The sequence below is a fragment of the Lacinutrix venerupis genome (assembly GCF_003663945.1).
GTDB lineage: Bacteria > Bacteroidota > Bacteroidia > Flavobacteriales > Flavobacteriaceae > Lacinutrix > Lacinutrix venerupis.
The window spans coordinates 115343-173013 of record NZ_RCCH01000007.1; the positions used below are offsets into that span (position 1 = coordinate 115343).

55 protein-coding genes and 1 pseudogene (2 of these 56 running past the window's edge) are annotated in these 57671 nt (G+C 31.9%); 26 read left to right on the forward strand and 30 right to left on the reverse strand.

Annotated features, from left to right (window positions below; translation table 11 throughout):
* On the forward strand, window positions 1–385 hold the 3' portion of the coding sequence (locus CLV86_RS11615) for a DUF1573 domain-containing protein (RefSeq protein ID WP_076732097.1). Its footprint begins 44 nt before the window's first position; 385 of the gene's 429 nt are visible here — the last part of the coding sequence; its start codon lies beyond the left edge, outside the window; it ends in the stop codon at window positions 383–385.
* Window positions 386–434: 49 nt separating this feature from the next.
* On the opposite strand, the gene CLV86_RS11620 is transcribed toward CLV86_RS11615, so the two are convergent.
* Window positions 435–1772 carry an aspartyl protease family protein gene (locus CLV86_RS11620; RefSeq protein WP_249037475.1) on the reverse strand — a complete coding sequence of 446 codons (1338 nt, stop codon included), beginning with the start codon at window positions 1770–1772 and terminating at the stop codon, window positions 435–437.
* A gap of 75 nt (window positions 1773–1847) precedes the next feature.
* Between CLV86_RS11620 and CLV86_RS11625 the strand changes: the two genes are divergently transcribed.
* Genes CLV86_RS11625 through CLV86_RS11640 form a run of 4 tightly spaced genes read left to right on the forward strand, consistent with a single transcriptional unit; the run spans window position 1848 to window position 5453 of the window.
* Window positions 1848–3038, forward strand: a complete 1191-nt coding sequence (locus CLV86_RS11625; protein ID WP_076732096.1) for a pyridoxal phosphate-dependent aminotransferase — start codon at window positions 1848–1850, stop codon at window positions 3036–3038.
* Window positions 3038–4051, forward strand: a complete 1014-nt coding sequence (gene murB / locus CLV86_RS11630; protein ID WP_121052537.1) for a UDP-N-acetylmuramate dehydrogenase — start codon at window positions 3038–3040, stop codon at window positions 4049–4051. The genes CLV86_RS11625 and murB overlap by 1 nt, the downstream gene beginning before the upstream one ends.
* 54 nt (window positions 4052–4105) lie before the next feature.
* A complete protein-coding gene (locus CLV86_RS11635) occupies window positions 4106–4636 on the forward strand; it encodes an RNA polymerase sigma factor (protein WP_076732094.1) in 531 nt (176 codons plus the stop codon).
* Between the two features lie 19 nt (window positions 4637–4655).
* Window positions 4656–5453, forward strand: coding sequence for an anti-sigma factor domain-containing protein (locus tag CLV86_RS11640; protein ID WP_076732093.1), 798 nt, complete (start codon window positions 4656–4658; stop codon window positions 5451–5453).
* Window positions 5454–5526: 73 nt separating this feature from the next.
* Here CLV86_RS11640 and aqpZ read toward each other — a convergent pair whose 3' ends face one another.
* Complete coding sequence (aqpZ, locus tag CLV86_RS11645; RefSeq protein WP_076732092.1) at window positions 5527–6213, reverse strand: aquaporin Z; 687 nt, start codon at window positions 6211–6213, stop codon at window positions 5527–5529.
* Window positions 6214–6405: 192 nt separating this feature from the next.
* On the opposite strand from aqpZ, the gene CLV86_RS11650 reads away from it, so the two are divergent.
* The 6 genes from CLV86_RS11650 (at window position 6406) to CLV86_RS11675 (ending at window position 12484) form a co-directional block, all read left to right on the forward strand.
* Window positions 6406–6609 carry a membrane or secreted protein gene (locus CLV86_RS11650; RefSeq protein WP_076732091.1) on the forward strand — a complete coding sequence of 68 codons (204 nt, stop codon included), beginning with the start codon at window positions 6406–6408 and terminating at the stop codon, window positions 6607–6609.
* Between the two features lie 6 nt (window positions 6610–6615).
* Complete coding sequence (locus tag CLV86_RS11655; RefSeq protein WP_121052539.1) at window positions 6616–7728, forward strand: glycosyltransferase; 1113 nt, start codon at window positions 6616–6618, stop codon at window positions 7726–7728.
* Window positions 7719–8264 carry an RNA polymerase sigma factor gene (locus tag CLV86_RS11660; protein ID WP_076732089.1) on the forward strand — a complete coding sequence of 182 codons (546 nt, stop codon included), beginning with the start codon at window positions 7719–7721 and terminating at the stop codon, window positions 8262–8264. Before CLV86_RS11655 ends, CLV86_RS11660 begins: the two co-directional genes overlap by 10 nt.
* Before the next feature lie 72 nt (window positions 8265–8336).
* Window positions 8337–9218 (forward strand): lipoyl synthase, encoded by an 882-nt coding sequence (lipA, locus tag CLV86_RS11665; protein ID WP_121052541.1) that lies wholly within the window; start codon window positions 8337–8339, stop codon window positions 9216–9218.
* Window positions 9219–10235, forward strand: a complete 1017-nt coding sequence (gap, locus tag CLV86_RS11670) for a type I glyceraldehyde-3-phosphate dehydrogenase (RefSeq protein WP_121052543.1) — start codon at window positions 9219–9221, stop codon at window positions 10233–10235.
* Between the two features lie 29 nt (window positions 10236–10264).
* Entirely contained in the window at window positions 10265–12484 is a 2220-nt protein-coding gene (locus CLV86_RS11675) for an ATP-binding protein (protein ID WP_121052545.1), read from the forward strand.
* Here CLV86_RS11675 and lpxK read toward each other — a convergent pair.
* Window positions 12481–13485: a tetraacyldisaccharide 4'-kinase gene (lpxK, locus tag CLV86_RS11680; protein WP_121052547.1), complete on the reverse strand. Its 1005-nt coding sequence runs from the start codon at window positions 13483–13485 to the stop codon at window positions 12481–12483. The genes CLV86_RS11675 and lpxK overlap by 4 nt on opposite strands.
* A 78-nt stretch (window positions 13486–13563) precedes the next feature.
* On the opposite strand from lpxK, the gene CLV86_RS11685 reads away from it, so the two are divergent.
* The 4 genes from CLV86_RS11685 (at window position 13564) to dnaG (ending at window position 18324) form a co-directional block, all read left to right on the forward strand.
* Window positions 13564–14658: a Nif3-like dinuclear metal center hexameric protein gene (locus CLV86_RS11685; RefSeq protein WP_121052550.1), complete on the forward strand. Its 1095-nt coding sequence runs from the start codon at window positions 13564–13566 to the stop codon at window positions 14656–14658.
* A 3-nt stretch (window positions 14659–14661) separates the two neighbouring features.
* Window positions 14662–15441, forward strand: coding sequence for a zinc ribbon domain-containing protein (locus CLV86_RS11690; protein WP_076732083.1), 780 nt, complete (start codon window positions 14662–14664; stop codon window positions 15439–15441).
* Window positions 15442–15594: 153 nt separating this feature from the next.
* The gene (gene msrA, locus CLV86_RS11695) at window positions 15595–16260 is read left to right on the forward strand and encodes a peptide-methionine (S)-S-oxide reductase MsrA (RefSeq protein WP_121052552.1); all 666 of its coding nucleotides are present in this window, start codon (window positions 15595–15597) and stop codon (window positions 16258–16260) included.
* A gap of 108 nt (window positions 16261–16368) precedes the next feature.
* Window positions 16369–18324, forward strand: a complete 1956-nt coding sequence (gene dnaG / locus CLV86_RS11700; RefSeq protein WP_076732081.1) for a DNA primase — start codon at window positions 16369–16371, stop codon at window positions 18322–18324.
* Here the strand turns inward: dnaG and CLV86_RS11705 are convergent.
* Together CLV86_RS11705 and nadE are read right to left on the reverse strand one after the other, a co-directional pair.
* The gene (locus CLV86_RS11705; RefSeq protein ID WP_076732080.1) at window positions 18319–18945 is read right to left on the reverse strand and encodes a response regulator; all 627 of its coding nucleotides are present in this window, start codon (window positions 18943–18945) and stop codon (window positions 18319–18321) included. The two genes, dnaG and CLV86_RS11705, sit on opposite strands and share 6 nt — an antisense overlap.
* 107 nt (window positions 18946–19052) lie before the next feature.
* Window positions 19053–19841, reverse strand: coding sequence for an NAD(+) synthase (gene nadE, locus CLV86_RS11710; protein ID WP_121052667.1), 789 nt, complete (start codon window positions 19839–19841; stop codon window positions 19053–19055).
* A gap of 84 nt (window positions 19842–19925) precedes the next feature.
* Here nadE and gldB point away from each other — a divergent pair, with 84 nt between their 5' ends.
* The 3 genes from gldB to CLV86_RS11725 all read left to right on the forward strand — a co-directional run bounded on the left by gldB (window position 19926) and on the right by CLV86_RS11725 (window position 22451).
* The gene (gldB, locus tag CLV86_RS11715; protein WP_121052669.1) at window positions 19926–20888 is read left to right on the forward strand and encodes a gliding motility lipoprotein GldB; all 963 of its coding nucleotides are present in this window, start codon (window positions 19926–19928) and stop codon (window positions 20886–20888) included.
* Window positions 20888–21220: a gliding motility protein GldC gene (gene gldC, locus CLV86_RS11720; RefSeq protein WP_076732078.1), complete on the forward strand. Its 333-nt coding sequence runs from the start codon at window positions 20888–20890 to the stop codon at window positions 21218–21220. Before gldB ends, gldC begins: the two co-directional genes overlap by 1 nt.
* Before the next feature lie 106 nt (window positions 21221–21326).
* Complete coding sequence (locus tag CLV86_RS11725; protein ID WP_121052554.1) at window positions 21327–22451, forward strand: T9SS type A sorting domain-containing protein; 1125 nt, start codon at window positions 21327–21329, stop codon at window positions 22449–22451.
* 87 nt (window positions 22452–22538) lie between these two features.
* Here the strand turns inward: CLV86_RS11725 and rlmN are convergent, their stop codons facing one another.
* The 5 genes from rlmN to CLV86_RS11750 form a co-directional block, all read right to left on the reverse strand.
* Window positions 22539–23579, reverse strand: coding sequence for a dual-specificity RNA methyltransferase RlmN (gene rlmN, locus CLV86_RS11730; RefSeq protein WP_076732076.1), 1041 nt, complete (start codon window positions 23577–23579; stop codon window positions 22539–22541).
* A gap of 153 nt (window positions 23580–23732) precedes the next feature.
* On the reverse strand, window positions 23733–23972 hold the full coding sequence (locus CLV86_RS11735) for a hypothetical protein (RefSeq protein ID WP_121052556.1): 240 nt from the start codon (window positions 23970–23972) through the stop codon (window positions 23733–23735).
* 97 nt (window positions 23973–24069) lie between these two features.
* Entirely contained in the window at window positions 24070–26163 is a 2094-nt protein-coding gene (locus CLV86_RS11740; protein ID WP_121052558.1) for an alpha-ketoacid dehydrogenase subunit alpha/beta, read from the reverse strand.
* Window positions 26164–26344: 181 nt separating this feature from the next.
* On the reverse strand, window positions 26345–27412 hold the full coding sequence (locus CLV86_RS11745; RefSeq protein ID WP_121052560.1) for a branched-chain amino acid aminotransferase: 1068 nt from the start codon (window positions 27410–27412) through the stop codon (window positions 26345–26347).
* Between the two features lie 141 nt (window positions 27413–27553).
* Window positions 27554–28834, reverse strand: a complete 1281-nt coding sequence (locus CLV86_RS11750) for a dihydrolipoamide acetyltransferase family protein (RefSeq protein WP_249037477.1) — start codon at window positions 28832–28834, stop codon at window positions 27554–27556.
* 209 nt (window positions 28835–29043) lie between these two features.
* On the opposite strand from CLV86_RS11750, the gene CLV86_RS11755 reads away from it, so the two are divergent.
* Window positions 29044–29508, forward strand: a complete 465-nt coding sequence (locus tag CLV86_RS11755; protein WP_241828227.1) for an Lrp/AsnC family transcriptional regulator — start codon at window positions 29044–29046, stop codon at window positions 29506–29508.
* A 24-nt stretch (window positions 29509–29532) separates the two neighbouring features.
* Here CLV86_RS11755 and CLV86_RS11760 read toward each other — a convergent pair whose 3' ends face one another.
* From CLV86_RS11760 to CLV86_RS11825, 14 genes are all read right to left on the reverse strand, one after another.
* On the reverse strand, window positions 29533–30129 hold the full coding sequence (locus tag CLV86_RS11760) for an acyltransferase (RefSeq protein WP_121052562.1): 597 nt from the start codon (window positions 30127–30129) through the stop codon (window positions 29533–29535).
* A gap of 404 nt (window positions 30130–30533) precedes the next feature.
* Window positions 30534–31286, reverse strand: a complete 753-nt coding sequence (locus CLV86_RS11765) for an enoyl-CoA hydratase/isomerase family protein (protein ID WP_121052564.1) — start codon at window positions 31284–31286, stop codon at window positions 30534–30536.
* A complete protein-coding gene (locus CLV86_RS11770) occupies window positions 31283–32788 on the reverse strand; it encodes a serine hydrolase domain-containing protein (protein ID WP_121052566.1) in 1506 nt (501 codons plus the stop codon). Before CLV86_RS11770 ends, CLV86_RS11765 begins: the two co-directional genes overlap by 4 nt.
* Window positions 32789–32807: 19 nt before the next feature.
* Complete coding sequence (gene paaZ / locus CLV86_RS11775) at window positions 32808–35345, reverse strand: phenylacetic acid degradation bifunctional protein PaaZ (protein WP_121052567.1); 2538 nt, start codon at window positions 35343–35345, stop codon at window positions 32808–32810.
* 46 nt (window positions 35346–35391) lie between these two features.
* A complete protein-coding gene (locus tag CLV86_RS11780; RefSeq protein WP_121052569.1) occupies window positions 35392–36606 on the reverse strand; it encodes a 3-oxoadipyl-CoA thiolase in 1215 nt (404 codons plus the stop codon).
* Window positions 36607–36815: 209 nt separating this feature from the next.
* Entirely contained in the window at window positions 36816–37220 is a 405-nt protein-coding gene (locus CLV86_RS11785; RefSeq protein ID WP_121052571.1) for a hotdog fold thioesterase, read from the reverse strand.
* Window positions 37221–38375, reverse strand: a complete 1155-nt coding sequence (locus CLV86_RS11790; protein ID WP_121052573.1) for a 3-hydroxyacyl-CoA dehydrogenase NAD-binding domain-containing protein — start codon at window positions 38373–38375, stop codon at window positions 37221–37223.
* Window positions 38376–39158, reverse strand: a complete 783-nt coding sequence (locus CLV86_RS11795) for an enoyl-CoA hydratase-related protein (protein ID WP_121052575.1) — start codon at window positions 39156–39158, stop codon at window positions 38376–38378.
* A 119-nt stretch (window positions 39159–39277) separates the two neighbouring features.
* Window positions 39278–39778 (reverse strand): 1,2-phenylacetyl-CoA epoxidase subunit PaaD, encoded by a 501-nt coding sequence (paaD, locus tag CLV86_RS11800; RefSeq protein ID WP_121052577.1) that lies wholly within the window; start codon window positions 39776–39778, stop codon window positions 39278–39280.
* Window positions 39779–39895: 117 nt separating this feature from the next.
* Window positions 39896–40648 (reverse strand): 1,2-phenylacetyl-CoA epoxidase subunit PaaC, encoded by a 753-nt coding sequence (gene paaC, locus CLV86_RS11805; protein WP_121052579.1) that lies wholly within the window; start codon window positions 40646–40648, stop codon window positions 39896–39898.
* A 38-nt stretch (window positions 40649–40686) separates the two neighbouring features.
* A complete protein-coding gene (paaB, locus tag CLV86_RS11810) occupies window positions 40687–40974 on the reverse strand; it encodes a 1,2-phenylacetyl-CoA epoxidase subunit PaaB (protein ID WP_013870237.1) in 288 nt (95 codons plus the stop codon).
* A gap of 280 nt (window positions 40975–41254) precedes the next feature.
* Window positions 41255–42211, reverse strand: coding sequence for a 1,2-phenylacetyl-CoA epoxidase subunit PaaA (paaA, locus tag CLV86_RS11815; protein ID WP_121052581.1), 957 nt, complete (start codon window positions 42209–42211; stop codon window positions 41255–41257).
* A gap of 204 nt (window positions 42212–42415) precedes the next feature.
* Complete coding sequence (locus tag CLV86_RS11820; protein ID WP_121052583.1) at window positions 42416–43489, reverse strand: 2Fe-2S iron-sulfur cluster-binding protein; 1074 nt, start codon at window positions 43487–43489, stop codon at window positions 42416–42418.
* Window positions 43490–43557: 68 nt separating this feature from the next.
* The gene (locus tag CLV86_RS11825; protein WP_121052585.1) at window positions 43558–44127 is read right to left on the reverse strand and encodes a TetR/AcrR family transcriptional regulator; all 570 of its coding nucleotides are present in this window, start codon (window positions 44125–44127) and stop codon (window positions 43558–43560) included.
* 47 nt (window positions 44128–44174) lie between these two features.
* On the opposite strand from CLV86_RS11825, the gene CLV86_RS11830 reads away from it, so the two are divergent.
* Entirely contained in the window at window positions 44175–44480 is a 306-nt protein-coding gene (locus CLV86_RS11830) for a rhodanese-like domain-containing protein (protein WP_121052587.1), read from the forward strand.
* On the opposite strand, the pseudogene CLV86_RS11835 reads toward CLV86_RS11830, so the two are convergent.
* The 3 genes and pseudogenes from CLV86_RS11835 to alaS form a co-directional block, all read right to left on the reverse strand.
* Window positions 44475–45090: pseudogene (locus CLV86_RS11835) on the reverse strand (DUF4230 domain-containing protein). The gene CLV86_RS11830 and the pseudogene CLV86_RS11835 overlap by 6 nt on opposite strands.
* A gap of 261 nt (window positions 45091–45351) precedes the next feature.
* Window positions 45352–46296, reverse strand: a complete 945-nt coding sequence (locus CLV86_RS11840) for a GSCFA domain-containing protein (RefSeq protein WP_121052589.1) — start codon at window positions 46294–46296, stop codon at window positions 45352–45354.
* Window positions 46297–46327: 31 nt separating this feature from the next.
* Window positions 46328–48943, reverse strand: a complete 2616-nt coding sequence (gene alaS / locus CLV86_RS11845; protein ID WP_121052591.1) for an alanine--tRNA ligase — start codon at window positions 48941–48943, stop codon at window positions 46328–46330.
* Window positions 48944–49163: 220 nt separating this feature from the next.
* Between alaS and CLV86_RS11850 the strand changes: the two genes are divergently transcribed.
* The 6 genes from CLV86_RS11850 (at window position 49164) to CLV86_RS11875 (ending at window position 52952) form a co-directional block, all read left to right on the forward strand.
* Entirely contained in the window at window positions 49164–50135 is a 972-nt protein-coding gene (locus CLV86_RS11850; protein ID WP_076732050.1) for a M23 family metallopeptidase, read from the forward strand.
* Window positions 50135–50464, forward strand: a complete 330-nt coding sequence (locus CLV86_RS11855) for a MerR family transcriptional regulator (protein WP_076732049.1) — start codon at window positions 50135–50137, stop codon at window positions 50462–50464. The genes CLV86_RS11850 and CLV86_RS11855 overlap by 1 nt, the downstream gene beginning before the upstream one ends.
* A gap of 37 nt (window positions 50465–50501) precedes the next feature.
* Complete coding sequence (locus CLV86_RS11860) at window positions 50502–51101, forward strand: LemA family protein (protein WP_076734355.1); 600 nt, start codon at window positions 50502–50504, stop codon at window positions 51099–51101.
* 13 nt (window positions 51102–51114) lie between these two features.
* The gene (locus CLV86_RS11865) at window positions 51115–51555 is read left to right on the forward strand and encodes a TPM domain-containing protein (RefSeq protein WP_076732048.1); all 441 of its coding nucleotides are present in this window, start codon (window positions 51115–51117) and stop codon (window positions 51553–51555) included.
* Entirely contained in the window at window positions 51552–52412 is an 861-nt protein-coding gene (locus tag CLV86_RS11870; protein WP_121052592.1) for a TPM domain-containing protein, read from the forward strand. Before CLV86_RS11865 ends, CLV86_RS11870 begins: the two co-directional genes overlap by 4 nt.
* Window positions 52413–52478: 66 nt before the next feature.
* Window positions 52479–52952, forward strand: coding sequence for a TPM domain-containing protein (locus tag CLV86_RS11875; protein WP_121052594.1), 474 nt, complete (start codon window positions 52479–52481; stop codon window positions 52950–52952).
* On the opposite strand, the gene CLV86_RS11880 is transcribed toward CLV86_RS11875, so the two are convergent.
* The 3 genes from CLV86_RS11880 to CLV86_RS11890 form a co-directional block, all read right to left on the reverse strand.
* The gene (locus tag CLV86_RS11880; RefSeq protein WP_121052596.1) at window positions 52949–55729 is read right to left on the reverse strand and encodes an outer membrane beta-barrel protein; all 2781 of its coding nucleotides are present in this window, start codon (window positions 55727–55729) and stop codon (window positions 52949–52951) included. The two genes, CLV86_RS11875 and CLV86_RS11880, sit on opposite strands and share 4 nt — an antisense overlap.
* Before the next feature lie 114 nt (window positions 55730–55843).
* Window positions 55844–57151, reverse strand: coding sequence for a ribosome biogenesis GTPase Der (der, locus tag CLV86_RS11885; RefSeq protein ID WP_121052598.1), 1308 nt, complete (start codon window positions 57149–57151; stop codon window positions 55844–55846).
* A gap of 163 nt (window positions 57152–57314) precedes the next feature.
* A protein-coding gene (locus tag CLV86_RS11890; protein ID WP_121052600.1) for a choice-of-anchor I family protein crosses the window boundary here: on the reverse strand, window positions 57315–57671 show its 3' end. 1167 nt of this gene lie beyond the right edge of the window; 357 of the gene's 1524 nt are visible here — the last part of the coding sequence; its start codon lies beyond the right edge, outside the window; it ends in the stop codon at window positions 57315–57317.

A 57671-nucleotide genomic window follows, 5' to 3' on the forward strand; every position in this document is an offset into this window, starting at 1 on the left:
TTCAATTAATGCTCAAGAAAAAGTAGCAAAAATTGAATTTAAAGAGACTACAATTGATTACGGAACTATTGAAAAAGGCGCTGATGGCGTAAGAACATTTGAATTTACAAACACTGGAGACGCTCCATTAATTGTATCTAAAGTTAGTTCTAGTTGCGGTTGTACTGTACCTAAAAAACCTAAAGCACCTATTATGCCAGGAAAAACTGGTGAAATTGAGGTTAAATATGACACAAAACGTGTAATGCCAATTAGAAAAACAATTACTGTTTTATCTAATGCAGAAACTCCAACTGTATCTTTAAAAATAAAAGGAGAAGTTATAGATCCTTCTAAAACAAGTGTACTTGAAAAGTCTAGAAGTAAAAGTGTAATGGAAAAGTAAATCTATACTCCATAAAATTTATAAAAGCCGAAATTTTTTTTCGGCTTTTTTATTTTATTAAAGATTCTAATCTAAATATGGCGATAAATTTAATTCCATAACGCTCTAACTCCATCGTTATTTTTTTTCCTTCTTTACCATAAAAGTGAAATATTAATTCTTGTAAACTGTATTTTAAAGTATCGTGCCCATTAATTTTAGTAATTATATCTCCTTTTCTTATTCCTACCCTAGCGGCTGGAGAATTAGCTCTTACCGAAGAAACAGTATATGCTTTTTTAGCTACATATTTTCCCGTATTTACATAAACAGCCTGAACATTTATAATATCGCCATCCATTGAAAATTCGTTTTTTGAAATAATATTTTTATCATACTCTGTAATTAATCTAACACCTTCATTTTCTACTTCAATACCACTTTTATTATAACTAAACTCTTTATTAAAATTAAAATTTCGCTTTAACACCATACGTTGCTTACTATAGTCTAAAGTAATATTAAAACGCTTTAAAATTTCTCCGCCAACGCTACCTCTTCGACCTTTTATCTCCCTTAAAACAGAAGTGTAACTTTTATCCGGGAAAGCTACTAATGGATTATATAAAGTATAGCTATTTAATTTCAAAGCATTAATTTTTGAACGCTTACCGTGAACACTACCGCTTAAGCCGTAACCTAAAAAATCGTCGAAATAATTATCTTTAATAGATATACCTAAACTATCATTCTCAAAAAGCCATAATGCATCACTACTACCAGAATCTATCAATAATTTTACAGGAATAGTTTTACTCCCTATATCTACAGCAATATTAACATATGGTTTATTATTATAAAACTCTAAATCAAAGCTTTCGCACCTACTACATGATTTGTATTTATACCCATCTAAAGCAGTTAACTTAAGTTGCTTTTTACTATAGTTTATATCTACAACAAAATCTTTTAATAAATCGTAACCAATAATGCCATGTATTGCCACACCTAGTTTAGGTGCAAAATTTATTGAAGAATCATAAATCACATAAAAATCTTGATTATTATTTACTGCATCTCCAATTTTAAAAGTGTTACCAGAAGATTTTAAAGCTTCAATTTCACCATTATTCCCTAAACCTTTAAGGTAAATTTTTTCGGCATTTAAAATTTCTAAAGAGTCTGATGATTTTAAAAAATTAAATATAATTGGCTTACTAACTCCAGTGTCTAACAAAAAAGAAAGTTTAACTCCATTTACTTCAACAGGAATAATTATAACATTATTAATAATTTCGAAATTAATTTTATCTATTCCTTTTTTATTATTAATTACATAACTTCCTTGTGTAAAGCAAAGTATTGGAAACCATAAGAATATAAAAAGCAATCTCAATTTAATTATCATAGTGATTGAAGTTAAGAAATTTATTAACATAGATTAGACTTTTTTTTTGCAACTTTGTTTTTTAAAATTAATTCTATGCCATCGATTTCTAAAAAAGGGCAATTAATGCCACAATCTCCTATAAGAAAACTTGTTCCATTTGCTGAAAAAGCATACAAACAAGGCAAAACAGTATACCATTTAAATATAGGACAGCCAGATATTAAAACACCTCAAGTAGCTTTAGACGCAGTTAAAATACACTCTTTAGATATTTTAGCCTATACAAGATCTGAAGGTTCTGAACAATACAGACAAAAAATAGCAAAATATTATGCTAACAATGACATTCATGTAAATCACGATGATATTATTGTAACCACAGGAGGAAGCGAAGCGCTTTTATTTGCTTTTGGAAGTATTATGGACGTAGATGATGAAATTATTATTCCAGAACCTTTTTATGCCAATTACAATGGATTTTCAACAGCCTCTGGTGTAAAAGTAGTACCTGTTATTTCTAAAATAGAAAACAATTTTGCACTGCCTCCTATCGAGGAATTTGAAAAATTAATAACACCAAAAACAAAAGGTATATTAATTTGTAACCCAGGAAATCCAACCGGGTACTTATATTCTAAAGAAGAAATAAAAAAATTAGCAGATATAGTAAAAAAACACGACCTATTTTTAATAGCAGATGAGGTTTACAGAGAGTTTGCCTATGATGGAGCAACACACTACTCTATATTACAAGAAGAAAGCCTGAATGATTATGCCATAGTTATAGATTCTGTTTCTAAGCGTTATAGCATGTGTGGTGCAAGAATAGGATGTTTAGTTTCAAAAAACAAACAAGTTATACAAACAGCATTAAAATTTGCTCAGGCAAGATTAAGTCCGCCAACATTAGCACAAATTGCTAGTGAAGCAGCTTTAGAGACACCGCAAAGTTATTTTGACGATGTTATTGAAGAGTATGTAGATAGAAGAAACACTTTAATTTCTGAATTAAATAAAGTAGAAGGTCTAAAAGTTGCCAATCCAAAAGGTGCATTTTATTGTATAGCAGAGCTTCCAGTAAAAAATAGTGATGCTTTTGCTCAATGGCTTTTAGAAGATTTCGACGTTAATGGAGAAACAATTATGGTTGCTCCTGCAGCAGGTTTTTATTCTACTCCTGGTGTTGGTTTAAATCAAATTAGAATTGCATATGTTTTAAACAAAGAAAGTTTAATTAAAGCAGTAAACATTCTAAAAGAAGCTTTAAAAGTATATAAAGACTAGTGCAAATACAGCATAACATATCATTAAAAAAATTTAATACTTTTGGAATAGAGGTTAATGCAAGGTATTTTATATCTGTTAACACATTAGCCGAATTAATTGAAGTTTTAAAAGTTAAAGACTATCCTAAAAAATTAATTCTTGGTGGTGGTAGCAATATGCTTTTAACTAAAGATGTAGAAGCTTTAGTAATCCACATTAACTTAAAAGGTATTACTATTGTTAAAGAAGATACTAATCACGCAATAATTACAGCTAATGCAGGAGAAAATTGGCATGAATTTGTACTTTGGTGTTTAAGTAATAATTTTGGCGGCTTAGAAAACATGTCTTTAATACCAGGAAATGTAGGCACCTCTCCTATTCAAAACATTGGTGCTTATGGTATAGAATTAAAAGATAATTTTATATCCTGCGAAGCATTAAACTTAGAAAACTTAAAAATTGAATCTTTTAATAATAAAGATTGTAATTTTGGTTACAGAAACTCAATTTTTAAAAATGAAGTTAAAGGTAAATACATTATTACTAGTGTTACTTTTAAACTTACAAAAACTAACCACCAATTACACACTAATTACGGAGCCATAACTTCTCAATTAGAGAATATGGGTATTACTACGCCAACTATTCAAGATGTTTCTAATGCAGTAATAGCAATTAGACAAAGTAAACTTCCCGATCCAAAAGAAATTGGAAATAGCGGTAGTTTTTTTAAAAATCCAATAATATCCACAGAAGCATTTAACCAATTAAAAACTAATTTTCCAGAAGCTCCTAGCTATCCTGTTTCAAAAACAGAGGTTAAAGTTCCTGCAGGTTGGCTTATTGAAACAGCAGGTTTTAAAGGTAAAACTTTTGGAAATTATGGTGTGCACAAAAAACAAGCATTAGTTTTAGTAAATTATGGAGGAGCAAAAGGGCAAGAAATACTTGAACTTTCTAAATTAATACAAAAAACAATTTATCGTATCTTTAATATTTCTATTGAAGCAGAAGTAAATATTTTATAAACAATAAGTTTGCAATCTTAAAGTTAAAATAATAAACAAAAGAACCTACAAAGTTTGAGCACTGTAATTGAACAAGATATAATAATTTTATTAAAAAATGGAGACAAAAAAGCCATTTCACTTCTATATGAAAACTATTCTGGTGCATTGCTAGGTGTAGTAAAAAAAGTTATTTCTGATGATGACATTGCTCACGATGTACTACAAGAAAGCTTTATAAAAGTTTGGAAAAAAGGAAAAACTTATGACCCAGATAAAGCTAAGTTATTTACATGGTTATACCGTATTTTCTATAATTCGGCAATAGATAAAGTACGCTCTTTAAACAATAAGATAAAAAAAGAAGTCCAAATTGAAGATTCTAACGTATATAAGCTGACGACCAAGAGTTTAAATCAAGACACGCTAGATATACAAAAGCATTTAAGCAGTTTAGATTTAAAATATCAGGTAGTGCTAAACGCGCTTTTTTTTGAAGGTATGACACAACAAGAAGCAAGCGAAGAATTAGATATTCCATTAGGAACAATTAAATCCAGATTAAAAATTGGATTAAGAGAATTAAAAAAAATTTACAACCCTTAATTGTAAAAACACTAAAGTGATGACTGTTGATAAAGACGCATTTTTAAAAACAGATTTGTTAGAAAGATACCTAACAGGTTTAACAAACTCTCAAGAAAATCTTGAGGTTGAACGCTATATAAATACTTTTCCAGAAGTAAAAGAAGCATACAATAAACTTGAAAACAAATTAGAACTAGTAGCCTTTGCTAATGCTGAAGAAGCTCCTAATTATTTATTGGATAACATTTTAGAATCTTTAGACGAGAAACCTGTTATTGCATTAAAACAAAAACCTAAAAAATCTTGGTTTAATTTTGGAATTGCAGCCAGTGTAGCCGCTTTAATTTTTGCAGGCAGCTCTGTTTACTTTTACTTTCAAAATCAAGATTTATTAAACGAAAACCAAACTATTGTTGAAGAATTATACGATTTAAGAGGTGATATAAACGAAAATAATTTAAAGTTAAATGCGTTAGCAGAGCAATTTTCGCAACTTAATAATCCTGAAACCGAAAAATATATTTTAAAAGGAAATCGTCGTGCAAAAAACTTAAAAACTGTTGCGTATATTAATCCTAAAGAAAAAACATCTATGATAGATGTTGTTTCTCTCCCTACATTACCAGAAAACCAAGAATATCAAATTTGGGCCGAGTTACAAGATAAGCAAGTAAATTTAGGTATTTTAAGCGTTAGAGATAGACAATTACAACAAATTCCTTATACTAAAGACGCATTAGGTTTAAGTATTACTATTGAAGAAAAAGGAGTTAAAACAAACAGCAATAATAACGATACTCCTGTTGCAGAAATAGAATTAAAATTAGAAGACTAATACTCTAAAATATTCATAAAACAAAAAACGCCTTGCAATTGCAAGGCGTTTTTTGTTTCTACTAATTTTAATATTAGTCTTTATTAAAAAAAGCTTTATGTATAAAACCTGCTACAATTGCTCCTGCTATTGGAGCTAACCAAAACAACCATAATTGAGAAGTAAAATCTCCGCCTGCAAATAAAGCTTGACTAGTTGATCTAGCAGGATTTACAGATGTATTTGTAATAGGAATACTTATTAAGTGTATTAGTGACAACGCTAAACCTATAGCTATACCAGCAAAACCTTTAGGTGCTTTGGGATAAGTACTACCAAGAATAATTAATAAGAAAAATAAGGTTAATAAAAATTCGGCTACAAGTGCAGAAGTCATAGAGTAACCTCCTGGAGAAAGCGCTCCATATCCATTAGCAGCAAAACTACCAATATCTGTAAAGCCATCTTTACCAGAAACAATTAAATACAAAGCTCCTGCCGCTACTATAGCTCCTACAAGTTGCGCTAAAATATAGCCTAATAATTCTTTTGCGGGAAACTTTCCACCAGCCCATAGCCCTATAGATACAGCTGGATTAAAATGAGCTCCAGACACATGACCTACAGCATAGGCCATAGTTAATACGGTTAAACCAAATGCTAGCGAAACACCTACAAATCCAATTCCTAATTCTGGATATCCAGCTGCAAAAATTGCACTACCACAACCTCCAAATACAAGCCAAAAAGTTCCAAAAAATTCTGCTAAAAGTTTTTTCATAATGTTGATTAATTTTAAAATTATGATTTTAAATTAGTTACATAAAATAATTTAGTAGAGATTGACAACTACATTTTTTTCCAAATACGTTAAAATGCAAAAAACATGGTTTAAAAAAGCAAATACATAACTTCTTTTAAATCATATAAAACTATTACCTTTGCAGTATTATAATTTCAAACATATATTTACGTGAAACTTTTACTACTTACGTTATCATTATTAGGAATTGCATTTGCAGGAATTGCTATTAAAATTTGGGCAAAAAAAGATGGTAAATTTGCAGGAACTTGTGCTAGCCAAAATCCAATGCTTAATAAAGAAGGTGATGCTTGTGGATTCTGCGGAAAAACTCCAGACCAATTCGAAAATTGTAACGAACCACAACACTCTTAATTTTTAATGAGTTTACTTGACGTTGCTTTCTACAGCTTTGTTGTTGTAGCACTTATTCAAGTAGTATACTATGGTGTTCTTTTTGGTAGTTTTTCATTTAAAAAGAAAGAACCTTCAAAAACGCAAAGCGTTCCAATTTCTATATTAATATGCGCAAAAAATGAAGCTGAAAATTTAAAACAATTTTTGCCTTCTATTATTGAGCAAGACTATTATAATTTTGAAATAGTATTAATAAACGATGCTTCTACAGATAAAACTTTAGAAGTCATGGAGCATTATTCAGAAAAACACAATAATATTAAAATTGTTAATGTTAGAAATAATGAAACCTTTTGGGCTAATAAAAAATATGCTTTAACACTTGGTATAAAAGCTGCTCAACATGACCATTTATTATTTACAGACGCAGATTGTAAACCCGTTTCAAAACAATGGATTAGTGAAATGGCGTCTCATTTCACCAATAAAAAAACAATTGTTTTAGGATATGGTGCATATCACAAAATACCTAAATCGTTTCTAAATAAATTAATAAGGTACGAAACACTTTTAACTGCTATTCAGTATTTTTCTTTTGCAAAACTAAACATGCCATACATGGGAGTTGGCAGGAATTTAGCATATCATCGTGATGAATTTTATAAAACAAATGGCTTTATAAAACATATAAAAATTCGTTCTGGAGACGATGATTTATTTATAAACGAAGCTGCAAATTCAAAAAACACAACTATTTGCTATACAGAAACAAGTTTTACAAGTTCCATTCCTAAAAAATCATTTAAAGAATGGTTTAGGCAAAAACGCCGCCATGTTTCAACAGCAAATAACTATAAGTTTAAGCACAAAGCATTGCTAGCATTATTTTATATATCTCAAATACTATTTTGGTTATTATTAATAATAACATTTACACTTCAAATTTATTGGGAACTGGCTATTGCTATATTAGTTATTAGATTATTAATTCAATACTTATCAATTGGTTTTTCTGCAAAAAAACTAAACGAAATAGATGTTCTTTATTTACTTCCATTACTTGAAATATTCTTAATTGGTTTTCAATTAACTATATTTATCACAAATATTATTTCAAAACCAAAATATTGGAAATAAACGAAGCCATAGCAAAAGCAAAAGAAAATAACCAAAAAGCATTTAATTTTTTATTAGATGAGTTTTGGGACTATGTTTATGGTTACCAATTAAAACGAGTATCTAGCGAGCATGATGCAGAAGATATAACTATACAAACTTTTTCGAAAGCTTTTGATAAAATTGATACTTTTAATGAGAAATATAAGTTTAAAACTTGGCTAATTACTATTTCAAAAAACATTCAAATAGATTTACAACGTAAAGAAAAAAGCTCTATAAACTCTAAAATTACAGATCATGAAAATGATACAGTTTATCGTGTTATGGACGATTCTCCAACTGTTGAAGACAAACTTATTACAGAACAAAATCTAGCCAAATTACTTCGTGATATCAAAAAATTAAAACCTCATTATCAAGAAGTAATAAACCTAAGGTATTTTCAAGAATTAACCTATGCCGAAATAAGCCAACAACTTAATGAGCCAATGAATAATGTAAAAGTAAAATTACTTCGTGCAAAAAAATTATTGGCAGAAATAATTACCAAATAAAGGTTAAACTAAAACAACTTCTAAAGGTTTAATAGAATACTTTGTATCTTTGTAAACCGAAAGAAAAATTCTATGAGTACAGAAACAGCATCAGTAATTCTTCCTAAAGAAAGACAGCCTAAACCAAAATGGTTACGTGTAAAATTACCAACTGGAAAAAAATACACAGAGCTTCGTGGATTAGTAGATAAATACAAATTAAATACTATTTGCGCGTCTGGAAGTTGCCCAAATATGGGAGAATGTTGGGGAGAAGGCACTGCAACTTTTATGATATTAGGAAATGTTTGTACACGATCTTGTGGTTTTTGCGGTGTAAAAACTGGAAGACCAGAAACGGTAGATTGGGATGAACCAGAAAAAGTGGCACGCTCAATAAAAATAATGAAAATTAAACATGCCGTTTTAACTAGTGTAGATAGAGACGATTTAAAAGATATGGGAAGCATAATGTGGGCAGAAACTGTAAAATCTGTACGTAGAATGAATCCAGAAACCACCTTAGAAACTTTAATTCCAGATTTTCAAGGTATAGAAAAACACATCGATAGAATTGTTGATGTTGCACCAGAAGTAGTGTCGCATAATATAGAAACTGTAAAACGTCTTACCAGAGAAGTTAGAATACAAGCAAAATACGAACGTAGTTTAGGTGTTTTAAAATATTTAAAACAACAAGGACAACGCAGAACAAAATCTGGTATTATGTTAGGTTTAGGCGAAACTCGTGAAGAAGTAATTGAAACATTACACGATTTACGAAATAATGATGTAGATGTTGTAACTATTGGGCAATACCTTCAACCAAGTAAAAAACACTTACCTGTTAAGCAATTTATTACACCATATCAATTTAAAGAATACGAAACTATTGGCTTAGACTTAGGTTTTCGACATGTAGAAAGTAGCGCATTAGTACGTTCATCTTATAAAGCTCAAAAACACATTAACTAAATGGTTACTGTTGCTATAAATGGTTTTGGGCGCATAGGCCGTCGTGTTTTTAGATTACTTGAAGAAAAAAACAATATAAAAGTTGTTGCAATTAACGACTTGGCAGATGCAAAAACATTAAGCCATTTATTAAAATATGATAGTATTCATGGTATTTTTAATGCCGAAATAGCGCATACCAAAGACTCTATTATTGTAAATAAAAATAAAGTTGCGCTTTTAAATGAAGCTCATCCAAAAAATATTAACTGGCAATCATTTAGCCCTGATTTTGTTATTGAAGCAACAGGAAAATTTAAAACTAAAAAAGAGTTAGATTTTCATATAAAAAATGGAGGAAAACGTGTAATATTAAGCGTTCCTCCTATTGATGATGAAATAAAAACAATTGTTTTAGGTGTTAATGAAACTATTTTAAATGGTAACGAGAGCATAATTTCAAACGCATCTTGCACAACAAATAATGCTGCTCCAATGATTGATGTTATTAATGAGCTTTGTGGTATTAACCAAGCTTATATTACAACAATTCATTCTTACACAACAGACCAAAGTTTACACGATCAACCTCACCGCGATTTACGTCGTGCACGCGCAGCCGGACAATCTATTGTACCAACTACTACTGGAGCAGCAAAAGCACTTACCAAAATTTTTCCAGAATTAGCTAATGTTATTGGCGGTTGTGGTATACGTGTTCCTGTTGCAAATGGTTCGCTTACAGATATTACTTTTAATGTAAAAAACACAGCATCGATAGAAGCTATTAATAATGCCTTTAAAAAAGCATCAGAAAAAAAATATAAAAACATTTTAGAATATACAGAAGATCCAATAGTTTCTATTGATATTGTTGGCAATTCGCACTCGTGTATCTTCGATTCTCAAATGACATCTGTAATTGGTAATATGGTAAAAATTATTGGTTGGTACGATAATGAAACAGGTTACTCAAATCGTATTATAGACTTGATTACCAATTTATCGCAAAAAAAAATGCATTTAACTGTTAAATAAGTATATTTGTTGTTAGTAAATATCCTAAAATGTCCCACTTTTATAAAACCTTTTTTATACTATTCTTACTCTTTGGAGCTCTTGTAAATGCGCAAGAACTTTCTTTAGAGGAGTTAGATATACTTCAGGCAAAAGTAAATACGGATCTTTCTTTTGCTCAAAAAAACATAGAGAACTCTTTTTATTTTCAAGCGAAAACAAACATAGACAGTGCTTTAGAAAATGCTAAAAAACTTGATAACAAAAAAAGCTTAGGTTTAGTTTATTCTAAATTAGGAAAAATTCAACATTTATTAGAAGAAGATAGCGAAGCTACAAATACACTTATTAAAGCTATAGAAATACAACGCTTTGCAAAAGATAATATAAATATTGCCGAAACATACAAAACACTTGCAGATGTTTATATGGCAACAAAAAAATATGAAAAAGCCTTAGATTATTATAAATCTGCAGAAACACTTTTTAATCAAGAAGATTTACCTAATTACGAAGCAGAAACATTATTAAAAAAAGGACAAGCCTACCTTGCTTTAAAGAATTTTAAAAAAGCTGAAAGCACTTTAAGTAAAGCGGTTTCTCTATCTCAAAGATATAAATTAAACAAACTATTAAGTAGTAGTTTAATTTATTTAGGCGAAGCACAAGCAGAATTAGGCAGACTAGGTATCGCGTTAAAAATAGCTCATGAAGGTTTTACAATTGCTAAAGAAGATAAAAATTTAGATGTATTAAGTGCTGGCTATTTAACCTTAAGTAACCTATACGAAGCTGATGGTAATTACAAACTAGCCAATAAATATTTAAGATCTCATTTAAAACTATCAGATTCTTTATTAAATATCAAAAGAGCATTAGTTTCTCCAGAAAAAAGAAACGAATATTTAATAGCTAATCAAATTCAGTATCAAAAAAATAGTAAAGCAGATTTAGAAGAGGAAACTAGTGCAAATATCATTACACAACTAATTACAATTTTAAGTATTGCCTTAATTACAATACTTTCTCTGTTAACTTTATCTCTTTACAAAAACAATAATATTAGATTAAAATCTAACAATATATTACATAAAAAAAATAGCGAACTTATTATTAGTAAGGAAAAAGCAGAACTAGCCTCTAAGACTAAAGCTAATTTTTTATCTACCGTAACTCACGAATTACGTACACCTTTATACGCAGTAACAGGCTTAACAAATATGCTTTTGGACGAGAATCCAAAACCAGAACAAATACCACATTTAAAATCTTTAAAATTTTCTGGAGATTACTTACTAACTTTTATAAATGATATTCTTCAAATTAATAAAATTGAGGCTAATAAAGTAGAGATTGAAAAAGAAGTATTTAATTTAAAAAAGAAAATAGCTAATGTAATTTCTGCCTTAAACAATTCTGCAGCAGGAAACAATGTAAATTTACATTTTGAATACGACGAAAATTTACCTCATAATTACAATGCAGACCAACTTAAAATTTCTCAAATTTTAATTAACTTAATTGGTAACTCTATTAAGTTTACAAAAGATGGAGATATTTGGGTTCGCGCCACAAAAATTAATGAGAAAAACGGAATATATAATATTAGGTTTGAAGTTCAAGACAATGGAATTGGCATAAGTAAAGAAAAGCAAGAACACATGTTCGAAAGTTTCTCTCAAGGCTCTATACAAATTAATAGAAAGTATGGAGGAACTGGTTTAGGTCTTTCTATTGTTAAAGGATTAATAGATATTTTAAATGGTAAAATCTACCTTAAAAGTGTATTAGGTCAAGGCTCTAGCTTTTATTTTGAACTTCCTTTAGAATATGCAGAAGAAGCAGTTAAAAAAGAACAATTAAATTACTTTAAAGATATTAACGAATTAGAATTAAGTAACATTAAGATTTTGGTAGTTGAAGACAACAAAATTAACCAAATGATTACCAAAAAGATCTTAAATAAAATGAAGCTTAATTGCGAAGTTGTTGAAAACGGTGAGCATGCTGTTGAAAAAGTAAAAGAAAACCAATACGATGTTGTACTAATGGATATCCACATGCCTGGAATAAGTGGTATTGAAGCAACAAAAATTATACGAACATTTAATAAAGACCTTACTATTTTTGCACTTACTGCCGTAACTATAGAAGATAAAATGGCAGAATTTGATGATGCTGGATTTACAGACATTATTAGCAAACCATTTAAGCAAGAAGATTTCGAAAAGAAACTTTTTGAAGCTTTAATTCTTAAAGAAAAAGCCTAACATTTAATAGCAGTCTTAACAAGGTTATTAAAATCGATCTGTCTATCTATAGTAATCTCTATAGGCAAATAAAAAAGTTTATTGCTTAAAGTTGATTCTGCAATTAACCTAACATAATCTTTTTCGGTAGTTATAATTAAATCATTTTTAGCAATAGTCTCAATCTCTTTTTTAGAAAAATTATGATGATCGCTAAACTCTAAATGATTAAAATTTAAACCACTATTTTTTAAAAATACAACTAAAGGTTTTGCATTTGCAATTCCGGTAACAAGTGTAAATTCTTTTAAATTATTTAAAGCTACTACACCACTATTTCCTATCACTTCTTTTGCGTAACTAATAGAGCTAAAAAATACATGTTGATAATCTTTAGGCCTCAATTCAGCTATTATACTAACTTTCTTTTCTTCAGATAAATTATCAGGACATTTAGTAACCACAATTATTTGTGCTCGTTTTGCTCCTTCTCTAGGTTCTCGCAAATTACCTGTTGGCAAAACAATGTCTTTAGCATACAAATTAGAGTAAGTAGTTAATAATATATTAAGTTTTGCCTCTACTTTTCTATGCTGATAAGCATCATCCAAAATAATTAACTCTGGTTTATTGTTTAATGCTCTTAAATTTAAAATACCACGTTGTCTATTTTCATCTACTGAAACGCGAATACTATTTTTAAATTTATTGTAAAACTGAAAAGGCTCATCGCCTAAAGTATTAGCTGTAGAATTTTCTGAAGCTAAAACAAAACCCTTTGTTTTTCTTCCGTAACCGCGACTTAAAGTAGCTAAATTATAATTTTCATTTAATAACTTTATTAAATACTCTACCATAGGAGTTTTTCCTGTTCCACCGGCACTTAAATTTCCAACACATATAATAGGAAAATTATAATTCTTAGATTTTTTTATACCTAAATCGTATAATTTATTTCGGCACCAAGTAACTATAAAATAAATAGGTACAATAGGTAATAATAAAAGTCTAATAAATTTCATTAATCAAGTTTCAACATAACGAAAGTAAAAATTTTATATTTGTTATTCTTAAAAACTGTAAATCAATTCCTGAAACTTATGATAATTCAAGATGTTATTAATCACCTAGAAGACTTTGCACCTTTAGCATATGCTGAAGATTTTGATAATGTAGGTTTACTTGTAGGCGACAAAAATGTTAATTTAACAGGAGTTTTAGTAACTTTAGACACCTTGGAGGCGGTTGTGGACGAAGCCATAGAAAACAATTGTAATTTAATTGTTAGCTTTCATCCTATTATTTTTAAAGGTCTAAAAAAGCTTACAGGAAAAACTTATGTAGAACGCACAGTGCTTAAAGCTATAAAAAATGATATTGCCATATACGCTATACATACTGCATTAGATAACCACATACACGGTGTAAACGATATTATTTGCGAACAATTAAAACTTGAAAATCGAAAAATTTTAATACCGCAAGCGCAAACTATAAAAAAACTAACCACATATGTTCCCAAAGCAGAAGCCAACAATTTAAGGCAAGCAATATTTAATATTGGTGCAGGAAATATTGGAAATTATAGTAATTGTAGTTTTAATGTAGAAGGCATTGGAACATTTAATGGTAACGAGAACTCTAATCCTGTAGTTGGAAAAAAAGGAGAAACTGCTTTTGAAGAAGAAACTAAAATAACTATAACTTTTGCAAAACATTTAGAAGCTAAAGTATTAAAAACACTTTTTGAAACTCATTCTTACGAAGAAGTTGCATATGAAATAACTACTTTAGAAAACACTAATCAAAATATAGGTATGGGAATGGTTGGTACTCTACAAAAACCAATGACAGAAACTGATTTTTTAGTTTATTTAAAAACAAAAATGAATGTTCAAGCCATCCGCCATTCAAAATTTCTAAATAAGCCTGTACAAAAAATTGCAGTATTAGGAGGCTCGGGAAGTTTTGCAATTACAGCCGCAAAGGCAGTAAAAGCTGATGTTTTTATTACTGCAGATTTAAAATACCATGACTTTTTTTCAGCAGAAAATAGTATTCTTCTAGCAGATATTGGACATTATGAAAGTGAACAATACACAAAAAACGGTTTAGTTGCACATCTTACAAAAAAAATTAGTAATTTTGCAATCGTTTTATCGAAGACAAACACCAATCCTGTTAAGTATTTTTAAAATATGGCAAAGAGTAAAGAAATAAGTGTAGAACAACGTTTAAGAGCTTTATACGATTTACAATTAATCGATTCTAGAATCGATGAGATAAGAAACGTTCGTGGAGAACTACCTTTAGAAGTTAGCGACCTTGAAGACGAAGTTACTGGATTAAAAACTAGATTAGAAAAACTTGAAGATAATTTAACATCTATCGATGCACAAATTAGCGACAAGAAAAACCTAATTGAAGAAGCAAAAACTTTAATAAAAAAGTATAGCGAGCAACAACAAAATGTTAGAAATAACAGAGAGTTTAACTCACTTACTAAAGAAGTAGAATATCAAGAACTTGAAATTGAATTAGCTGAAAAACACATTAGAGAATTCAAAGCTCAAATAGAGCAAAAGAAAGAAGTTATTGAAAAAACTAAAGAGCACACAAAAGAACGTGAAACTCACCTTAAACATAAAAAAGGTGAATTAGATGCTATTTTAGCAGAAACTGAAAAAGAAGAAGAAGCATTACTAAAAAAATCTGACGACTACAAAAAGAAGATTGAAGATCGTTTAGTAAAAGCTTACAACCGTATTCGTACTAATGTAAAAAATGGTTTAGCTGTTGTACCAATCGAAAGAGGTGCATCTGGAGGTTCTTACTTTACAATTCCACCACAAGTACAAATGGAAATTGCTTCTCGTAAAAAAATTATTACAGATGAGCATTCAGGACGTATTTTAGTTGATGAAGCTTTAGCTGAAGAACAAAAAGAGAAAATGGAAAAATTGTTTAAAAAACTATAATCCATTTCTAAATAATACAATCAAAGCCTTCATAAATTATGAAGGCTTTTTTTATAGCTTGTATTAAAGTTATAACAATCTTTTTTATGAAAATTTTAATACAAATGCTATTTAGTATTTATATATTATTACGACTATTTTAAAAAAAAATCTATGAAAAAGACACTTTTATTATTAGCTATTGCAACATTATTTAGTTGTAAAAACACAGCTCAAAGCTCAGAAAACAATAAAGCACAAGAATCTATAAAAACGGCAACACCAATAGAAGTTCCTTTAAAAAATGGCATGGCTAAAGCCTATTTTGCAAGCGGTTGTTTTTGGTGCGTCGAAGCTATTTACGAAAGTGTAAAAGGTGTAGAAGAATCTATTTCTGGTTATGCTGGAGGGCATACAAAAAATCCAACATACGAAGCTAGTAATACTGGAAGAACTGGGCATGCAGAAGCTGTAGAAATTATTTATAACCCAGACATTGTAAGCTTTAGTACATTAGTCGATGTTTATTTTGCTTCGCAAAATCCAACTCAAGTAAATGGCCAAGGTCCAGATAGAGGCTCTCAATATCGTTCAATAATTTTTTACCAAAACCAAGAACAAAAACAAATTATTGAAACTAAAAAAGCTGCATTATCAAAAAAATTAGGAACAACAATTGCTGCCGAAGTATATCCGTTTCAAAAATTCTGGATAGCCGAAGATTATCATCAAAATTACGAAAAATTACATCCAAACAATTCTTACATAAAAAATGTTTCTATACCTAGATTAAAACGTTTTCAAGCTAAAATGCCAGAGGTTTTAAAAGCTAATCATTAATACAAAACAGTTAAATATTTACTCTTTATAAAACAGTACTCTTTTAAAACCACCACAATTATATTACATTTACAAAGTAAATCTACCAACGTATAAAAATTACTACAATTGATATCAAAATCAACCATAGACCAAGTATATGAAACCGCTCGATTAGAAGAGGTTATAGGCGATTTTGTTCAATTGAAAAAAGCAGGTAGTAATTTTAAAGGATTAAGTCCTTTTAGCGAGGAACGATCGCCAAGTTTTATGGTATCTCCTGTTAAACAAATTTGGAAAGATTTCTCTAGCGGAAAAGGAGGAAATGTAGTTGCATTTTTAATGGAACACGAACATTTTACCTATCCAGAAGCCATAAAGTATTTGGCAAAAAAATATAATATTGAAATTGAGGAAACAGAACAATCTAACGAGCAAAAAGAAGCCCAAGACAAACGCGAAAGTTTATATCTAGTAAGCGAATATGCAAACACATATTTTAAACACATTTTACACAAAACAGATAAAGGCAAATCTATTGGTTTAAGCTATTTTAAAGAGCGTGGTTTTACAGAGGAAACTATAAAAAAATTCGATTTAGGTTATTGTACAGATTCTTGGAGCGCATTTACAGACGAAGCTTTAAAAAAAGGTTATAAATTAGAGTTTTTAGCCGAAACTGGTTTAACTATAGACAAAGGAGACAAACAGTTTGATAGATTTAAAGGACGTGTTATGTTTCCTATACAAAGCATGAGCGGTCGTGTTTTAGGCTTCGGAGGACGTATTTTAACTAACGATAAAAAAGCTGCTAAATATTTAAACTCTCCAGAAAGCGATATTTACCATAAAAGTAAAGTTTTATATGGTATTTATCATGCAAAGCAAAGTATTGCAAAGGAAGACAATTGTTATTTAGTAGAAGGATATACAGATGTTATTCAGTTTCATCAAACCGGAGTTAAAAATGTTGTTTCTTCTTCTGGAACAGCATTAACAAGCGATCAAATTCGCTTAATAAACAGACTAACAAAAAATATTACTGTACTTTTTGATGGTGATGCTGCTGGAATGCGTGCATCATTACGTGGTATCGATCTTATTTTAGAGCAAGGCATGAACGTTAAAGTTTGTACTTTTCCAGAAGGTGAAGATCCAGATAGTTTTGCAAAAACAAATACTTTAGAAGAGTTAGAACACTACTTAAATGAAAACGCTAAAGATTTCATTCAATTTAAGGCTTCAGTTTTGTATGAAGATTCTAAAAACGATCCTATAAAAAAAGCCGAAACTATAAGCGATATAATTAATAGTATTGCTAAAATTCCAGATCGCATTAAACGAGAGGTTTACATTCAAGAATGTTCAAGAATTATGGATATAAGTGAAGGTGTTTTGTTTAGCACCTTAGCTCAGTTAACTCAAAAAGAAAATAAAAACCAAGCCAAACAACAACAAAAACCGCAGCAAGCTTTTGAAGTTATCAAGCAAGAGCCAGTAAAAAAATTAGATGTACAATTTATTTTAGAAAGAAAAATTATAGAAATTCTTTTACTTTATGGTAATAAAACCGAAGATTTTGAAGATTTGGTTTTAAAAGAAAACGATAATGGTGATTTAGTTTTAGAGCCTGTTATTCATCAAGCAAAAGTTTTTGAAAAAGTATTTTTAGACCTGCAAGACGATGAAATGGAATTCTCTAATGAGCAATTTAAAAATTTATATTACAAGATAATTGAAACATTAAATCAGAATCCAGAATTTTCATCAGAAAACTTAATTAATACTGTAGATGCAGAGGTTGGCAATGCTATTACCACTATATTAATGGAAGACGAACGCTATTTCCTGTCTGATTGGGAACGCAAAAATATTTTTCCAAAATCTAAAAACGACACTGTTGCACAATTAGTTAGCGAAACTATTTTATGCTTACGTTGCCATTTAATAGACAGAAAAGTACTTGGTTTTCAACAACAAACTTTAGAAAACAAAAACGAGGTTAACAAAAATATTTTAGAAGAAGTAAAAGATTATTCAGGGCTAAAAATGTTATTATCTAGAAAATTAAACCGAGTATTATAACTCCATGGTTTTAGATTGATTAACTAAATCTACTAAATTATCTACATTTAATTTTTTCATTAATCTTGCTCTATAGGTACTTACCGTTTTCTCATTAATTTTAAGTTCCGAAGCAATATCCTTATTACGTTTTCCAGATGCAAGTAATTTTAACACCTCGACTTCTCTAGTAGAAAGTTTTTTGTAATAAGAACTACCTTTAAAGTCTTTAGAGTTTTTATTTAAGCGCTGCATTAAATTATTGCTCAAATACATGCCATTATTATATACTTTTAATATAGCTTCTCTAAGCGTTATAATACCGGCAGTTTTTGGCACAAATCCATTAGCACCAGCTTTTATAGAGCTTACAGCGTAAACATCTTCAGACTGCGCACTAAACATTATAATTTTCGTGTCTGGAAAATCTTTTTTTATGCGTCTAATAGCTGTTAAACCGTTAAGTTTAGGCAAATCAATTTCTGTTAATATCACATCAACAGGCGTGCTTTTAAGAAATTCGAAGATAGCTTCGCCATTATCAACACTGCCCATGAACTTAATATCACGTGATACATTAAATACAAGCTCCAGACCTTTGCTTACAATAGGATGCTGATCAACCACTAATAGCTTGACCATAGTTTACAAGTTTTACTTTTAATTTAAGTAGTTAACTCAAAAAAAAATTATATAGATAAATAATAATAGCAAAACAAAGGTAGGAAATATTATTACAAATTTAACAACTACTTGAATTCCTTAGGAATTTCGCAAACAGGAATTTGTACCATCTTGTGTTTGTTGGCGTTATTGTATCTTTTATAAATATTAAAAACCTCTTTTTCTCTTCCTTTGAAATCTTTTTCCGTCATCCCATTCTCACATTTTTCCATTGCCCATTCTAATTCTGGATAAGAAGCACCTATTTGTTGCTCATCACTTCGTGCATCACCAAAAAGACCATCACTTGGTGCTGCAACCATAATGGAGTTAGAAACTTCTAAATATTCTCCAACAGCATAAACTTCGCTTTTTAATAAATCTGCTATAGGACTTAAATCTACACCTCCATCGCCATATTTAGTGTAAAAACCAACACCAAAATCCTCTACTTTATTTCCAGTACCGGCTACTAGCAAACCTAATAATCCAGCATGATAATATAAAGTAGTCATCCTTAAACGAGCTCTTGTATTAGCTAAAGCCATATCTACAACTTCCTGTTTACCTTCTAAAGAGACTTCGGTTTTAAACTCCTCAAAAACTGGAGTTAAATCCGTTTTTGTAGCACTTACATTTGGAAATTTAGCTTTTAATTTTTTAATATGTTCTTGCGCACGAGACACATGGCTTTCTGCCTGATGAATAGGCATTTCAATACACAAAACATCTAATCCTGTTTTTGCACATAATGTTGATGTTACAGCAGAATCTATTCCACCTGAAATTCCAACAACAAAACCATTAACTTTCGCGTTAACAGCATACTCTTTTAACCATTTTACAATATGATTTACAACTTTTTCTGTTTGCATTTTTTGAAGTATTTTAAACAAAGAATAGTACCTTTGCCTAACAAAAATAAAGCAAACACACTAGTTATAAAAATGAAAAGCCTTTTGAAACCTATTTATCTTCTATTAATTTTATTTTTAACTATATTTTCTTGTAAAAAAGATGATAAAATTGAAACTGAAATTTCGAAAATAAATATCGATTTTTCTATTGAAAGATTCGACAAAGCTTTTGCACAAGCTAAGGAAAAAGACCTAACTGCTTTAAAAGAAACTTTTCCTTTTATGTTTCCCAAAAAATATAATGATGCTTTTTGGGTTGAAAAAATGAAAGATACGCTACAAGTTGAATTACAAAATGAAGCCATTAAAAAATTTGAAAACTTAAGCAAAGAAACAAACGAGATAAAATCTTTATTTAAACATTTAAAATATTATTTTCCTCAATTTAATACACCAAGAATAATTACTGTAGCATCTGATGTAGATTATAGAAATAAAGTCATTGTAACAGATTCTATTGTTGTTTTACCGCTAACTAATTACTTAGGTAAAACACATTATTTTTATCAAGGAATTCAAGAATATATTGCGCAGGATTTAGAACCAAATTTTATAATTGTAGATTTAGCAGATAAGTATGCTAAGCACTATACTCCTCTTCAAGAAAGAAAAACTTTTTTAGAAGATTTAATTTACGAAGGAAAGCTGCTATATTTTAAAGACAAAGTCATTCCTTTTAAAACAGATGCAGAAAAATTAAATTACACAAAAGACCAATATAATTGGGCTCAAAATAACGAAGAATATATATGGCGTTATTTTGTAGATAAAGAACTATTATTTAGCACAGACAATAAATTAGCTAGTCGTTTTATTAATCCTGCTCCTTTTTCAAAATTTTATTTAGAACAAATAGACAGTGAATCGCCAGGAGAAATTGGTAAATATATAGGATGGCAAATAGTACGTGCTTATATGGAAAACAATACAATCTCTTTTAAACAAATGCTTACTAAAAGCACAGAAGAAATATTTGATAACGCAAAATATAAACCTAGAAAATAATGGCAAATTTAAAATCTAAAATCACCTTAAACGTAGAGTTAGACGAAAATAGAGTTCCAGAAAAATTAAATTGGACAGCACAAGATGGAGGTATAACAAATGCCGAAGCAAAAGCAATGATGCTATCTGTTTGGGATAGCGCCGCTCAAGAATCTTTAAGAATAGATTTATGGACAAAAGATATGCCTGTAGATGAAATGAAAGTTTTTTTCCATCAAACCTTAGTTGCAATGAGTAATACTTTTAATCGAGCAACACAAGATGAAAAAATGACCGCTACAATGAAAGATTTCTGCGATTATTTTGCGGAAAAATTAGAATTAAAAAAATAACCTATCACAAATAATATAATTAAATTAAGATTTTTTTAATAATTATATTTTTAGCTCTCTTTTTATATTTTATATCTTGGTGAGAATTAATTTAAACTTACTATTTATGAAAAAAATTACTTTATTTTTTATTTTACTCACTGCTTCATTTTCTTTCGGACAAGTTGTTCTTTCTGAAGATTTTAATTCTAGTTTAACTATCCCAGCAGGATGGTCTAACAATGATATTGCTGCTGCTGGAGACACTTGGACTATTGAAGATAGCGGAGAAGCTGCTTTAGCTGGAGCAGGAAACACATTAATATTCACTACTGGTGGTGCAGATGGTAATTATGCCGCTTTTGATAGTGATGGCACAAGTGACAACAGTTTACCAGAAAACGTAGCGTTAGAAAGCCCTATATTTAGTTGTGCAGCTTTAACACAAGTAACTTTAGAATATAATCATTTATTTGCTGGTAACTTTGGAGGAGAAGGCCTTGTTGAAGTTTCTGCTGATGGTGGAACCACTTGGAATAATGTAGCTACTTACAATGCTGATAATTATGCTGGAGGCTTAATTACTGCGGATGTAACTACAGAACTTGCTGGAGCTTCTAGTGCACAAGTTCGTTTTAGATGGACTGGAGATTTCTCTGTTGCTTGGTATGTGGATAATGTTAGCGTTTACCAATGTGCTGAAACTGCTGCACCTAGTTGTGTTACTCCTATTACTCCAATAGACGGAGAAACATCTGCTGGTACTGGAAATGGAACTGATATTGATGTAACTTTTTCTTGGACTACAGATCCAAACGCAAGTAGTTATGAGTTATTTATAAATAATTTTTCTCAAGGTATACGTACATCTGGTGTTACTTTTTCTGGTTTCACACCATCTACAGCTTATACTTGGAGCGTAGTACCATCAAATTGCTTTGGAGAAGCTACAGGATGTGCTACATGGAATTTTACCACAAACAGTGACATATCATTATCTACTGAAGAATTTGAATTAAATAATTCTATTTCTCACTTCTTTAATACAGATACAAACAATTTAACATTAACATCATCAACGTTACCTTTTTCAAGCGTAGAACTTTACAGCATATTAGGTCAACAAGTGTTAAGTAAAAAATTATCTCAAACTAATGAGTCTCTAAATTTATCTCATTTAAACGATGGTATTTACATTGCTAAAGTTAGTATTGAAGGTAAAACTGAAACTATAAAATTTGTAAAGAAATAAATACTAAGTATTTATTTTAATAATTAAAAAAAGCCTCATTTTATAATTAAAATGAGGCTTTTTTATGTTAATTAATCTAATACAGTTTTATGTTTTGTTCGCTAACTGTCCACAAGCAGCATCAATATCTTTCCCTCTACTCCTACGCACGTTTACAACTATTCTATTACGCTCTAATTCTTGTATATAATTATCTATAGCCTTACTAGATGCCTGCTGAAACTCACCATCATCTATAGGATTGTATTCAATAATGTTAACCTTGCAAGGCACATATTTACAAAATTTAATTAAAGCTTGAATATCTTCCATTCTATCATTAATGCCATCCCAAACCACATATTCGTACGTTATTTTTCGTTCTGTTTTTTTATACCAGTACTCTAAAGCTTCTTTTAAATCTTTAAGCGGAAATGTTTTATTAAACGGCATAATTTTAGTTCTCACCTCGTCTATTGCGGAATGAAGTGATACCGCTAAATTAAATTTAACCTCATCATCTGCCATTTTTTTTATAATCTTAGGCACACCAGAAGTAGAAACTACAATTCTTTTTGGAGACATTCCTAATCCTTCTGGAGAAGTAATTTTTTCTATAGACTTAATTACATTATTATAATTCATGAGTGGCTCTCCCATTCCCATAAACACAATATTACTTAAAGGCCTATTAAAATATAATTTACTTTCCCTATCTATAGCTACTACTTGATCATAAATTTCATCTGGATTAAGATTACGCATACGTTTTAAACGCGAAGTCGCACAAAATTTACAATCTAAACTACAACCTACCTGACTAGAAACACAGGCAGTAGTACGTGTTTCTGTTGGAATAAGAACAGATTCCACAATTAACCCATCGTGCAATTTTACAGCATTTTTTACTGTACCATCGCTACTACGCTGCATAGTATCTACTTCTATATGGTTTATAACAAAATTATCCTCAAGCATTTGGCGAGTTTCTTTAGAGATATTTGTCATATCCTCAAAAGTATGAGCACTTTTATTCCACAACCACTCGTAAACTTGGTTCCCACGAAAGGCTTTATCTCCTTCTTTTACAAAAAAGTCTCGAAGTTGCTCTTTTGTTAATGCACGTATGTCTTTTTTCTTATCTGTCATTTGTTTTGCAAAAATAGAATATTTTAAAATACTATCTCTTTAGTATAATAAAACTATAAGACAAAAACTTATAATTAATACATATCCTTTATAATACTGCATAAAAAAAGCAACTTTTTTCAAAGTTGCTTTTTTATTTAATATTATTAAGGTTTATTTATCGTCTACTTTAATCTTTGTTTCTCCGTCTTCAGATTTAATTTTAACTTCTTTTTCTTCAGATTCCATCTTGATTTTAGTTTCATCACCATCAACCTTTTTTTCAATTTCTGCTCCATCAGCTTCCATTTCCTCAATTAGTTCTTCAGCTTTTGTTTGGTTTTCTTCTCTACAAGACGCAAATGATATAGTCATAAGTGATAATGCTATTAGTGGTAAAAATATTCTTTTCATTTTTATTGTTTTAATAATTAGTTATATCTAAATGTAAAAATATATTTAATATCATCAAACTAAATGTTAAATAATAGTGTTTAATTTAACAAAAATGTTAATAATCAAGTAACTTTTCAATTTTAGTCTTCACTTTTTCTGTTGAAGGAATCATAGTTTGCTCTAAAGTTGAATTTAAAGGAATGGCCGGCATATTCTCACTACCAATTGTCATTACTGGTGCATCTAAATATTTAAAGCATTCTTCTTGAATTTTACCAGATAATGCTCTAGCAAAACTATTGTTTGAAGGTTCTTCTGTTACCACCAAACACTTTCCTGTTTTCTTAACCGATTTCATAATCGTGTCTTCATCTAATGGAAATAAAGTACGTAAATCTATAACTTCAATTTGGTCTTGCAAGCCTAATTGTTCTGATGCGTTCATTGCCCAATGCACGCCCATTCCATAGGTAACAATCGTTAGAGTTTCTACATTTTCTTGTTTCCAGATTTCTTGTAAAACCCAAGCTTTTCCAAAAGGTAAAACATAATCTTCACTTGGCTCAACAGATGTTGCGCCTTGTGTTCCTGGCACTTTAGACCAATACAACCCTTTGTGTTCTAAAATGACCACAGGATTTGGATCGTAGTAAGCCGCTTTCATTAAACCTTTTAAATCGGCACCATTACTTGGATAGGCTATTTTTATACCACGAATATTTGTAATCACACTTTCTACTGAAGATGAATGATAAGGTCCACCACTACCATAAGCTCCAATTGGTACACGAAGTATCATGCTAACTGGCCATTTACCGTTAGATAAATAACAACTTCTACTAACTTCTGTAAATAATTGGTTTAAACCTGGCCAAATATAATCGGCAAACTGAACCTCAACAATAGGTTTTAATCCAACTGCGCTCATACCAACTGTAGAACCTACAATAAAAGCTTCTTGTATTGGTGTATTAAACACACGGTCGTCTCCAAATTTTTGAGCCAAAGTTGCTGCTTCTCTAAAAACGCCACCTAATCGTCCACCAACATCTTGACCGTAAAGCAAACATTCTTTGTGCTTTTTCATTAGCTCTTCTACTGCGAAAAGTGCACAATCTACCATGACCACTTTATCTGCGCCTTCTGGTGAACGCGTTCCTTTTTCTTCGGTAATTGGTGTTGGTACAAAATCGTTTGTAAATAAATCTTCAGGTTTTGGGTCTTCGGCTTGTAATGCTTTTTCAAAATCTGATTGTATTTTCGCTTTCGCGGAATTTTCTATCTCTTCAACTTCTTTTTTTGAAAAACCAGCATCTAATAATTGTTGTTTGATTACTGGATATGGATCGCGAGAACGCGCCTCGTCTAAATCGTCACGATACCATTCCATTCTTACACCAGATGTGTGGTGATTTAACAAAGGTACTTTTGCATGTACTAAAAATGGTCTGCGTTCTGTACGAATAGTTTCTATTACTTTTTCTAGCGCTTGGTAACTCTCTGTAAAATTAGCACCATCTATTGAAATGGCTTCTAAACCTTTAAAACCCTGAGCATATTCAAAAGCATTTTGCGCTCTTGTTTCTGCTGCATTTGCAGAAATATCCCAACCGTTATCTTGTACTAAATATAAAATTGGCATTTGCTTTAAAGCTGCCATTTGAAAGGCTTCGGCTATTTCTCCTTCGGTTACTGAAGCATCGCCTAAAGAACAAACTGTTATTGGATTTAGAGCGTTCTCGACTGCGCTCGAACTGACAGGATCCGATTCTAAACTATAATTATCTAAACCTTGTAATTCTTTATACTGCATACCCATAGCAACACCTGTTGCTGGTATGGTTTGCATTCCTGTTGCTGAGGATTGATGTGGAATTTTTGGCTTATCGTCATCCTTTAAACTTGGGTGCGAATAGTATGTTCTTCCGCCAGAAAATGGATCGTCTTTTTTTGCTAATAATTGCAACATTAAATCGTAAGGTTCTAAACCAAATGATAATAACATAGCATCGTCTCTATAGTATGGAAATGCATAATCTTGTGGTAATAACTGCATACCTAAAGCTATTTGGATAGCTTCGTGACCACGAGATGTAGCGTGTACGTATTTAGAGACTTGTTTAAAATTAGCTTCGTATAATTCTGCCATTGCTTTTGCTGTGCAGAGTTTTGAAAATCCTTTTTTTAGTGTTTCTTTTTTCATATTCATGCCTGCGAAAACAGGTATCTATTTTGTTATTATCTCAAAAATCAATCTTTTTTATTCGTTTAAAAGATTTTTTTTGTTTACGTTAGTTTGCGTTAGCGATTGATGTGGCATCCTTTTTTGCCATTAAAAGCAAAAAAGATATAACGGAAAGCGCGACCCTTGTGGTAACGCCCAAAATATTTTAAGCTAACTGGTTTTCTACTTTTAGCATCCAACCAAATTTATCTTCTACTTTACCAGTTTTAATGGCGTTTAAAGTGTTGTTAACGTCTAAACCTACTGGACTTTCGTTGGATACGTGTATAACCTCATCGCCTACTCCAATGTCTTGAATGTAAGCAATACCAACGGCTGTTCCTGTACCAAAGGCTTCTTCTAATGTTTTGTTTTTTGCCGCTTCTTGAATCTCGTCTATGGTTATTTTACGCTCTGTAACCTGGTAACCTTTATCTCTTAATATATCGATTACACTCATGCGCGTGATACCGTCTAATATAGAACCGTCTCGATTTGGTGTGATGAATTTTCCGTCGATTTTAAAGAAAATATTCATGGTTCCAACTTCTTGAATGTATTTGTGCTCTATAGCATCTAACCACAATACTTGATCGAAACCTTTTGCTTTTGCTAACTCTGTTGGACGAATGGCTGCGGCGTAATTTCCGGCTGCTTTTGCTTCTCCTGTTCCACCATTTACGGCACGTATGTAATGCTTTTCGGCCCAAAGTTTAATACGCTTACTAAAAAACGGTCCTGCTGGTGAAGCCATGATTATAAATTTATAATGTGTTGCTGCACGCATACCAATAAAGGCTTCGTCTGCATACATAAATGGTCTTAAATAAAGCGCGCTACCATCGGTTGGTGGAATCCAGTTACGCTCTAAATCGACTAACTGTTTTAGTCCTTCTACAAATAAATCTTCTGGAAAATGTGGCATTCCCATACGGTCTGCACTGGTATTTAATCGTGCTGCATTTTTATCTGCTCTAAACAACATTGGATTTCCATCTGCATCTACTGTTGCTTTCATGCCTTCAAAAATGGCTTGACCGTAATGTAATGCCATTGCTGCTGGATGCGTAGGAATCATGCCCATTGGTTCTATTCTTGGGTTTTCCCAAACGCCGTTATTGTAATCACAAATAAACATGTGATCTGTGAATGTTGTGCCTAATGGAATGTTGTTGAAGTCTATGTTTTTGACTTTGGATTTTTCTACTTTGGTAATTGAAATGTTAGGTTTCATAATTTTATGCCCACACGAAAGTGGGTATCTCATTAATTAAACTTTATTTTTTATTGTGGATTCCGTATCAAATATGGAATGACAATACTATTTATATTAATATACTCTCTCTTTTACTAAGAGATTGCTACGTCGCAGGAATTAAATGTCTCTATTGATATCAAATTGCTCGAAATAATCGGCTACACGTCTTACAAAGCTTCCGCCAAGGAAACCATCTACAACACGATGATCGAATGATAATGATAGATACATCATGCTACGTATTGCGATTTCGTCTCCGTTTTCGGTTTCGATAACTTCTGGTCGTTTCTTAATAATTCCTAAGGCAAGAATTGCTACTTCTGGTTGATTTATTATTGGTGTTCCCATGACGCTACCAAAAGTTCCAACATTTGATATTGTGAACGTACTGCCTTTTATATCGTCTCCTGCCAATTTATTTTCTCTTGCTTTTCCTGCCAGTTCATTAACATTGCTAGCAATGGTTTTTAAATCTTTAGTATCTGCATTTTTTACTACAGGAACTATTAAATTCCCACTTGGTAAAGCGGTTGCCATACCAATGTTTATATCTTCTTTCACAATGATATTATTGCCATCTACCGAAGCATTAATGTTTGGAAAATCTTTTACTGCTTTAGCTACTGCTTCTACAAATAATGGTGTAAAGGTTAAGCGTTCGCCATGTTTTTCTTGAAAAGCGACTTTGTTTGCATTTCGCCAGTTTACCATGTTGGTTAAATCCGCCTCCACATAAGCTGTAACGTGTGGCGACGTGTGTTTTGAATACACCATGTGATCTGCAATCATTTGGCGCATGCGATCCATTTCAATTACTTTTCCTTTACCTTTATCGAATTGCAATTGTGGAATACGATAGGCTGTTGGATCTTTTTCGGCTACTGGTTGTGCAAATTTGTATGGTCTGCCTTCTTCTATGTATTGAAAAACATCACTTTTACGCAATCTGCCTTCATGACCTGTTGCTGGAATTCTGGCTAATTCTTCAAAACTAATGTGTTCCTCTTTTGCTATTTCTAGTATTAACGGTGAGAAAAATGTATTTGAATTTGAAACCGAAAAAGCATTTGAAGCAGAAGTTGATGCTTGCTGAACTGGTTTTGGTCTTTTTGATGCCTTTTCTTTCTTTTGAGACGTCTCGACAGCACTCGATGATGCTTTTGCTTTATTGGAAGATTTTACCTCTTCTGAAACTTCTAACACTGCAATGACTTCTCCAACTGGCACAACATCTTTAGCTTCAAATAAGGTTTTAACTAGTGTTCCTGAAGCTGGTGCTGGTACTTCGTTATCTACTTTATCTGTAGCAACTTCAAGTATAATGTCTCCTTCATCAAAACTATCTCCTTCAGAAATTAGCCAATTAATAATGGTACCTTCTGTTATACTTTCGCCCATTTTGGGCATTTTTAATTCAAAATTTTTCAACATTTTCAATTTAAATATCAGAAATAAAAATAAGTATATTCAATATTTTATTTAGTTAAAATCTTACTTTAAAAACTATAACAGAATATAATTCTATAATTTTAAATTATAAAAGAATAAAAAACTTTTTATTAATATATTTGCCTTATCTAATGAAATAAAATTCTATGGCTTTTACAATGGATAAAATAGACGCAGAAATTCTTTCTCTTCTTCAAAAAAACAGCAATCGAACAACAAAAAGTATTGCTAACGAATTAGGCATGACAACCACTCCTATTTTTGAACGCATTAAAAAATTAGAAAAAGAAGGTTATATAAAAAAATATGTTGCTATTTTGAACAATAAGAAAATAGGTTTAAAACAGACTGTTTTTATAGGAATTACTCTACAAGGACACACTAGAAGTTATCTTGAAAAATTTGTAACTCAAATAAATAGTTTTCCTGAAGTTATTGAATGTCACAGAGTGAGTGGAAATTTTGACTATCTTTTAAAACTTGTTGTTGAAGATATTGAAGCTTATGAAACTTTTATTATTTCGAAATTAACGTTATTACCTTATTTAGGAAATGTACAGAGTTTAATTACACTCTCAACTGGCAAGGAGACTAACGAGATTGATTTGAGTGCTATTTTATAGCTTAAAAAACTAATCTATTTAAATCTATTTTTTGAAGGTTTCACGAAGCGTTTTATAAACATCTTCTTGAACTTTCATACTTTCTGGCACTTTTCTTAAAGGTTCTACAGCTTTCAAACTTTCATGACAATCTGCTGGTAATTGTTGATATAATTGCGTGCCTTTTGTTTTCCATGCTATCATTTCATCACTTACTTGCTTGATAACTTTTGCAGGATTACCTACTACTAAGCTACGTTTTGGAATTATAGTTTCCGCCTTTACAAATGCCATTGCTCCAACTATAGATTCATCACCAATTTCGGCATCGTCCATAATTACAGTATTCATTCCAATTAAGCAATTACGCCCTAAATTTGCACCATGAATAATTGCGCCATGACCAACGTGAGCGCTTTCTTTAAGTGTAATCGATTTACCCGGAAACATGTGTACTGTACAATTTTCTTGTACGTTTACTCCATCTTCTAAAATAATTTGTCCCCAATCACCACGAATTGCAGCTCCAGGACCAATGTAACAGTTTTTACCAATAATAACATTTCCTGTTACTGCGGCCAATGGATGCACAAAACTTGACTCGTGAACAACTGGAATAAACCCATTAAAACTATAAACCATAGCAATATAAAATTTTTAAAAAATATTAAATACTTATAAAAATGACAATAAAATGTAAGGTTTTGTATATTTAAACATACTATTTAATAACAAATAATTTAAATATATAATCACACATCGTCATCATTCGATATAAAAAAAGAAGATATACCTCAACTTAAGTTTTCTAAAAATGAAACGTTATTAAGTTCAAAGAAAAGAAAATTAAGAGCACATTATTTAGAACGTGCTACCCAATTAGGTAATTTACTAAAAACAAAAGTTAAAATTTATTTTATAGATAACTCTAATAAGCTAATGAGCGTAAATACTACTATTTGGGCAGTTACTTCTAATTTTGTTGTGTTAAAGCAAGGGATAACCATACCTAAACACAGTATAATTTATGTTGAATAACTAAGAGCTTATTTAAAACCTTTTAGTTTTTCTTTTGTAAATTCTGAAAGCACAAGTTTTCCGCTAGTTGCAGCACGTTCTGCCAACAATTCATCCCAATGATCTGTACCTTGCCAGAATACTTTTTTCATTTCGCGCATAGCATCTGTATTGTAAGTGCATAAATGTTCTGCTGTTGTTTTAACAGCTTCATCTAGTTCTTCGTTACTTTCAAAGACATGCGTGAATAATCCTTTTTGTTTAGCCCATTCTGCAGGATAAAACGTATTCGCGTCTATTGCTATTTGCGACATACCGCTCAAACCAATTTTGCGCTCTATTGCTGGACCAACTACAAATGGTCCAATACCAATATTCAACTCACTTAATTTTATAGCTGCATATTTTGAAGCCATACAATAATCGGTTGAAGCTGCTAAACCAACACCACCACCAACGGTTTTACCTTGTATGCGACCAATGATAAATTTTGGACATTTACGCATCGCATTAATTACGTTTGCAAATCCAGAAAAGAATACTTTTCCAGTTGCTGCATCGTTGATGTTTATGAGTTCGGTAAAACTTGCTCCTGCACAAAAGGTTCTGTTTCCTCCACTTTTAAGCACAATTACTTTTATAGCATCGTTAGTTCCTGCATCTGTGATGGTTTGCGCTAATTCCGCTAAAACATCTCCAGGAAGAGAGTTATGTGCTGGGTGGAAGAATTCTATGTATCCTACTTCGTTTTCTATGGTTTGTTTAACGTATGGTTTTATCATGATTTTTCTAAAATTAACTTCTCAATTTTATTAATATATTTTTTAGCATTTTCGTTTTCAGGGTCTAAAACTAAAGATTTTTTATAGCTATTTAATGCATTATTATAATCTTCAGTTATAAAATAGGCTTGAGCTAAACTATCATAAAAATTAGCATTTTCAGGATACTCTTTTGTAAGATGAATAAAAAACTCAACCGCTTTTTTTTGTTTATTTTCATTCAGTAATTGATATCCATAATTATTCAAGCTTCTTAAATTTATTAAATACTTTGCAGTATCTGTTTTCAATTCTCTAAATTCTTTAAAAGCATTTTCAGAATTTCTTAAAAAAGAATGTTTCAATTTTGAAGCTAAATTAAGTTTGGGATATTTTATTAAATCTGCTTCAATTTCGATAAAAAACAAATTTGCCCAATCATTAAAAGCAGCGTCTGACACATTGTTTATAATTACTACAATTCCGTAATCGGAATCAGGACAAATTAACAATCCACTTTGTATACCTTTACTTGTACCAGTTTTTGAATAATAGTAACCTTCTTCTTCGCCAACGCCAATATTTTGCCACAAATAACCAATATTTTCATCGTCTTCTTTGTCTTCAAATAATGAACGTGACGCTTCCTTTACCCAAGGTTTATTTTTACTTTCAATAAGATATTGCATGTATTTTGCCATATCTGGCAAAGTTGAAATTGCGCCACCAGCTGCACCATATAATGGACAATAATCAGTCATTGCAGGTTTACCATCTCGATTTCCTTTAACTAAATTTGCTTTAAATTTTTCTGATTCGTTTAAAAATGTGTTGTTCATTCCAATCTCAGAAAACAATTCTTTTATTTGAATCTTAAAAGACTTTTTATTTACCTTTTCTAAAATATAAGCCAAAATTTCAGGCCCAATATTATTATACACAAACTTAGTTCCTGGCTTATTTATGATCTCAACATTTTTTAAATCTTTTAATAAATCTTGAATCGTATACTCCGCATTTTCATCACCGTTTTTTAATCGGTTGTAATAAGTTTGCAAACCTTTTGTTGTTTTACTTTCTAGACCTAAACTGTGAGTTAGTAAATGTTTGATTGTTATTGGTTGACCTTCAAATTCTAAATTTTTATAGTCGTCACCCAAATACTTGCGAATGTCATCGTCTAAACTAATTACATCAGACAACACAGCTTTAGAAGTTAATGCACCAGTGAAAGTTTTGGTAATAGATGCTATTTCATAAAGCGAACTATCATTAGGTGTATTTTTTTTTCCATTTTCTATTTCGCCATAATAATTCTGATAAGTTTTACCATCTTTATAAACCGCTAACGCAATTGAATTTATGTTCCCTTTTTGCAACGTATTTTTAGCGTATCCATCTATTAAAAAAGCTAATTCGCCGAAAGTTTTATCTTCGGAAATTTCAATCTTTTCTGCTGTTTCTTTTGGATTGTTACAGCTGAAAACTAAAACACAAATGATAATGAATTGAATTAGTTTCATATTTCTAAATGATTGTTTTTTATATTAATCCGAATTGCTCGAAATGATGGTTAAGGTGTTTTCTTTCTAATAAATACGCTTCGTATTTATTCAACTCACCGAAAACCAAATTTTTCAATTTAGCCTCTGGATTTTCTTTAAAAAACTCTATATATTTTTCTCTTTGCGCTTTAAATTTTTCAATAGCGGTTTCTAAATCTGGATGTTTTAAATCGTCAAGCGTTTCTTTTTCTAAATGTGGAAATTGAGAGTTTTTAGGAAACTTTCTGTAATCATATAAACTATGATGTACTTTTTCTAATATCTTTTCCGGTGTTGCAATATCAAAATCTTGAATTTCTCCTGAAGCAATTTTATAGGTGTATTCTAAATGCTCAATCATATGTTGTGGTGTCATGATTCCCCATTTAGGTTTAGCATCTGCTTTTAAATTTGAAAGACATTCGTCAATTTTTTCCGAAGTCATTTCAACAAAGGTTTCTTGCTTTTTTTCTACCATTGTTAATATGGTTGCAACAGCAACTAACGGACTATCTTTTTCGGTTTTCTGACTTTCTGGACGATTTTCAAAATTAGCATCAAAAACCTCAACGTGCCATTTTACGATTCCGCTTGGATGTTCTGCAGAAGCAACATCTCTATCTACTTTTTCTTTACATGTTAAACGTACATAAATAGTATCGTTATGATATAGTGGTCGTAAAAAACGAATACTATCTAAACCATAATTAGCTGCTACAGGTCCTTTATTTGGATACACAAACAATCCTGCTGCTGCAGAAATAATAAAATATCCATGCGCTGTTCTTTTTTCGAAAATACTTCCATCTAAAGATGTAATATCGGTATGTGCATAGAAGTGATCCCAAGTTAAATTGGCAAAATTCTGAATATCATTATCTGTTAATGTACGCTTATGGGTTTTTAATGACATTCCTGGTTGAATGTCTTCCCAATGGTATTGAAATGGATGCAGTTCTGCTTCCTTATATTTTGCATTTTGCTGATATATTCCTGTAATTTCCGTTATCGTTGTTGGTGAACCTTGAATGGCTGTACGCTGTAAATAGTGTTTTATGCCACGCATTCCTCCCATTTCTTCGCCTCCACCAGCACGTCCTGGACCTCCATGTACTAAATATGGTAATGGCGAACCATGACCTGTACTTTGCTTCGCACTTTCTCTATTTAAAACTAAAATTCTACCATGATGCGATGCTGCATTTATTACATACTCTTTAGCAATTGTATCATCATTGGTAGCAATAGAAGACACTAGAGATCCTTTTCCCATTTGCGCCAAAGTAATAGCTTCGTCTAAATTTTTATAAGGCATTATGGTACTTACTGGACCAAAAGCCTCACGTTCGTGAATCACTGTATTTTGAAATGGATGGTCTGCTCGTAATACAATCGGACTAATAAATGCGCCTTTTTTGGCATCTGCTCCAATAGTATTAATTTCGTCTAAATTACCATACACAATTTGTGCTTCTTTAGATAAATCGTTTACGGAATCTCGAACTGCTTGAACTTGTTGATGACTGACTAAAGAACCCATTCTCACCTCTTTCAATCTTGGATCTCCAATAGTTACTTTATCTAGCTGTTTTGCTAATGCAGTTTGCACATCGTCTACTAATTTTTCTGGCACAATAATTCTTCGAATAGCTGTACATTTTTGCCCAGCTTTAACCGTCATTTCCTTTCTAACTTCTTTTATAAACAAGTCGAATTCTGGTGTTCCAGGAACCGCATCTTCTCCTAAAATGGAAGCGTTTAAAGAATCGGCTTCCATAGTAAAAGGTACAGATTCTTGTATTAATCTTGGATGCGCTTTTAGTAAGCGTCCGGTTTGTGCAGAACCTGTAAAGGTTACTACATCTTGAGATTCAACGGTATCTAAAATATTTTTAACCGTTCCGTTTATAATTTGTAATGCACCTTCTGGTAAAATACCAGAATCTATAATGGTTCTTGCAACTGCTTCTGCTAAATAAGATGACGAAGGTGCAGGCAACACCACAGCAGGAACTCCTGCCATCCAGTTTACCGCACATTTTTCTAACATTCCCCAAACTGGGAAGTTAAATGCGTTGATGTGTACTGCAACTCCTTTTTTTGGTACCATAATATGATGCGCCATAAAGCGTCCGCCACGAGACAAATCGATAGCATCACCTTCTACATGATAGGGTTGATTAGGAAACAATTTTCGTAACGACGCGTTTGCAAACAGGTTACCAAAACCACCTTCAATATCTATCCAACTATCTACTTTAGTTGCTCCAGTTCTATAGCTTAATTCGTAAAACTGGTCTTTCCTTTTGGTCAAATACAATGCTAGTTTTTTAAGCATATTTCCACGCTCTTGGAAGGTCATTTTACGAAGTACTTCTCCTCCTTTTGTTCGTCCGTAGTTTAAAATTTCAGGAACGTCTAAACCTTCTATTGCAACGCTTGTAAAGGCTTCGCCAGTTACTGCATCTAAGATTGGTGTTCCTTCTTCTTTTCCTGTTGTCCAAGAACCTTGAACGTAGTGCTGAATCTTGTTCATATTTAATATATAGTAGATTCCGCATCTAGTGCGGAATGACAAATCGTTATAAATTTATATTTTCGATAATAGCAGCATAACCTTGCCCAACGCCAATACACATAGTCACTAGAGCATAGCGCTTGTTTTGTTCCTTCAACTCTAAAGCTGCCGAATACGCAATTCTTGCTCCTGTAACACCCAATGGATGACCAATTGCTATAGAGCCTCCATTTGGATTTAATCTAGGATCGTTATCTGCAATTCCCCAAGCGCGAGTACATGCTAATGCTTGTGCCGCGAAGGCTTCGTTAAGCTCGATAATGTCGATATCATCCATGGTTAAACCTGCTTTTTCTAATGCTTTATTAGAAGCTTGCACAGGACCAATACCCATAATTCTTGGCTCGACACCAACCACTGCAGAGCTTACTATTCTTGCCAATGGGTTAAGATTGTATTTTTTTACTGCATCTTCACTTGCAATAATAGTTGCTGCTGCTCCATCGTTTAATCCTGAAGAATTCCCAGCAGTTACGCTTCCGCCTTCTTTTTTAAATGCTGCTCTTAATTTTCCTAAAACTTCTAAAGATGTTGTTGGCTTTACAAATTCATCTTTAGAAAATTGAATTGGATCTTTTTTACGTTGTGGAATTTCAACTGTTACTATTTCTTTTGCTAATCGACCGTTTTCTTGTGCTTTTGTAGCTTTCATTTGGCTCCAATGCGCAAATTTATCTTGGTCTTCGCGAGATATATTATATTTTTCAACTAGGTTTTCTGCAGTCATTCCCATACCATCAGTACCATACATTTCGTGCATTTTCGGATTTACAAATCGCCATCCGAAAGTAGAGTCGTACATTTTAGAATCGCCTCCAAATGCTGATGATGGTTTTGCCATGACGTATGGTCCACGTGTCATATTTTCTACTCCTCCGGAAATAAACACATCGCCATCTCCAGCTTTTATAGCTCTGTTAGCATGAATAATTGCTGACAATCCTGAGCTACACAATCTATTAACCGTTTCTCCAGGTACTGTAAATGGCAAGCCTGCCAAAAGTGAAGACATACGTGCTACGTTACGGTTGTCTTCTCCAGCTTGGTTGGCACAACCCATAACAACATCGTCGTATGCTTCTTTTGGAATGTTTGGGTTTCGTTTTACAACTTCTGAGATTACTAATGCTCCTAAATCATCTGTTCGAACAGCAGATAAGGTTCCTTTGTAGTTTCCTATTGGTGTTCTAATTCCGTCTATTATGTATGCTTCTTTCATCTTAAATGCCTGCGAAAGCAGGTATCTTTTAATTATTACTATTCTTTTTGGCGTTACCTAAAGGTCGGGCTTTCGGCAGTCGCTTTTTTTTGAGAAAAACAAAAAAGAGCTTCAACAAATGCCTCAATCCCTAACGCACTTACTTGTTATGTTTTTCCTTAGCCAAAGTTTATTTTCTTTTAACTAAGAGATTCCTGCCTTCGCAGGAATTAGTTCCAATCTTTTTGAGTTCTATAAACTACACCTTTAAAAAGTGCAACTAATTCTTCTCCTCTTTTGACTTCAATAATATTAAAGCCTAATTTATTTTTTACGTTTTCTATTACAGATTCTGCTGTAATATAATCTCCTTCTTCCAATGCTTCAATATGATTAATACTTGTTTCTATTGAAACTGCATATTTACCATGTGTGTTTGCTGCAAATCCAAATGCTGTATCTGCTAAGGAATAACTAATACCTCCATGTGCTTTATCCATACTGTTTAGCATTTCTTTTCTTACAGTCATTGCTACTTTACAGCGACCTATTTCGCATTCTAGGATTTCTATTCCTAGCCAAGTGCTATATGCATCTTTGGATAGCATTTTATGAGGAATGGCTTCGCCTTTCATTTAAAAAAAAGTTTTATTTTCTCTGTTCATTTTTCGTAATAACGGACTACAACGGTATCTATCTTCATGGTATTCGTTATATAATTCGTCTAATTTAGACACACACCAATCGATACCTTTTTCATCTGCCCAAGCCAATAATCCTTTTGGATAGTTGACACCTTTAGTCATAGCATTATCTATGTCTTCTGCTGAAGCAATATTTAAGAATAGTGCATCTGCTGCTTCGTTGATTAGCATGACTAAAACTCTGTTGAAAATAGTTTCAGATAATACTGCATCTTTTGTTGGTTCTGGTTTTACTGCTCCTTCAGAATAATCGTAATAACCTTTTCCTGATTTTCGTCCTAAATATCCTGCTTCACTTAATCGTTTCTGTGTAAAGCTTGGCTTGTATCTTGGGTCGAAATAAAAAGCGGTAAAAACGGTTTCGGTTACCGTGTAATTAACATCGTTTCCTATAAAGTCCATCAACTCAAATGGTCCCATTCTGAAACCACCTAAACTTTTCAAACTGTAATCTATGGTTGCGAAATCTGCTAATCCTTCTTCGTAAATTCTTAGTGATTCGCCATAAAAAGGTCTTGCTACTCTGTTTACTATAAATCCTGGAGTGTCTTTAGCTACTGCTACTACTTTTTTCCAATCGGAAATCGTTTGTATTGACTTATTAAGAACCTCATTAGACGTTTGAATAGCAGGAATGACCTCAACCAATTTCATTAAAGGTGCAGGATTGAAAAAATGAATACCAACACAACGCTCTGGTTTCTCTAACGAAGCTGCAATAGAAGCTATGGATAAACTTGATGTGTTTGATGCTATGATGCAATCTTCTGAAACATAAGTTTCAAGTTCTGAAAAAACTTTTTTCTTAATGTCAAGGTTTTCAATTATTGCTTCAATCGTTAAGTTAGAATCTGCTAAATCTTTTAAATTATCAACATAAGAAATGTTAGATTGAATTCTGTTTTTTTCTTTAGAATCTATTCGTCCTTTTTCAATAAGACGATTTAATATTTTTTCAAGACTAGCTTTAGCTTTATCCAATGCTGCTTGATTAGTATCGTATAATTTAACTGTACAACCAGAAGTTGCTGCGACTTGCGCGATGCCACTTCCCATGGTTCCGGAACCTATTATTCCTACGTTCATTTAGTTTCCTTTAAAATTTGGTTTTCTTTTTTCTATAAATGCTGCAACGCCTTCCGCATAATCGTTAGTACTTGCTGCTTCTATCTGTAATTTAGACTCTAACGCTAATTGCGCTTCTAAATCGTTTGTCATAGACTTGTTATATAACTCTTTAATTAAGCCTAATGCTTTGGTAGGCATGTTGGCTAACTTTACAGCTAGCTTATTAATTGTTTCTTCGAATTCTTCCGTAGAAACACATTTGTAAATCATTCCCATTTTTTCAGCTTCTTCAGCTCCAATTTTATCACCTAACATGGCTAAAGCTAAAGCTTTTTGAAAACCAATTAATCTTGGTAAAAAGAACGTTCCTGCACTATCTGGCACTAAACCAATTAAACTAAATGCTTGAATAAAACTTACTTTTTCATGCGCTACAACAATATCACAAGCTAAAGCAATATTGGCTCCTGCTCCTGCTGCCACACCATTTACTGCTGCAATAATTGGTTTTTTAATTGCACGAATTCTTGTAATAATTGGGTTGTAATGCTCGTCTAATATTTTTTTAAATCCTGGATTTAAATCTGGATCTGTAACTTCTTTTAAATCTTGACCAGCACAAAATGCTTTTCCGTTTCCTGTAAGTACAATTGCTCTTACATCTTCGTTTTTTTCGCACGCATCTAATGTGTCGTGGAGACTAAATGCCATTTCACGGTTGAAGCTGTTGAATACTTCTGGTCTGTTTAGCGTGATATATGCTACCTTATTTTCAATTTTAAGCTCAATACTTTTACTCATATTTATTTTTTATTATGGATTCCGCATCAAGTGCGGAATGACAAAACGTTTTATTTAATAATCTCTCTTTTATTTTTGCTGATGAGATCCTGAATCAAGTTCAGGATGACAACAAATTATCATTTGAGACATTTAAAATAATCGAAAGGTTCCTGGCAATCATCACACTGAAATTGTGCTTTGCATGCTGTTGACCCAAACTGACTTACTAATCTTGTATTCATGGAACCACAATTAGTACATTTTACCAATCGTTTTCCATTCAGCAACACATCTTTATCTGCTTCTGCGTTTAAAGGTGCTGCTATACCGTAATCTTCTAATGCTTTTCTTCCTCTTGGTGTAATCCAATCGGTTGTCCAAGCTGGTGCTAAAATTAATTCGATTTCGGAATCGTATTCTGCAATTTTCAATGCTGCTTTAATATCGTCTCCAATAACATCCATTGCTGGACAACCACTATAGGTTGGTGTAATTTGAACTTTCACGATGTTATTTTCGATAATAGCAGAACGTACAACTCCCATATCCATAATGGATAATACTGGAATCTCAGGATCTGAAACTTTTTCCAGAATTGGTATTAAAATTTCGTCTATGTTTTGTTCTGTTGTTGTCATGTTCACTTCCCATGAAAATGGGAATCTTTTATTTTGCTTCTCGATACAATTTGTTCCTTCTTCACAAATCACTCGAAGTGACGTTTATTTTATGAGATTCCTGCCTTCGCAGGAATTTTACCATTCCATATTTGGATAGGTACGTTGCATATATTGTAAATCGGTTAATAAATATCCCAAATGCTCTGTATGAATACCTTGTTTACCTCCTTTTTGAAACCATTTAGATTCTGGTGTTTCTAAGGTTGCTTCGCTTAAAACAGCTTCTACTTTCTCGTAGTATGCTTTTTTTAAAGTGGTAACATCTACTCCAATTCCTTCTGCAACCATTGCTTTATCTGCTTCTGTTTGATGAAATAATTCATCTGTGTACGTCCACAAATCATTTATAGCTTCTTGCATTTTGGCTTTACTTTCTGAAGTTCCATCTCCTAGACGCTTTAACCAATCGGTAGAAAAACGTTGATGATAGCTTACTTCTTTTAGCGACTTTGTTGCAATTGCTGAAAGCGTTAAATCCTTACTTTTTTCTAATTGAGTTAAAAAGAGAAAGTGATACACATCGAACAAAAACTGACGTGCGATAGTATATGCAAAATTGGTATTTGGTTGTTCTACCAATAACACGTTTACATATTCTCTTTCTTTACGAAGCATTGCAATATCATCTTCCGTTCGCTTATCTCCAGCAATTTTTGCTGCATATTGATAATAGCTTCGTACTTGACCGAATAAATCTAGTGAAATATTTGTACAGGCAATATCTGTTTCTAAGCTTGGTCCGTGACCTGTTAACTCTCCTAGTCTTTGACCGAGAATAAGACTGTTGTCTGCTATGCCTAATATATAATTGTATAAATTCTGATTCATAGTTTCCTAAATGAGATTCCTGCCTACGCAGGAATTTGTTACATATGTTTTACTTCGTCTGGTAAATCGTAAAATGTTGGATGACGATATACTTTATCTTGAGCAGGTTCAAACATTTCACCATTATTCTCAGGATTGGATGCTGTAATATGCTTAGATTCTACCACCCAAATACTTACACCTTCGCTTCTTCTAGTGTAGACATCTCTTGCGTTTTCTAATGCCATTTCCTCATCTGCTGCGTGTAAACTTCCGCAGTGACGATGTTCTAATCCGTTTTTACTTCTTACGAAGACTTCCCATAAGGGCCAATTTTTTGTTGACATAATTTTTAATGCCTGTAAAAACAGGTATCTTATTAATTATATTTATATTTTCTTTTTTCTTTATGTTCATTTTGTCTTGAAACAAAACGAACCAAAAGTTCAAGTTGAAATTAGGAATTTTTAAAACTTCTTTTAGAGTTTTAAAACCTCAAAATGAAATCTAAATTTTTTCCAAGGCTTCAAAAATTCTTAACGATTTCATTTTGTTATTCTGCATTTCAACGTGGTGATTATTTGCTAACTGATTTTTAAATCAAAAGTCATTGACTATTTAACTTTATTAAACCGCCTTCTTCTCTTTTCTATCTTGTTTCTTTTCGGCATGTGCCATTGCTGCGTCACGAACCCATGCTCCATTTTCCCATGCATTTACTCTTGCTTTCATGCGTTCCTTATTCATTGGTCCATGACCTTTTACAACTTGCCAAAACTCGTCCCAATCGATTTCTCCAAAGTCATAACTTTGGCGTTCTTCATTCCATTTTAAATCTGGATCTGGAATGGTTAAACCTATTAATTCTGCTTGTGGAACGGTTTGATCTATAAATTGCTGACGTAAATCGTCGTTAGACTTACGTTTTAGTTTCCATTTCATAGATTGTTCTGTATGAATTGACTCTGCATCTGTTGGACCTAACATCATTAAACTTGGCCACCACCAACGGTTTAATGCATCTTGTGCCATTTCCTTTTGTTCTAGTGTACCATTTGCCAACTTTATCATGATTTCGTAACCTTGACGTTGGTGAAAACTTTCTTCTTTACATACACGAATCATTGCTCTTGCGTATGGTCCATAAGAAGTATTACATAATGGCACTTGATTGATTATTGCTGCGCCATCTACTAACCATCCTATAGCTCCCATATCTGCCCATGTTACTGTTGGGTAGTTAAAAATAGACGAATATTTTGCTTTACCTGTATGTAATTGCTCGTACATTTCTTCGCGAGAAATACCAAGCGTTTCGGTTGCTGAGTATAGATATAGTCCATGTCCTGCTTCGTCTTGTACTTTTGCTAACAATGCAACTTTACGACGTAACGATGGCGCACGAGTTATCCAGTTACCTTCTGGAAGCATACCTACAATCTCGGAATGTGCGTGTTGCGACATTTGCCTAATATGTGTTTTACGGTATTTTTCTGGCATCCAGTCTTTTGGTTCGATTTTCTCGTCTCTTGCGATACGTGCTTCGAATTGTTCTTCTAAACTTTTTATTTGTTCTTCACTCATCTTTCTAAGCTTTTAACTATTAGCTTTTGGCTTTTAGCTTGTTGAACTTCTTTTTTATTAGCTGTTGGCTGTTGGCCTTTTGCTGTTAGCGCGTTAAGGATGGAGCAATTGTTGGAGCTCATCTTTGATAGCGACTTGCGAGAGCCTGACCCTTTGGGTAACGCCAAAATTATTATTTGAGATTCCTGCTTTCGCAGGAATTTGTTAGACGTCGAAATCGACGACTACTTTATCTGTTGTTGGTACTGCTTGACAGCTTAGCACCAAGTTTTGCGCGACTTCTTTATCGTCTAGCGCATAATTTATTTTCATTTCTACTGTTCCTTCTACGACTTCGCATTTACAGGTGCTGCAAACACCAGCTTTACAGGCGAATGGCAAATCGGCTCCTGCGCCTAAGGCTGCATCGAGAATATTATCGTACTCTTTGGTCATAGTGAAAGCGAATTCTTTTCCGCCATCGACTATGGTTACTTGTGTTCCTTCTACGTTTTGTTGTGCTAGACGCTCGGCTCTTTTAATATCTTCGTCTGAAAGACCTGTTACGAATAGCTCGAAATGCACGAGTTCTTTTGGTAATCCTGAGTTTATTAAATAGTCGCTTACGTAGTGTACCATTTTTTCTGGTCCGCAAAGGAAAACTTCGCTGGTGTCTGGAATATCGATGAATGTTTTGGTAAGGATTTGCATTTTTTCATCATCAAATCTACCATTAAACAACTCGATATCGCGACGCTCTTTAGTTAAGAAATAATAGATTTCTAGTCTGCCAAAGTATTTGTTACGAAGTTGCTCTAAGGCTTCTTTAAAGATAATTGATTTTGCAGTTTTATTTACATAAAACAATTTACATGTTGCATTAGGCTCTGCCGATAAATGTGCTTTTAACATGGAAAGCACTGGTGTTATACCACTTCCTGCTGCAAAAAACAGATAGTTTTTTGAGGCTTCCGGCTGTACTTCTACTCCAAATGTACCGCTTGGCACCATAACTTCAAGCTCGTCTCCTGCTTTTAAATTTTCGTTTACATATGTTGAAAATTTACCTCCCGAAATTAGCTTTACTGCAACTTGCCACTGGTTATCGTTTGGTGAAGAGCATAACGAATAGGAACGACGAACATCTTCGCCATTAATATCTGCTTTTAGTGTTAAATGCTGACCTTGACGGAATTTAAATTCGCTTTTTAAATCATCTGGAACAGCGAAAGAAACAACCGAAGTATCGTCTGTTTCCTTATATATATCTTGTATTTTAAGTGTATAGAATTGTGCCATTATTATTTTTTAACCCTCAAACTAACACTTGTTAGTTAGCGTTACAAAGTTAAGAAATAATTTGATACCTAAATGTTAATTCCGTGAATGAGTACTTTATTTAAATTATTTGCTAAATCGTTTACGTTAAGTTCTTCTTTTTTAGGAATCCAAATGTAAAGTGATCGTAATGTGGTAAGCATTGAAAACATTATTATTTCTGGATTTACTTCTTTAAGCTCTGACGATTCTATGCCTTGCTGTATAATAGAAAGAAAATCTTTTTCGTAATTATCTCTTAAACTTAAATAATAGTTTAATTGTGTTTCTAAATGCATCCAATCGTTATTTAAGGATGCCATACCATAAATGTTTTCGCTCGCAATTTTAACGTGTAAAGCTACAATTTGCTTTAGTTTCTCTATGCATGATAGTTTAGAATCTTGCACTAACTTCATACCTTGCGTAAACTCTTCGGCTATTGATATTATAATAGTATTTAAAATATCTTGTTTAGAGTTAATATGATTGTAAAGACTTGCCGCTTTTATTCCCATAGCGGTTGCCAAATCCCTCATAGTAACCGCACTGTATCCTTTTTCTTTAAACAGTTTTGCTGCTACCCTAATAATTTCTTCTTTACGCGTTTCTTGTTTCAAGTCTTTATTGTATTTAATTATTGTAAATTTATACAAAAAGAAAGACTATGGGATTTTTAGATTTTATTTTTGGAGCAAAAAAACGACAAGTTGAAACATATTTAAATAATGGCGCAGTAATTTTAGATGTAAGAACACAACGCGAATGGAATAAAGGCCATATCGAAAATGCTGTACACATACCAATAGACGAGTTAAACAATCGTGTTGATGAAGTTAAAGCTTTAAACAAACCAGTTATTGCTTGTTGTGAAAGTGGAGTTCGTTCTGCAAAAGCCGCAAAATTTCTAAACTTAAATAATATTAGTGCTATAAATGGTGGTGGTTGGATTGGCTTAAAAAAGAAACTATAATTTTAAACCTTGAAGCTCTTCAACTGCTTCTATTGTATTTTGATTATACTGTAATGTCCAACCTAAAGAATTGGTAAGAATATAAAATTTAGCCAACTCACTTATTAATCTATTTTTGGTGTTAGATTTTAAATCTGAAGCTTCAATTTTTTGCATTAATTGTTGGTTTACCGTTTGTTTAATAGCATTATAATCTTTGGCTTCAAACGGATTTAAAAAATCGGCCTGAATATCATAATATTCAAAATCTGGACTAATTTTTATTTCTTCTTCTGGAATATTTAAAATGGAAAGTGTTTTTGTGCTTTCATCTATTTTATATTCAATTTTACTTAAATCGTAAGCTATAGTTACATCTGCATTAACCACAACTAATGCTTTTTTTTTCTACAGAAATTAAATTTCCAAATAAATCTTTTGAATTATTATAATTAAAAACCTGACTAAAATGACCTTCGGTCACTACAAGTTTACCTACATTTTTAAGCGACTCTTGAATTAAAGCAGAATGCTCTTGAAGTATAATTTTATCATTTTTTTTATCACTACAGTACTTAAAACTAAAGAGTATTATTAAGGTTATAACTACTCCAAAAAGTATTTTTCTCATATATCTAATTTAGTGAAAAATTAATTTACAAGTAATAAATCGATATTTAAAAAAAAACATCAGTACACAAGTTTTTAATACTTGAATACTGATGCTTGGGAATAGAGTTGATTAATAGCAAAACCAATTTAAGCTTAATTATTCTAAGTTCTTTTTTTATTCGATAAAATTAACAAAAAACTGTTTAAATGTATATTTGACAGAAAATTCATCAAAAAAATACTAACATCATAAAGAATGAAGCTCAAAGCTGAATTCTGTTTAAAATAAAATATGAGAGAATCGAGTTGTTAAAGATTCTTTTTTAATATCTAAGTTTAACAAAAACTCTTTATGAGCTTGAGAATTGTTATTAAATGGTTTATGCTGAAGTCCTTTTTGCACAACATCAACTTCCTTCATGATTTGAAGTGCATCCAAATTTACCCAAACTTCTATAAATTTTTGCCATATATATTTAATAGCAGTAGTATTAGGATGCAACATATCGTCTTTATAAAAACGATAATCGCGAAGCTCATCCATCATAATTTCATAAGAAGGAAAATATAAAGTTTCTGCATTTAAAACTTGATGTGTAGCAGAAATTAAATGCGATTTACTTTGCATATTTTCTACAAAACCATCCTTTATATGCCTTACCGGAGAAACCGTAAAAATTACTTTTGCTGTTTTATTAACCGCTCTAATTTTAGTTATGCAATTTTGAAGACTTTTCTTTACACTCTCAATCGATAATAAGTTTTTTTCAAATGCTTTTTGAGGCACTTTATGGCAATTAGCAACAATTTTATTTTCTTCTACTAAATTATAAACCCAAGCTGTACCTAAGGTAATTATAATATGTGTTGACTCTAAAATACTTTTTTGAAGTAATTGAAGTTGTGTATTTAAATCTTTAAGCAAATCTTCTTTTGAAGCATTACTTAATACCGAATGTGCATCGAAACAATGCCATTGTTCGTTGTGATAAAAAACGTCGTTATCTAAATATTTTTTTTGCTGAAGAGCTCTTGATATTACTGTTTCTATAGCTTTAGGATGAAACAAAATACCAAAAGGATTTGAAATACTTTGAAATTTAAAATACTCTAATTTATTACCTATATTTTCTGAAAAACAAGAACCCAAAAGCAAGAGTTTTGAATTATAATCTATAAGATTATGCTCTTGCTTTTTAAGTTTTATGTTTGTTTGTAATTTCATTTATAAGCTAATTCTCAAATACAAAATTGTATTATTGAATATATTTTTTCGCTTCATTTAAAGCTTCTGGAATACCAGCAGGATTTTTTCCGCCAGCGGTTGCAAAAAATGGCTGTCCGCCGCCGCCGCCATGAATTAGTTTTCCTAATTCTCTAACTACAGTTCCTGCGTTTAAACCTTTTTCGGCTACTAATTCTTTAGAAATATAACATGTTAACATAGCTTTTCCGCCAGCATCTGTACCAAATAATAAAAATAAATTTTTATGTTTTTGTCCCAACTCGAAAGCAACATCTTTAATACCTGAGGCATCTAAATCTACCTTTTCGGCTAAAAATTGAACACCATTAATTTCGGTTAAATTGTTTGCTAATTCGCCTTTTAAATTTTTGGCTTTATCTTTTAGTAAACTTTCAATTTGCTTTTTTAAATCGCTATTTTCTGTTTGTAGTTTTACTAAAGCTTCTTTAGGATCTTTTGCGTTGTTTAATAGAGATTTCATTTCTGAAAACACTTTACTATTTTCTGCATAAAAATCTTTAACAGCATCGCTAGTAATAGCTTCAATTCTTCTAATTCCTGAAGCAACTGCGCCTTCTGATACTATTTTAAAATGCCAAATGTCACCAGTATTTTTTACATGTGTTCCACCGCATAATTCTATAGACTGCCCAAAACGAATGGTTCTTACAGTATCGCCATACTTCTCTCCAAATAATGCCATTGCTCCATCTTCAATAGCTTGATCCATTGGCACATTTCTATTTTCTTCTAAGGCTAGTTTTCCGTCAATTCTTCGGTTTACAAAATCTTCAACCTCTTGTAATTGTTCGTTTGTAACTTTAGAAAAATGAGAAAAATCGAAACGTAAGTATTTTGAGTGTACTGCACTACCTTTCTGCTCTACGTGAGTTCCTAAAATCTCACGTAATCCTTGGTGCAATAAGTGTGTTGCTGTATGGTTACATTCTGTTCTATAACGCTGTTTAGCATCTACAACAGCTTTAAACGTTTCGTTTATGTGCTTTGGTAGATTTTTAGTAAAGTGAATGATTACGTTATTTTCCTTTTTAGTATCTAAAATATAAACGACATCGCCATGAGCATCTTCTAAGTAGCCTTTATCACCTACTTGTCCGCCACCTTCTGCATAAAATGGTGTTAAGTTGAATACTAGCTGATACATTTCACCATCTTTTTTAGAGGTTACCTTTCTGTATCGTGTTAACTTTACATTAGCTTCTAAAGCATCGTAACCAATAAATTCTTGTTCAACATCATCAATTAAAGTTGTCCAATCATCAGATTTTAAAGAAGACGATTCTCGACCACGGCTTTTTTGTTTTTCAAGTTCTGCGTTAAATTCTTCTACATTATAAGTGTAGCCTTTTTCACGTAAAATTAAATCGGTTAAATCTTCAGGAAACCCATAAGTATCTTTTAACTCAAAAACTTTAGCTCCTAAAACCTCTTTTCCTTTTGTAGTTTCTATAATACGGTCTAGTAATAACAAACCTTGATCTAATGTTCTTAAAAACGAGGTTTCTTCTTCTTTAATTACATTTTCAATAAGTTGTTTTTGTATTTTTAATTCTGGAAATGCTTCACCCATTTTATCACTTAACACATCTACTAAACGGTAAATAAATGGTTCTTTTTTATCTAAAAATGTAAAACCATAACGTACTGCACGACGTAAAATGCGACGTATTACATATCCTGCACCTGTATTACTTGGTAATTGTCCATCTGCAATAGAGAATGCTACTGCACGAACATGGTCTGATATTACACGAATGGCAATATCGGTTTTTTCATCTTTATTATATTCTTTATCTGTAATGGTTTCTATTTCACGTATAATTGGTGTAAAAACATCTGTATCGTAATTAGATTGTACATTTTGTAACACCATACATAAACGCTCAAATCCCATTCCTGTATCTATATGCTTATTTGGTAAACCTTCAAGCGATCCATTTGCTTTACGGTTATACTGCATAAATACAAGGTTCCAGATTTCAACCACTTGTGGGTGATCCATATTTACTAAATCTTTACCGCTTACTTTTGCTTTTTCTTCAGCCGAACGTATATCTACATGTATCTCACTACAAGGTCCACATGGTCCTTGTTCTCCCATTTCCCAAAAGTTATCTTTTTTATTTCCTTTTAAAATACGGTCTTCGCTAATGTATTGTTTCCAGATATCGAAAGCTTCAGTATCCATTTCAAGGTTGTCGCTATCTTCGCTACCTTCAAAAACAGTTACGTATAAAATATCTTTATCTATTTTATAAACTTCGGTTAACAACTCCCAAGCCCAAGCTATTGCTTCTTTTTTAAAGTAATCTCCAAAAGACCAATTTCCTAACATTTCGAATAAAGTATGGTGGTATGTATCGTAACCAACTTCTTCTAAATCGTTATGTTTACCAGAAACGCGCAAACATTTTTGAGAATCTGCTATACGTGTGTTTTTAGGCTCAGAATTTCCTAAAAAATATTCTTTAAAAGGAACCATTCCAGCATTTACAAACATTAACGTTGGATCATCCTTTAAAACCATAGGAGCAGAAGGCACAATACCGTGTTTCTTTTTTTCGAAAAAATTTAAAAATGTAGAGCGAATATCTTGAGATTTCATCTGTTTACTTGTTGCTTTTATATTAATAAATGAAACTCACTTTACAATTTAGATTCTGTTAAACCTAATATTTATAGCTTATTTCAAATAGTATTGTTAATAATCTTGTTTTAACTAATCGCGAACGTTAGAAAACAATTTATATATTTGTTTTGCGTTTTTTAATAGTGTAACTTGATTTTGAGTTACATTTAACTGCAAAAATAGTATAATTTACACAATGAGTAAGGTAAAATATTATTATGATTCTGATACGCTATCGTATCGTAAAATTGAACGTAAAAAACGTCGTACTTTAAAGTACTTTTTGGCCTTTTTATTTTCTTCTGCTTTATTTGGATTACTTTTTGTTTTTTTAGCAAGTCAGTTTTTTAAATCTCCCAATGAAAAAGCACTTGAAAGAGAATTAAGCAATATGCAGTTACAATTTGAGTTATTAAACAAAAAAATGACTGAAGCTGAAGCTGTACTTGCCAACGTAGAAGAAAGAGATAATAATATTTATAGATTATATTTTGAATCTAATCCTATTCCTGAAGAACAACGAAAAGCAGGATTTGGAGGTGTAAACAGATACAAAGCTTTTGAAGGTTTTGATAATTCTAAACTTATTAAAGAAAGTAATAAACGTTTAGACATACTACAAAAACGAATTGTTGTACAGTCTAAATCTTTAGACGAAATTGCCATTTTAGCCGCAGAAAAAGAAAAGCTTTTAGCATCCATTCCAGCAATTCAACCTGTAAACAATGAAGATTTAACACGAATGGCTTCTGGCTATGGTATGCGTACAGATCCTTTTAATAAGACAAGAAAAATGCATTGGGGAATGGACTTTACTGCTCCTCGAGGCACACCAATTTATGCTGCTGGAGATGGCGTTGTAGAACGAGCAGACAGTAACAGTTCTGGCTATGGTAAACACATACGTATAGATCATGGTTATGGTTATGTATCGCTATATGCACATTTATACAAATACAATGTTGGTAAAAACCAAAAAGTAAAACGTGGTGACTTAATTGGTTTTGTTGGAAGTACAGGCAGAAGTGAAGCTCCACATTTACATTACGAAATATTTAAAGACGGAGAACGTATTAACCCTATTAATTTCTATTACGGTAGTTTAACAGCAGAAGAATATAGTAAACTACTCGATCGTTCTTCTATAGAAAACCAATCTTTAGATTAATGCAAATAAACCTTCCAGAAAAAAGATATTATGCCATAGGCGAAGTCGCTAATGCCTTTAACGTAAACACGTCTTTAATTAGATTCTGGGAGAAAGAATTTGATGTTTTAAAACCTAAAAAAAACGCAAAAGGCAACCGTAAATTTACACCCGAAGATATTAAAAACCTTCAATTTATTTACCACTTAGTAAAAGAGCGTGGCTTCACATTAGAAGGTGCAAAAATTCATATTAAAGAAGAAAAGCAGAAAAGCCTTACTAATTTTGAAATAATTAGTAAATTAGAAGGCATTAAAGCACAATTAATAAAATTAAAAAATGAATTATAAAGAACTACCTGAACACTCAACTAAAAAACCAAACACCATGAAAAAATTTCTTATACCACTTGTAGTTATTGGAGTTATTATTTTTGCTATCTACTCTTGGGGAGTTGGCATTAACAATACAGCTGTAGAACTTGAAGCTAATGCAAAAACAGCTTGGTCTAATGTAGAAAGTAGCTACCAAAGAAGAAGCGACCTTTATAATTCTATTATAAAAACCGTACAAGGATCTGCAGATTTTGAAAGAAAAACTTTAAATGAAGTTATTGAAGCAAGATCTAAAGCCACTTCTGTTAATATAGACGCTAATAATTTATCACCAGAAAATGTAGCAAAATTTCAACAAGCACAAAGCCAATTAAGTGGTTCTTTTAGTAGACTTATTGCATCGTTTGAGCGTTACCCAGAATTAAGAACTACGGAGCAGTTTAAAGAATTTCAATCTCAACAAGAAGGTACAGAAAACCGTATTAATGTTGCAAGAGATAGATATAATGATGCCGTAAACAAATACGATATTTATACTACAAAATTCCCAAACAAAATACTTGCAGGTATGTTTGGCTTTAAAGAAATGGCAAGATATAAAGCAGACCCAGGTTCTGAAAAAGTTCCAGATGTAGAATTTAAATTCGATTAATTTATTTAAATACATGCAAAATCCTGTTGAAGCATTTTTAACCACTATTGAAGAACAAGAGATTGTTGCTGCCATTCGTGAGGCAGAACAACAAACTTCTGGTGAAATTAGAGTACACATCGAAAACACTTGCAAAGGCAATATAGAAGATCGCGCTTTGGAGGTGTTTTCTATTTTAAAAATGCAAAATACAGAGTTACATAATGCTGTTTTAATTTATTTAGCAGTAAATGATAAAGCATTTGCTATCTATGGAGATAGAGGAATAAACGCCGTAGTCGCCGATAATTTTTGGGATGACACAAAAAATGTAATTCAAAATCACCTTAAAAAAGGCAATAGAAAACAAGCTTTAGTTGATGGTATTTTACTTGCTGGAAAGCAACTAAAAGAATTCTTCCCTATTTCTAAAAATGATAGAAATGAATTAAGTAACACTATTTCTAAAGGATGAGTTTTTACAAACAATTTTCTGTGAGCAACTATCAGCCATTTGTAAGCCTTAACAAAAACATTTTTGTGCTTTTTTTGGGTCTTTTACTTTTAAGTAATTTATCCTTTGCTCAATACGATATTCCAGATACTCCAAAATTTCAAACTAGTGTTTACGATTATTATGGTTTACTTCAGTCTGGACAAAAAACAGCTTTAGAAAACAAACTTGTAAAATATTCTGATACAACCTCAACTCAAATTGTGGTAGCAATTATATCTTCAACCAATGGAGAGTACATAAATTATCTTGGTACGCAATGGGCACAAAAATGGGGCATTGGAGATCAAGAAAAAGACAATGGTATTTTTATATTATTAGCACGAGATGATAGAAAAATAAGTATTAGCACTGGTTACGGTACAGAACATTTAATGACAGATGCCATATCACGACGTATTATAGAACGAGATATTATCCCTTATTTTAAACGTAACGATTACTTTGGCGGCTTAAATCGTGGTGCAGATGCTATTTTTGAAGTAATGCAAGGCGAATACCAAGGAACAAGACAAACCAGTAGCGAAGCCTTTCCTTTTGCTGTAGTATTTTTTATGTTTATTGTTTTTGTAATTATACTTATATCTATTTCTAAAAACCGACGTGGTGGCGGGAATGGAGGCGATAGGTTTGACGGCAGAAATACCACACGAGACATCCTTGAAGCTATAATATTAAGCAACTCTGGTCGCGGAGGTTATAGAAGTGGATCTGGAGGTTTTGGAGGTGGTTTTGGCAGTGGAGGTTCTTCAGGTGGTTTTGGAGGTGGCTTTGGCGGCGGCGGTTTCGGCGGAGGTGGAGCTTCTGGCGGATGGTAATTTACGTTTTTAACACTTAAACCATCTAAAACATATTAACACTGCTAATATATTTCAATTTTAAAAATGAAAAATCTTGTCATTATTTCAATAATTTTATTACTTATATCTTGCAAACAAAATAATCCCAAGACAATTGTTGCAATTGATGTTGTGCAAGATTATAGCCAATTATTTTCAGCTGAAGAAAAACAAACACTTTCAGAAAAAATAATTAATTACGAAAAGGAAACAACTAATCAAATTTGTGTTTACACTATCGATTCTCTTCCACAAAACACAAACTCACTTTATTATGCTACAAACCTAGCTATGGAACTTGGTGTAGGCACTAAGGATAAAAACAATGGCCTTTTGCTTTTAATATCAAAATATGATAGAAAAATAGCCATTGCTACAGGTACCGAAACAGAAAAAACAATTACAGATCTTATAGCAAATGAGATAATTACCACTACTATTGTTCCAAAATTTAAAGAAAATCTTTATTTTAAGGGAGTGAGCAATAGTTTAGACTCTATTATAAAAAAATGGAATTAATCGAAAAAATAAATATCGTTATCCTTACTTTCTCCTTTAGAACCTAAGCTATTAAATTTCCAACTAAAACTTAACATAAAGTATTGCTGTAATACTGTACTCTGTGAATCTTGGATATAATCCTGTGTTGCAATACGTCTAGCGTTTGTATTTTGATTTAACAAATCGTAAACTTTAAGAGTTAAAGCTCCTTGATCTTTTAAAACAGAATAAGCTAAAGTTGAGTTCCAAAACCATGCTGTTTTTTGAAATCCGTCTGCAATATTAGGATTATAATTAAAACTTACATCGTTTCTCCATTCAAAGTTTTTTGGTAGAAAAGTTGCTGTTCTAACTCCGGCATCATGGCTAGTAAAGTTTCTATCTTCAAAAGCCTCTATACCATAAGTGTTTTTAGTGTATGTAATTCTATAATAAGGCTTAAACTCTAGAACCTTATCCCAGATAAAATCGACTCCTATATTTGGCGTTAATGAATTTACTTTACTGTCGTATTGCACATCGTTATTAAAATTTACATTTTTTGTAAAGTTAGTCCAGGCTCCTAATCTAAATTTTATTTTTCTAATAGAATCTAACTTAAAATCTTTACTATATCTTCCATAAATACCCATATTATAATTACCATCTACGTTTTCGTAAGTTGTTACTCTTTTTAAAGTTTCAGGATCTACTGTGGTTTTAGATATAACTTGATTATTAGAAATTTCTGCATTAGCATTTAAATACAAACCTGTTTTTTTCTGCCAATCGAAACCATTATAACCAATATAAACACGATGACTTTTTTCTGGTTCTAAATTTGGGTTACCTACAACAGTGTTTAATGGATTTGAAACATCAGTAAATGCCTGTAACTGTCTTAAAGCTGGCGGATTATTACTTAGTCTATAATTTGCGTAAATTGATGCTTTTGGACTAAAGCGATAATTAAGATAAGAGTTTATTTCTGCATTATTAAAATCGCGCTCTACGTTAAATTGAGGCCTTAAAAGATCATTATTTTTAAGTGTTCTCATATTATAACTAATATTAAAACGTCCTGACAATTTCTCTCCTCGGTAACTTAAAGCAACTCCAGGAATACTTCTAGAATCTACATACTCAAAATCTGTACTTAACTCTGTATTAAAATCTACATAATCTTGTAATACCTCATTAAAATCGAAAGTACTCTCTCTATTTTCATCTTTATCCCTAGCGTATTGATATTCAAAATTTAAAAATAATTTTTTAGCTACCAAAGGCAATCTATACGTTAATTCTGCACTTATACCGTTACTGTTTTTTTCTCCATCGGTAAATTGATTTCTATTAATAGTTTCTGGATCGGTACCAAAAACTTCGGTATTCGAGTTTATAAAGTCGTCGTTTTCGGTTTCATTTATTCTATTTTCTAATTCAAAACGCAAAAACGAACCTTTGCTACCAAAGCGTTTAGTTAAACTTAACTCGTTAGAGAAATCTTTTCCAAAACTTTCGACATTAGAATTTACGGTAGATTGATTTGTTAATACACGATCTTCGTCTAAAGTCTCATCGTTACTACTATAAAGTGTTCTACTTTTAGAGTAGTTAAATGATGGTGCTATATTAATTTGAAATGTTGAATCTGTTTCAATTTCAAATTCTAGGTTTGCTGTATGGCTATCTGTATCGTTTTCGGATTTAGAATTAGTATTATTAAAAAATCTAGAGTCTGATAATATAGTTTCTCGTTGAGAAGACGACTCGTTTTCCGAACTACTTGAAGAGAAAAAATAATCTCCAGAAGCCTCTGTTTTTTCGCCAATTTTATCGGCATAATTTACTCCTGCATTTTGAGAAGTTGTAATACCTACTCCGCCTCCAAAAGAACGACCACCAATAGAAAAAGACCCATTACTACTCCACGATGTGCTTCCTCCACGCCCAAACATTTTAGAAATTTCACCAAAACTAAATCCTGGAGAATTTGTATTATTTCCTCCTGCTAAAACACTTACTCTTTGATCGTTATCAAAATAATTAAGCATTCCTGCAAACTCATAACGCTCATCGGTTCCTCCACCTGCAGAAACGCGTCCAAAAACACCTTTATTATTTTCTTCTTTAATTGTAAGATTTATGGTTTTGTTTTCTTTATCTCCAGCTTCTCCAGAAAATGCTTCTGCTTTAGTTTTTGTATCAACAATCTGGATTTTTTCAATAATATCTTTGGTTAAATTTTTAGTAGTTATAGACGGATCGTTTCCAAAAAAAGGTTTCCCATTTACTAAAATTTTATTTACTTCTTTTCCATTTACTTTAATTTTTCCTTCTTCATCTATTTCTACGCCTGGCAATTCTTTAAGTAAATCTTCTACATTAGCATCTTTTTTTGTTTTAAAAGAACTAACATTAAACTCTAAAGTATCTTTTTTAATGGTTACTGGAGCTGTAGACTTAAGTACAACTTCGTCTAAGGCATTAGACATTTCAAGTGGAATTATACCAATATCTTGAACATCTTTATCCATTTTTATTTTTTTATGATAGGTTTTAAAACCTACATAAGAAACATAAAAATTCAAGTACTCATCTGAGGTTGAGTTTTCTAAAGAAAATAATCCATCTTTATCTGAAATTGTATAAGTAACTAAAGCACTGTCTTTAACACGCTGTAGAAAAACAGTAGCTGCTTCCATAGGATATTGATCCTCGGCATCGACTAGCTTACCTGTTACTTTAAAATCTTTAGATTGAGAAAACGAAAATGACACACATAATAGTGCTGCGAAAAAAAATAATTTGCGCATGGTTTGGTTGGTTTTTTAGTGATTGACGATAGAGTTTAGCGTAAAATAAAAACGAAAATACTATAGATAAAGTATGAAACTCTTAAAAAAAATATAAAAAACCAGCCTAATATGTTATTTTTTACGCATATACACACTTACTGGCACACCAGTAAAATCGAACAATTCACGTAGTTTATTTTCTAAAAAACGCTTATATGGTTCTCGAACATATTGTGGTAAATTACAGAAAAAAGCAAATTGCGGTTGTGGTGTTGGCAATTGCATAACATATTTAATTTTTACAAATTTACCTTTGTATGCCGGTGGTGGATAATTTTCAATAATTGGTAAAAATGTATCGTTTAAAACACTTGTTTTTATTTTTTTAGTTCGGTTTTTATAAACCTCAACAGCAGTTTCTATAGCTTTATAGATACGTTGTTTTGTTAAAGCTGACATAAATACAATAGGCACATCTGTAAATGGCTCGCATTGTTGACGTATGTGCTTCTCGAATGCAATTGTTGTTTTATGGTCTTTTTCTACTAAATCCCATTTATTAACTAAAATTACAATTCCTTTTCTATTTCTTTGTGCTAACCAAAAGATGTTTTGCACTTGTCCGTCGAAGCCTCTATTAGCATCTACAACTATTAGGCATACATCTGCATGCTCAATAGCACGAACAGATCGCATAACAGAATAAAACTCTAAGTCTTCTTTTACTTTGGATTTTTTTCTAATTCCTGCAGTATCTACTAAGTTAAAATCGAAACCAAAACGATTATATTTGGTATCTATTGCATCTCTTGTTGTGCCTGCAATATCTGTTACTATATATCTATCTTCTCCTATTAAAGCATTAATAAATGAAGATTTTCCAGCGTTAGGACGACCTACAACTGCAAATCTTGGGAGCTCGTCTTTTTCTACATCCTGCTCTTTTTCTGGAAGCGCTTCAACCAAAGCATCTAACAAATCTCCTGTTCCGCTTCCATTGATACTAGCTATGGTAAAATAATTTCCTAAACCTAAACTATAGAATTCTACGGCATCTTCTGCACGCTTATTGTTATCTACTTTATTTACAACTAAAAATACAGGTTTAGTAACTCTACGTAATAATTTAGCAACATCTTCATCCATTCCTGTAACACCATCTTCTACATCTACCATAAATATAATAGCATCTGCTTCATCGATAGCTAACTCTACTTGTTTATCTATTTCAGCTTCAAAAATATCATCACTTCCTTTTACATAACCTCCTGTGTCTATTAATGAAAATTCTTTACCATTCCAATCGCTTTTTCCATAGTGGCGATCTCTTGTAACACCACTTACGGCATCTACAATGGCCTCGCGACGTTGAATTAAACGATTAAAGAATGTTGATTTTCCAACATTTGGTCTTCCTACAATAGCTACTATATTACTCATAATTTACGTTTTAGTCTGCATTACATATCCTGTAAGCGGCTGCAAAGGTAATGTTTAGTTTAAGATAAAATACACATTTTTTAATTCTTTATAAGTATTTAAAGCAAAAAATGCTTTGTCTAAACATTTAAGACAAAGCATTTTATTATTTTAATTAGTTATTTTATTGTTGGTTTTCGTAGAATGTAACTGTTCCACTATCTTCATTAGATACTATTAGTAAATCTCTTCCGTTAGGACTATCTTCTGCAGAAACTACTAATAAACCTTCTGGCGCCTCATCTCCTGTATGAGATAATATTGTTAAGAATGTTGGTGCTGTTGGATTTGTAATATCATAAACCATAATTTGATCTGTTCTTTCTAACCCTACAAAAAGTAAGTAACGTTGGTTGCTCATATTTAAAACAGCAACACTTTCTGGCTCTGCTCCTTTATCATCACTTCTACCATCTTCATCATTAAATTGGTTTGGCGTTAAAGCAAGTGTTTGTGAAGCAATGCTATTTCCACTATCGTA

Bases quoted from the DNA above. Each gene is read 5' to 3' on its own strand.
- CLV86_RS11620 (WP_249037475.1), bottom strand. From the start codon at position 1,772: ATGATAATTAAATTGAGATTGCTTTTTATATTCTTATGGTTTCCAATA.
- CLV86_RS11625 (WP_076732096.1), top strand. From the start codon at position 1,848: ATGCCATCGATTTCTAAAAAAGGGCAATTAATGCCACAATCTCCTATA.
- CLV86_RS11640 (WP_076732093.1), top strand. From the start codon at position 4,656: ATGACTGTTGATAAAGACGCATTTTTAAAAACAGATTTGTTAGAAAGA.
- aqpZ (WP_076732092.1), bottom strand. From the start codon at position 6,213: ATGAAAAAACTTTTAGCAGAATTTTTTGGAACTTTTTGGCTTGTATTT.
- CLV86_RS11655 (WP_121052539.1), top strand. From the start codon at position 6,616: ATGAGTTTACTTGACGTTGCTTTCTACAGCTTTGTTGTTGTAGCACTT.
- lipA (WP_121052541.1), top strand. From the start codon at position 8,337: ATGAGTACAGAAACAGCATCAGTAATTCTTCCTAAAGAAAGACAGCCT.
- gap (WP_121052543.1), top strand. From the start codon at position 9,219: ATGGTTACTGTTGCTATAAATGGTTTTGGGCGCATAGGCCGTCGTGTT.
- CLV86_RS11675 (WP_121052545.1), top strand. From the start codon at position 10,265: ATGTCCCACTTTTATAAAACCTTTTTTATACTATTCTTACTCTTTGGA.
- lpxK (WP_121052547.1), bottom strand. From the start codon at position 13,485: ATGAAATTTATTAGACTTTTATTATTACCTATTGTACCTATTTATTTT.
- CLV86_RS11685 (WP_121052550.1), top strand. From the start codon at position 13,564: ATGATAATTCAAGATGTTATTAATCACCTAGAAGACTTTGCACCTTTA.
- CLV86_RS11690 (WP_076732083.1), top strand. From the start codon at position 14,662: ATGGCAAAGAGTAAAGAAATAAGTGTAGAACAACGTTTAAGAGCTTTA.
- msrA (WP_121052552.1), top strand. From the start codon at position 15,595: ATGAAAAAGACACTTTTATTATTAGCTATTGCAACATTATTTAGTTGT.
- CLV86_RS11705 (WP_076732080.1), bottom strand. From the start codon at position 18,945: ATGGTCAAGCTATTAGTGGTTGATCAGCATCCTATTGTAAGCAAAGGT.
- nadE (WP_121052667.1), bottom strand. From the start codon at position 19,841: ATGCAAACAGAAAAAGTTGTAAATCATATTGTAAAATGGTTAAAAGAG.
- gldC (WP_076732078.1), top strand. From the start codon at position 20,888: ATGGCAAATTTAAAATCTAAAATCACCTTAAACGTAGAGTTAGACGAA.
- CLV86_RS11725 (WP_121052554.1), top strand. From the start codon at position 21,327: ATGAAAAAAATTACTTTATTTTTTATTTTACTCACTGCTTCATTTTCT.
- rlmN (WP_076732076.1), bottom strand. From the start codon at position 23,579: ATGACAGATAAGAAAAAAGACATACGTGCATTAACAAAAGAGCAACTT.
- CLV86_RS11735 (WP_121052556.1), bottom strand. From the start codon at position 23,972: ATGAAAAGAATATTTTTACCACTAATAGCATTATCACTTATGACTATA.
- CLV86_RS11740 (WP_121052558.1), bottom strand. From the start codon at position 26,163: ATGAATATGAAAAAAGAAACACTAAAAAAAGGATTTTCAAAACTCTGC.
- CLV86_RS11745 (WP_121052560.1), bottom strand. From the start codon at position 27,412: ATGAAACCTAACATTTCAATTACCAAAGTAGAAAAATCCAAAGTCAAA.
- CLV86_RS11750 (WP_249037477.1), bottom strand. From the start codon at position 28,834: ATGGGCGAAAGTATAACAGAAGGTACCATTATTAATTGGCTAATTTCT.
- CLV86_RS11755 (WP_241828227.1), top strand. From the start codon at position 29,044: ATGGATAAAATAGACGCAGAAATTCTTTCTCTTCTTCAAAAAAACAGC.
- CLV86_RS11760 (WP_121052562.1), bottom strand. From the start codon at position 30,129: ATGGTTTATAGTTTTAATGGGTTTATTCCAGTTGTTCACGAGTCAAGT.
- CLV86_RS11765 (WP_121052564.1), bottom strand. From the start codon at position 31,286: ATGATAAAACCATACGTTAAACAAACCATAGAAAACGAAGTAGGATAC.
- CLV86_RS11770 (WP_121052566.1), bottom strand. From the start codon at position 32,788: ATGAAACTAATTCAATTCATTATCATTTGTGTTTTAGTTTTCAGCTGT.
- paaZ (WP_121052567.1), bottom strand. From the start codon at position 35,345: ATGAACAAGATTCAGCACTACGTTCAAGGTTCTTGGACAACAGGAAAA.
- CLV86_RS11780 (WP_121052569.1), bottom strand. From the start codon at position 36,606: ATGAAAGAAGCATACATAATAGACGGAATTAGAACACCAATAGGAAAC.
- CLV86_RS11785 (WP_121052571.1), bottom strand. From the start codon at position 37,220: ATGAAAGGCGAAGCCATTCCTCATAAAATGCTATCCAAAGATGCATAT.
- CLV86_RS11790 (WP_121052573.1), bottom strand. From the start codon at position 38,375: ATGAACGTAGGAATAATAGGTTCCGGAACCATGGGAAGTGGCATCGCG.
- CLV86_RS11795 (WP_121052575.1), bottom strand. From the start codon at position 39,158: ATGAGTAAAAGTATTGAGCTTAAAATTGAAAATAAGGTAGCATATATC.
- paaD (WP_121052577.1), bottom strand. From the start codon at position 39,778: ATGACAACAACAGAACAAAACATAGACGAAATTTTAATACCAATTCTG.
- paaC (WP_121052579.1), bottom strand. From the start codon at position 40,648: ATGAATCAGAATTTATACAATTATATATTAGGCATAGCAGACAACAGT.
- paaB (WP_013870237.1), bottom strand. From the start codon at position 40,974: ATGTCAACAAAAAATTGGCCCTTATGGGAAGTCTTCGTAAGAAGTAAA.
- paaA (WP_121052581.1), bottom strand. From the start codon at position 42,211: ATGAGTGAAGAACAAATAAAAAGTTTAGAAGAACAATTCGAAGCACGT.
- CLV86_RS11820 (WP_121052583.1), bottom strand. From the start codon at position 43,489: ATGGCACAATTCTATACACTTAAAATACAAGATATATATAAGGAAACA.
- CLV86_RS11830 (WP_121052587.1), top strand. From the start codon at position 44,175: ATGGGATTTTTAGATTTTATTTTTGGAGCAAAAAAACGACAAGTTGAA.
- CLV86_RS11840 (WP_121052589.1), bottom strand. From the start codon at position 46,296: ATGAAATTACAAACAAACATAAAACTTAAAAAGCAAGAGCATAATCTT.
- alaS (WP_121052591.1), bottom strand. From the start codon at position 48,943: ATGAAATCTCAAGATATTCGCTCTACATTTTTAAATTTTTTCGAAAAA.
- CLV86_RS11850 (WP_076732050.1), top strand. From the start codon at position 49,164: ATGAGTAAGGTAAAATATTATTATGATTCTGATACGCTATCGTATCGT.
- CLV86_RS11855 (WP_076732049.1), top strand. From the start codon at position 50,135: ATGCAAATAAACCTTCCAGAAAAAAGATATTATGCCATAGGCGAAGTC.
- CLV86_RS11860 (WP_076734355.1), top strand. From the start codon at position 50,502: ATGAAAAAATTTCTTATACCACTTGTAGTTATTGGAGTTATTATTTTT.
- CLV86_RS11865 (WP_076732048.1), top strand. From the start codon at position 51,115: ATGCAAAATCCTGTTGAAGCATTTTTAACCACTATTGAAGAACAAGAG.
- CLV86_RS11870 (WP_121052592.1), top strand. From the start codon at position 51,552: ATGAGTTTTTACAAACAATTTTCTGTGAGCAACTATCAGCCATTTGTA.
- CLV86_RS11875 (WP_121052594.1), top strand. From the start codon at position 52,479: ATGAAAAATCTTGTCATTATTTCAATAATTTTATTACTTATATCTTGC.
- CLV86_RS11880 (WP_121052596.1), bottom strand. From the start codon at position 55,729: ATGCGCAAATTATTTTTTTTCGCAGCACTATTATGTGTGTCATTTTCG.
- der (WP_121052598.1), bottom strand. From the start codon at position 57,151: ATGAGTAATATAGTAGCTATTGTAGGAAGACCAAATGTTGGAAAATCA.